Below are 57,671 nucleotides of genomic sequence, written 5' to 3' on the forward strand. Positions count from 1 at the left end.
CCGTAACCTTGCTGAAGGTGTACCGCGTGGCTTCACGTTGAACTCCAACGAAATTCTGGAAGCGCTGCAAGAGCCGTTGACGGGTATCGTCAGCGCGGTCATGGCGGCGTTGGAACAGTGCCCACCGGAACTGGCCTCCGATATCTCCGAGCGCGGTATGGTGTTAACGGGCGGCGGTGCGCTGCTGCGTAACCTGGATCGCTTGCTGATGGAAGAAACGGGTATTCCGGTTGTGGTGGCTGAAGATCCACTGACCTGTGTTGCCCGTGGTGGCGGCAAGGCGCTGGAAATGATCGACATGCACGGTGGCGATTTGTTCAGCGAGGAGTAATCCTGTCTGGAAAAGGGGGGACCGGATGGATGAACGCCTGCGTTTTTCATCTCTCGTGGTTACCCCTTTTTTATTTGCCTGAGCGAATGAAATCCGCCCTACGGGGTGCAGCTTTGTGACGTTAAAAATCGCCAGGAGCGATTTGAGGTTGCTGTCGAGGAATACGCAAATTTTATGAAGCCGCTTTTTAGCAGGGGACCTTCCCTGCAATTACGACTTTTTCTTGCTGTCGTTACCGCGATTGTCGTGATCGTTGCGGACAGTCGGCTCGGTTCGTTTGTCAAAATCAGAACGTACATGGATACCGCCGTTAGCCCATTTTATTTTTTGGCGAATGGGCCTCGTCAGGTTCTGGACAACATGTCTGCCTCACTGGCAACCCGTGGGCAATTAGGTCTTGAAAATACCGCCCTGCGTCAGGAACTGTTGATGAAAAACAGTGACCTGCTGCTGCTAGGCCAGCTCAAGCAGGAAATGCGCGGTTACGTGAACTGCTCGGCTCGCCGCTGCGTCAGGATGAGCAGAAGATGGTGACGCAGGTGATGTCTGCCGGAACCGACCCTTACAGCGATCAGGTCGTGATTGATAAAGGTCAGGCGAACGGTGTGTATGAAGGGCAACCGGTCATCAGCGATAAAGGCGTGGTGGGTCAGGTTGTGGCGGTTGGCCAGTTTACCAGCCGGGTTTTGTTGATTTGTGATGTTTCCCACGCGTTGCCCATTCAGGTGCTGCGCAATGATATCCGCGTGATTGCTGCCGGCAATGGCTGCACCGACGATCTGCAACTGGAGCACCTGCCTAACAATACCGATATTCGGGTCGGTGACGTACTGGTCACATCCGGGCTGGGTGGACGTTTTCCTGAAGGGTATCCGGTCGCGGTCGTGTCATCGGTTAAAGCGGATACACAGCGTGCCTATACGATTATTCAGGCACGTCCGACGGCGGGATTACAGCGCCTGCGCTATCTGCTGTTACTGTGGGGCGTGGAGAATAATTCCAATACGTCGCTGCCGCCGGCGGAAGTTCATCGGGTTGCCAATGAACGCCTGATGCAGATGATGCCGCAGGTTTTACCCTCGCCTGACGAGATGGGGCCGCCGCTTCCTCCTGATGCCGCTGGGCCTACCGTCGAGCCGCAGCAGAGAGGCCGCCAATGAACCGTTATCGCAGGCATGGCAACTGGATTATCTGGCTTTCTTTTTTGATCGCCATGGTTTTGCAGATTATGCCGTGGCCGGATGAAATCTACATGTTTCGCCCCTCCTGGCTGACGTTGTTTCTGATTTACTGGGTGATGGCATTGCCACATCGGGTGAATGTGGGTACAGGATTTATATTAGGTCTGATTATGGACCTGATTCTTGGGTCTACACTGGGAGTACGGGCGCTGGCGTTGAGCATTATTGCTTATCTGGTCGCCTTTAAATTCCAGCTGTTCCGAAATATGGCGTTATGGCAACAGGCATTAATCGTGATGCTATTGTCGCTGCTGATGGACCTCACGGTATTCTGGGCAGAATTTTTAGTTATTAATGTCTCTTTCCGACCAGAAACATTCTGGAATTGCGTCGTTGATGGCGTACTCTGGCCGTGGCTGTTCCTGCTGATGCGAAAAATTCGTCGTCAGTTTACTGTGCAATAAGGTGATTCATGACCCAGCTTTATCTGGCCTCCGCTTCTCCCCGCCGTCGTGAACTGCTCACGCAGCTCGATATTCCTTTTGCTGTACTGAACGTCGCGGTGGAAGAGCAGCGGTTACCGGAGGAAGCGGCGGAAATCTATGTCCGGCGTCTGGCGCATGAAAAAGCGACTGCGGGTGTCGCGGTCGCACCGCTCGATTTACCGGTTCTGGGTGCGGACACTATTGTGGTGCTGAACGGTCAGGTATTGGAAAAACCGCGGGATGCAGCCCATGCGGCTGAGATGCTGAGTCAGCTGTCCGGGAAACCGCATCAGGTGATGACGGCCGTCGCGCTGGCCGACAAAGACGACATATTGAGCTGTCTGGTGATCACCGATGTCGTCTTCCGTCCGCTCTCGCAGCAGGATATCGAACGGTATATCGCCAGCGGCGAGCCGATGGATAAAGCCGGGGCTTATGGTATTCAGGGCAAGGGTGGATGCTTTGTCCGGTCGCTTAACGGGAGCTATTACGCGGTGGTTGGATTGCCGCTGGTAGAAACCCAGGAGCTATTCAGTAATTTTGCTGCATTGCGGAGTGCAAGAGGAAAACATGACTGCTGAGTTACTGGTAAACGTTACACCTTCAGAAACGCGCGTTGCCTATATCGACGGCGGTATTCTGCAGGAGATCCACATTGAGCGTGATGCGAAGCGCGGCATCGTCGGCAACATTTATAAAGGCCGCGTGAGCCGTGTTCTGCCAGGTATGCAGGCGGCGTTCGTGGATATCGGTCTGGATAAAGCGGCCTTCCTGCATGCGTCCGATATTATGCCGCACACCGAATGTGTTGCCGGTGACGAACAAAAGAATTTTCACGTCCGTGATATCGCCGAGCTGGTGCGTCAAGGACAGGATCTTATGGTTCAGGTGGTCAAAGATCCACTCGGAACCAAAGGTGCGCGTCTGACGACCGATATCACGTTGCCGTCACGTTATCTGGTGTTTATGCCCGGCGCATCGCACGTTGGCGTGTCACAGCGGATTGAGAGCGAAGCGGAACGCGAGCGCTTAAAGAAAACGGTCGCCGAGTATTGTGACGATGACGGTGGTTTCATCATTCGTACCGCAGCAGAAGGGATCGGTGAAGAAGAGCTTTCTCAGGATGCGGCGTTTTTGAAGCGCCTGTGGGGCAAGGTGATGCAACGCAAAAAACGCAACCAGACCAAATGCAAGCTCTACGGTGAAGTGGCGCTCGCTCAGCGTATTTTGCGTGATTTTGCTGGTGCGGCGTTGGATCGCATTCGGATTGACTCCCGGCTGACCTATGAAGCGCTGCTGGAATTTACCTCCGAATATATCCCGGAAATGACCCGTAAACTCGAACACTATGCGGGTAAACAGCCAATTTTTGATCTGTTTGATGTGGAAAATGAGATCCAGCGTTCGCTGGACAGAAAGGTTGAACTGAAATCCGGCGGCTATTTGATCATCGATCAGACTGAAGCCATGACGACCATCGACATCAATACGGGGGCGTTTGTCGGCCACCGTAATCTGGATGAGACCATTTTCAATACCAACACGGAGGCCACGCAGGCGATTGCGCGGCAGCTGCGTCTGCGTAACCTCGGCGGCATTATCATTATCGACTTCATCGATATGAATAACGAAGATCACCGTCGGCGGGTGCTGCATTCACTGGAGCAGGCGCTCAGTAAAGATCGGGTCAAAACCAGTATTAATGGTTTCTCTCAACTAGGATTAGTAGAGATGACGCGTAAACGCACGCGTGAGAGTATTGAACACGTGCTTTGCCATGAATGCCCGACCTGCCACGGTCGCGGTACCGTGAAGACGGTAGAAAGCGTCTGCTATGAAATCATGCGTGAAATCGTGCGTGTCCACCACGCGTATGACACCGATCGTTTTCTGGTTTATGCCTCACCGGCTGTCGGGGAAGCGCTGAGAAGCGAAGAATCGCACGCGTTAGCTGAGGTTGAAATTTTCGTCGGCAAACAGGTCAAAGTACAAATCGAACCCCTGTATAGCCAGGAGCAGTTTGACGTCGTAATGATGTAAATTCGTGCGCTCGTCGTCGGCGACGAAAGAAGGAGAGATTAGTGAGGCGACTGCCCGGAATACTCGCCATCACGGGTGCCACTCTTGTCGTGATGGTTGCGCTGTTAGTCAGCGGCTTAAGACTGGTACTGCCGCAGCTCGATCACTTCCGGCCACAGCTGGTGGCCTGGGCGCAGTCTGCGGCCGGTGTTCCGTTAGAAATCGGTTCGATGACGGGGCGCTGGGAGTCCTTTGGCCCCACGCTGGAAATTGAAAAATTTCGTACCTCCCTGCCGGAATCGAACTGGCAGGTTGACCGTATTACGCTGGCATTGGATGTGTGGCAGTCGTTGCTGCATGGGCGCTGGCAGTTCCGCGATCTCACATTTCACCAGCTAAAGCTTGATCTCAATAGCCAATTCACCGGGCAGCAGCAGGATAGCAAATTGATGGAGTCAGGAAAGGTCAGCGATCTTTTCCTGCGTCAGTTTGACCACTTTGATTTGCGTGATAGCCACATTACCTTCCTGACGCCTTCCGGTTCCCGCGCGGAGCTGAGTATTCCGCAACTGACCTGGCTGAATTCCGACAAACGCCATCGTGCGGAAGGTTTGATCAGCCTGTCGAGCTTTAATGGTCAGCACGGCGTGGTACAGATGCGCATGGACTTGCACGATGAGCAGGGGCTGCTCAGTAACGGTACGTTCTATCTGCAAGCTGACAATATTGATATGAAGCCTTGGCTCAGCCGCTGGATGAAAAATACGACCGGGTTGGAAAGTGCCGACTTTAGTCTGGCGGCCTGGCTGAATGTTCGTGAAGGCGATATCCACAGCGGTGACGTGTTCCTTAATCAGGGGACGGCCAACTGGGGTGAAGGCCGCGATGCACATCGCCTGAATGTCGATGACATGACACTGCATGTCAGCCGTCAGGAAAATGGCTGGCAGGTGGATGTGCCTGAATTGAATCTGGCAACGGATGGCGTCGCCTGGCCAAAAGGTCGGCTCTCTGCCCTCTGGCTGCCAAAAAATGAACACATGTTAGGGCCCGATCGACAGGAAGAACTGCGCGTTCGAGCCAGTAATCTGGCGCTGGAACGGGTAAGCACGCTGCTTCCGCTGTTATCCGGGACTACGCCAGCCTTGAAAGAACGTTGGGCAGAACTGCAACCGACGGGCACATTGAATACCGTTGCGGTCGATATCCCTCTGCAACAGCCGGAGAGAAGCCGCTTTCAGGCCAACTGGCAGGACGTGAGCTGGCAGCAGTGGAAATTGCTGCCGGGCGTTAATCATTTCTCCGGTTCTGCCCGCGGTAGCGCCGAACGTGGTCAGGTTAGCGTCGCGTTAGATCAGAGCACGCTGCCCTATGTCGATATGTTCCGCGCGCCGCTGGAAATCAAGCAGGCCAGCGGTACGATTGACTGGCGTAATGACGCACAGGGTCTGGCGCTCTGGAGCCACGGGTTGGACGTACAGGCGAAATCGCTATGGGCTAATGGCGATTTCCGTTACGAACAGCCTGCTAAACAGGAACCGAAGCTGGATATTCTGGCTGGCATTCGACTGACCGACGCGGCGGACGCCTGGCGCTATTATCCTGAACAGTTTATGGGCACCGAGCTGGTGGACTATCTGAGCGGTGCGCTGAAGGGCGGCCGTGTTGACAATGCGACGCTGATTTTTGCCGGTAATCCGCAGCATTTCCCCTATACGCACAACGAAGGCCAGTTTGAAGTCTGGGTGCCGGTGAAAGAGGCCACCTTCGAGTTTGAGCCGGGCTGGCCTGCGCTGACGCCGCTGGATATCAATCTGGATTTTGCCAACAACGGCCTGTGGATGTTTGCGCCGCAAACCTGGCTAGGCAAGGTGGAAGGCAAGAATATTAGCGCGGTCATTCCCGATTATGAAAAAGAGATGTTGCTCATTGATGGCGAGCTGGAAGGTCCGGGGCCTGAAGTGGGGAGCTATTTTAATCAGACGCCGCTGAAATCGTCGTTGGGTACGGCGCTGGATGAACTGAAAATTGGCGGGCCGGTGAAAGGCACGCTGCATCTGGATATTCCGCTTGCTGGTGACGATGTTCGCGCCAGTGGCGACATCGCGCTGAACAATAACAGCCTCTATATCAAGCCGCTGGATACCACGATTAAGAATCTCACGGGTAAATTTCGCTATGAAAACGGCAATTTACGTAGTGACACGCTCCAGGCGAATTGGATGAATCAGCCGATGACGGTCAATTTCACGACGGAAGAGCAGGCGAAGGCTTTTCTGGTGAATGTTGGCTTACAGGGCGACTGGCAGCCTGCGCGCTTGCCCGGTTTACCCGCATCGGCAAGCAAAGACGTGTCCGGTTCGGCAGGCTGGAAGAGTACGGTGGTCGTCAACCTGCCACATTCTGGTAAAACAACCTACGATGTTGATGTACAGGCCGATTTAAGCAAAGTAAGTAGTCACTTACCTAATCCGCTAAGTAAACCTGCTGGCGAGAGCCTGCCGCTGGAGGTGAAAGCCAGCGGTGACCTGAATGGCTTCACGATGCAGGGACAGCTGGGCAAAGATAACCACTTCAATAGCCAATGGTTGCTGAAAGGCGACATCGTGACGCTGGCGCGGGCAAGCTGGCAGAACGGGGCAACGGCAGCTCCTGCACTACCAGAAGACTCCTCGCTGGTGCTCGATCTTCCGCCGCTGGATGCAGAAAGTTGGCTGGGGCTCCTGCCATCGCTGCGTGCCTCGACATCAGCGGAAGGAAGAAAGGCACACAGTTCCCTTCGTTTTCCAGAAGCGGTGACGTTGCGGACGTCTGAATTACAACTGCTAGGGCAGCAGTGGCACGATCTGGAAATCACACGCAAAAATACGCTTGGTGGCAGTGAAGTGCAGGCAAAAGGGCGTGAAATTGACGGAATGGTTGAGATACCGAATCGTGGCATGTGGCGCAGCGATATCAATTATCTCTACTACAATCCTCAGTGGAAAGGGAATGAAGCGACCAACCCGGTGGCGTTAGCAGAGAAAAAATCGCCGCTGAACGACCCGAGCATTAGTTTTGAAGACTGGCCGTCGCTGGCGGTTAACTGCCGCCAGTGCTGGGTTATCGGGCAGAATATGGGAAGTATTCAGGGAACGCTGCTGCCAGAAAAGGAAAAACTAACGCTGACGGACGGCATCATTGATACGGGTAAAGCCCGCCTGACGGTAAACGGTTCCTGGCAGGAAAATGCGGAAGGTGTGCGGACCGCGCTAAAAGGCCGCCTGACGGGAGACAGTTTGGAACAGAACGCGAACTGGTTCGGCGTGGATTCACCGCTCAAGGCTGGCTCTTTCGATGTGGATTACGATTTATACTGGCGTGGAACACCTTGGGCGCCGGATATTGCCAGCCTGAGTGGAATATTGCACACGCGTATTGGTAAGGGTGAAATTGCCGAAGTCGGTGCGGGTCAGGCGGGTCAACTGCTGCGTTTATTGAGCTTCGATGCGTTGATGCGTAAGCTGCGGTTTGATTTTAGTGATACGTTTGGTCGTGGATTTTACTTCGATTCGATTCGCAGCACCGCATGGATTAAAGACGGCGTGCTGCATACTGATGATATGCTGATCGACGGGCTTGAAGCGGACATCGCAATGAAAGGCGATCTCGACCTCGCTCAACGCCAGGTCAACATGGAAGCGGTGATTGCTCCGGAAATTTCCGCGACGGTGGGCGTGGCGACGGCCTTTGCCGTCAACCCGGTTGTGGGAGCTGCCGTGTTTGCTGCCAGTAAAGTGCTGGCACCGCTATGGAACAAGATTTCGCTGATTCGTTACCAGATTTCCGGTAGCGTCGATCAGCCAAAGATTCAGGAAGTGCTGCGTGAGCCGAACAAAAAGAAAGGCGAATAATGCCGTTAGGGCAGCGCAGTGTACTCAACCGATTATCTGATAAAGAGTGAAAAACTATGAGCCTTGCGTTTGTCAGTGAGCAGTTACTCACCGCTAACAAATTGAATCTTGACGATCTCGCTGCTGTGCTGGGGTCGCTTAATGAGCGTCGTCTGGACTATGCCGATCTCTATTTCCAGTCCAGCTACCATGAATCCTGGGTACTGGAAGACCGTATCATTAAAGACGGTTCTTACAATATCGATCAGGGCGTGGGTATCCGTGCGATTGACGGAGAAAAGACCGGGTTTGCTTATGCCGATCAGATCACGCTGAATGCATTGCACCAGAGTGCGCAGGCTGCACGCAGCATTGTGCGTGAACAGGGCACGGGGACTGCGCACACGTTGGGAGCGGTATCGCATAATGCGCTTTATCCAACGTTGAATCCGTTGGATAGCCTGACGCGTGAGGACAAAATTGCGCTGTTGCAGCGTGCCGATACGGTCGCGCGTGCTGCGGATGCGCGGGTGCAGGAAGTGTCAGCCAGCCTGACCGGCGTGTATGAACTGGTGCTGGTGGCGGCGACGGATGGCACGTTGGCGGCGGATGTACGTCCGCTGGTTCGCCTGTCGATCAGCGTGCTGGTTGAATCTGAAGGTAAACGCGAGCGTGGTTCTAGCGGCGGCGGCCTGCGTGGTGGTTACGATTATTTTTGGGAAGTGACTGACGGCGAAGCGCGTGTCGACGCCTGGGCAAAAGAAGCCGTGCGTATGGCGCTGGTAAACCTGTCGGCGGTGGCCGCACCCGCAGGGCCGATGCCTGTAGTGCTGGGCGCAGGCTGGCCGGGGGTACTCCTGCATGAAGCGGTAGGCCACGGTTTGGAAGGCGACTTTAACCGTCGCGGTACGTCAGTGTTCAGCGGACAGATGGGGAAACTCGTCGCATCAGAGTTGTGCACGGTGGTCGATGATGGCACCTTGAGTGGACGCCGTGGCTCCCTCTCAATGGACGATGAGGGCGTGCCAGGGCAATACAATGTCCTGATCGAAAACGGCATTCTGAAAGGCTACATGCAGGACAAGCTGAACGCTCGTCTGATGGGCGTTGCACCCACAGGCAACGGTCGCCGTGAGTCTTATGCTCACCTGCCGATGCCGCGTATGACGAACACCTACATGCTGGCCGGGAAATCCACGCCGGAAGAGATTATCTCCAGCGTTGAATACGGCCTGTATGCGCCAAACTTTGGCGGCGGTCAGGTTGATATCACCTCTGGCAAGTTCGTCTTCTCGACGTCGGAAGCGTACCTGATCGAAAAAGGTCGTATCACCACGCCAGTCAAAGGTGCAACGTTGATTGGCTCCGGTATTGAAGCAATGCAGCAGATCTCGATGGTCGGTAACGATCTGGCGCTGGATAAAGGCGTTGGGGTGTGCGGTAAAGAAGGGCAAAGCCTGCCCGTTGGCGTTGGCCAGCCTACGCTGAAGCTGGAAAGCCTGACCGTTGGCGGCACCGCGTAATTTGCTCTGAGTCCTGAGTTCCCTTTAAGACCGCGCGTTATTAGCGCGGTTTTTTTATTGGGCTGAGAGGTAATGGAGTAAAAAGTCAGGAAACCGCTGCAATAATCGATTTGAGCTGCCTGATGTGTATTTCATCTCGCTGTACCAAGACATCTTCCTTAATCTTGAGAACAATGCCTTTTAATAGGTCTGTTGTACTGGAGATGTTTGTTGTTGTTTTTAGTACGTCAATGTCTGTCGCGACATGCCTTCCTTTAAGAGAAAGACGTTTCTCGGATTTGCCTTTTGCCAAATCACTTTGCAGAAAACGCGGGATATCTTGTGCCGCTGCGCGATCGGCTGCCAGCGTGTGAAGATAGTATTTCATCAGCGTGGGAATAAAATCGGGTTCCCCACCTAATTCGCAGCTTGCCAGATTTAAGATATCTATCATGTGCGCAGGGACTCTGCTTTCTAGCGCCTTACGCTGTACATCCAGCGCTTTCTTAATCATGGGCGTAGATTGATGGGGAATGATGGCAACATTCCCGCAGCGGTTGCAAACGCCAACCAAAACCTGTCTCACCACGCCGCTGTTATCGCTGAATGGGACGTCTCTAAGCTGAAACGTCGCAGTTTCAGGTGACTGGCATGTGTTACAGAGAGCGGACTGTGTATCGCCGACTTTGAAAATTTTCATGTCATCGCCTCAATGGTGGACGCTAATAAAGACACAATTTGGCTCGGCAAAATACCATCTGATATACCACGATATTCCCCGATGGCGGCAACGGATGATATGAACATCAATATGCGCTGCAAAATGATGGGGTGAAGAAGAGTAGGATGTCCCCGAAGATTGATAAATAATATCAATGAGTTCTGTTATTGATGTTTGCCCGGTTGCCAGCAAATTCTTCGTACTGATATTTCCTCTGGCTTCATGCAACACAGTACCCGACTGCAAACAGACGATAAGCTGCTTTTTGGCATCCTTGAACCCCATCCCTTCACCTATATTGTACGAATTTATTCGTACCTTATCCATGTGATTTTACTTTCCTGAACGAAGGAAAGAGATATAACGTACGGATGGTGGGATGGGGATGTGTTTTGTATGAAAGAGGAAGGTGTCTCGCATTTTCCTCTTTGCAAATCCTACTTTTTTTCCTCGCTATGATTCTGCCGATAGCCCTGATACGTCAGGGCGACGTTTTTGAAGTATTCCGTCATGTAGTTAATGCAGACCTGTACTTTTAGCGGCAGGTTGTCTTTGCGGGTGTAGAGCGCATAGACCGGGCGCGGATCGGAGTGGTAGCGGTTAAATAAGATCTCAATTTCGCCGCGATTGATTTCATCCACGATCCACATGAGCGGCACGTACGCGATACCCGCGCCAGCCTTGAGCCAGCGCACCAGCGTTTGCGGATCGTTAGTGACAAAGCGCCCTTGTGGCGTGACGCGGGTTGAAATGCCTTCCGGGGCGATCAGCTCAAATTCGCTGTCGGGACGCACGCTGTATTCCAGCCAGGAAAAATTCACCATATCTGCCGGTTTATCCGGCGTACCGTGCTGTGCCAGATAGCTTTTGGCGGCACAGACCACCATCGGCATCGAGCCTAAGCGTTTCGAGAACAGGCTGGAATCCTGCAATGCGCCGACGCGGATAACGATATCCAGCCCGTCGGCAATCAGGTCGGGTGCGGGGATTCCCGTGACCAGATTAACGGACAAGCCGGGTATTCCTTCAGCATCGCGGCAGTCATGGTGGACAACACATTCTGCGCCATCGTGGAAGAACTGCCGATGCGCAGTGTGCCGATGGGCGTATTGTTGAAGGCGTAAAGTTGCTCATGGACCTCATGAGCCTCATGCAGCATGCGGCGACAGCCGTGATAGTAAATTTTCCCCGCTTCCGTCAGTCCAATGCTGCGCGTACTGCGGTTCAGTAGCTTAATCTGTAGTTCATCTTCAAGCTTGGTGACGGTCTGGCTGACGGCGGATACGCTCATCTGCAACTGGCGGGCGGCCGCGGTAAAAGAACCAAATTCCACCACGCGGGCAAACACCGACATACTCTTTAGTCTTTCCATTATTCACTCTGGCTTAAAAGTGATTTAGATCACACTATGTAGATAAGGTGATAATAAGCATCCATAATATAGCCTATCCGGTGATGCTGAGTGGATCATTGTCCGCCATCGTTCAAGCGGCAGCGTTGCCTGAAGGCGAAAGCGAACAGACATCGCCCCTGTGGTCGTCCATGATTATTCACCACTCAGAGCTAACCAATGGTTGTGTTTATTTACCCAATATAGATCGTGCGCTGATTTCCCATCGCTAGTCAGCTCCTGCAGGCATCGCTATTCATCAGTTTAACGCTATCTCATTCGCTGGCAGCCAGCCTGCGGGATGACGCGCTTTTGTCTATGCTGAACGTCAGTATCAGACAACATCATTTACCATCCGGTAGCGAACCTGCGCGCTACCGCTACCTAACAGAAAAAAGGAAAAGAGGATGAGTTCACTCCCGGTTATGGTGCTGTTCGGGTTGTCATTCCCCCCCGTATTTTTTGTCCTGCTGGTGTCATTGACTCTGTTTTTTGTCGTGAACCGCTTGCTGCAACCGACGGGTATCTATGACTTCGTCTGGCATCCGGCGCTGTTTAACAGCGCGCTGTTCTGCTGTCTGTTCTATTTACTCTTCCGTTACGGTCTGTGAGGCGTCTGTGAAAGCGTTCTTTTTAACCTTGTTTAGACAGCAGGCCGTGCTGATCAAAAAACTGAGCCGCGTAGCGATTACGCTGGTGATCGTGCTGTGCGCGATTGTCGCCATTTTCCGCGTCTGGGCGTTTTATACCGAAGCGCCTGGACGCGCGATGCCAAATTTACGGCGGATGTTGTCGCCATTGCGCCGGACGTCAGTGGGTTGTTGAGCGATGTTCGCGTCACGGACAATCAACTGGTGAACAAAGGGGATGTGCTGTTTGTCATCGACCAGCCGCGCTACCATCAGGCCGTGGCGCAGGCGGAAGCCGATGTCGCCTATTATCAGGCACTGGTGACGGAAAAACGTCGTGAATCAGGGCGTCGTGCGCGTCTGGGCATCAGTGCGATGTCGCAGGAAAATATCGATCAGTCCAGTAATGCGCTGGAAACCGCCACGCACCAGCTTGCTAAAGCGCAGGCGGTGTTGTCACTGGCGCAGTTGGAGCTGGAACGCACGGTGGTACGCGCCCCTGCCGATGGCTGGGTGACCAACCTGCATGTGCAGAGCGGTGAGTTCATCGAACGCGGTAATACGGCGGTGGCGCTGGTGAGGAAGGATTCGTTCTACCTGCTGGCGTACATGGAAGAAACCAAGCTTGAGGGGGTTCGTCGCGGCTACCGCGCGGAAATCACCCCGCTGGGCAGTGAAAAAATATTTTACGGCACGGTGGATAGCGTGGCGGCGGGCGTGAATAACAGCAGCAGCAGCGCGAACAATAAAGGCCTGGCGAATGTGGATTCTAATCTGGAGTGGGTGCGTCTGGCGCAGCGTGTGCCGGTAAAAATTCGCCTCGATCGCCAAATGGGCGACCTCTATCCGGCTGGTACGACGGCTACCGTGGTGATCACTGGTGAGCAGGTCAACAATGACAAAAAGCCGTCGCTGCTTATCCGTCTCCTTTATCGCCTGCGTGAGTTTGGTTAAGTGAGGCGATGATGAAAACGCCGTCGTTGACAGGCCCTGTGTTCTTTACGACACCGAAGTTTGCGCGTTTGCGCTTTGCCTTCAAACTAAGTTTTGCGATTGTACTGTCCCTGTTTCTGGGGTTTCATCTCCAGTTGGAAACCCCGCGCTGGTCGGTGCTGACGGCGGCGATTGTTGCTGCCGGCCCCGCTTTTGCCGCAGGCGGCGAGCCGTTTTCCGGTGCCATTCGTCATCGTGGTATTCTGCGTATTATTGGCACCTTTATCGGCTGTATCGGTGCACTTATCATCATTATTGCCACTGTTCGCGCACCGGTGGTGATGTTAATGCTGTGCTGTATTTGGGCGGGCCTTTGCACTTGGGTTTCCTCACTGGTTAAAGTCGAAAACGCCTATGTGTTCGGGCTGGCGGGTTACACCGCGCTGATTATTATTGTGTCGACGCAGGGCACGCCGCTGCTGACGCCGCAGTTTGCCGTGGAGCGCTGTAGCGAGATTGTACTGGGCATCGTCTGTGCCATTCTGGCGGATTTACTGTTTTCGCCACGTTCGATCAAACAGGACGTTGACCGGAGCATTGGTGAGCTGTTGGTGGATCAATATCGCTTACTGCAACTCAGCATGAACGGCGTGGAGAAAGAAGCCATCGATGCGGCATGGCACGCGCTGGTGCGTAAAACGACCGCACTAAACGGCATGCATAGCAGTCTGATGCTGGAATCCTCGCGCTGGCAGAACAGTAATCGCCGCTTAACGTCGCTGCATACGCAATCCCTCACGATGATTACCCAGGCGTGTGAAACCTACCTGATGTTGCAAGATGCTCCGACTCCCGTAAAAAGCAGCCTGAAACTAGTGTTGGCTCAGCCCGTTGAGTCATTCCGCGATGTGCATTGCCGTGTGAAAGCATTACGCCACCTGATTGCCGCAGACAGCCGCGATGTGCCGCCTACGCTGGTTAGCTGGGTGGGGGCGGCGACGCGCTATCTACTGTTGGCAAAAGGGGTGCAGACCAACGGGCGTATCACGACGATTGAAGCCGACGTGCTGAACAGCGAGGTGGAAATTAAAGCGCCATCAGCCGAAACTCATCATGCCATGATCAACGGTTTACGTACTGGCGTGGCGACTGCGCTGGGCTGTTTGTTCTGGTTGAGCACCGGCTGGACCTCTGGCAGCGTATGTATGGTGATGATTGCGGTGGTGACATCGCTTGCCATGCGTTTGCCGAATCCGCAGATGATGGCGAAGGATTTTCTGTTCGGGACGATCTACGCGCTGCCGCTGGGGGCAATAATGTTCATGTTTATTATGCCCTCAACGCAGCAAAGTATGCTGCTACTGTGCCTGAGTCTTGGGGCGATGGCCTTCTTTCTTGGGATTGAAGTACAAAAACGTCGTCTCGGTTCGCTGGGTGCATTAGCCAGTACGATCAATATATTGGTGCTGGATAACCCGATGACGTTCCATATCAGCCAGTTTCTGGACAGCGCGATCGGCCAGATCATCGGCTGTTTTCTGGCGCTGATGGTGATCCTGCTGATCCGGGATAACACCAAGGCGCATACGGGAAGAACGTTGTTGAACCGCTTTGTGTATGGTGCGGTTTCGGCGCTGACGACCAACACGGCGCGGCGCAAGGAAAACCATCTGCCTGCGTTGTACCAACAGTTGTTCCTGCTGTTGAATCGCTTTCCTGACGATATTGCCAAGTATCGCCTCGCACTGTGGCTGATCATCATGCACCAGCGTCTGAGAACGCTGGATATTCCGCAAAACGCGGCACTGTCGGCCTTTCATCGTCAGATTCGCGCAACGGCAGAGCAGGTGATATTGGCTCGACGTGATAGTACGCGTAGCCGCTATTTCACGCAGCTGTTAGACGAGCTTGAACGCTATCAGCAGATGCTGACGGAACAGCAGCTTCCCCCGAGCGTGACTGCGCCAGTAGGACGATTGACCGGGGTCTTACGTGATTATCAGCATGCGCTGAGCCGCTGATTTTGAGGGGAGGTATTCGGGAAGATCTCTACGTGATGAGTGGTGTTTATTGATTTTTCTTATCGCTATCGGTCGTCCATTTCATCCAAAAAAGATTCTGCATCGGAATATTTGCCTTCTGTAAACGCTTTTCTCCCCAAAGCTAACAGCTTCAGCAAGGCAAGCGTTTCTTGCTGTTTTTCATATTCCGTGATGTCCATAACTACCATTTTGACTTTACCATTATTGGGTAATAAAGCACGGGATGAGTGAGATATACTCCTCATCCCGCTTTTGACATTAGTCTGTGGTTTCAGCCAGTTCACGCAGATACTGGAAGATCTGGCGGGCGGATTTCGGCGGTTTGTTCGCCGCTTTCTCTTTCTGCGCATTCCGCACCAGAGAACGCAACTGCTGACGGTCTGCATGGGGATACAGCGCCAGAATATCGGGAACCACATCGTCACCCTCGGCAATCAGACGATCGCGCAGCTGTTCCAGTTTGTGGAACAGTGCCACCTGCTGATTATGACGGTTGTTCAGTTTATCCAGAGCCGTTTGGATTGGTTCAGGATCGCGGGCGCGCAACATCTTACCAATCAGCTGTAGCTGACGGCGACGGCCTTCTTTCTTGATCCGCTGTGCCAGTTCTACCGCTGCACGCAGATCGTCGTCCAATGGGATCTTCTCCAGGGCATTTTTGCCCAGATCAACCAGTTCCGCGCCGAGATCTTTCAGCGCTTCGGCATCGCGCTTTATTTCGCTTTTACTGACCCAGATAATCTCATCATCTTCGTCGTCTTCTTGGTTATCTGGGACGTCATTCAGCCAGTCTTCGTACTTTTGCTTCATGGTTGGCTCCTAAAAAGTGTCCAGGAGCAATTCGTAACGCTACGCGTAGCGGCTCCGGGATGGTGAACAGCGTGCCCACCAGAAAAAAAGAGGCTGATACTAACAGGTTTGGGCTTTGTGCGAAATTGTCCGTAGATCCTGTTAGACTAGAAAGCATTATGCTACACCATTTTATGCTCGTCATACCTCACGTTGCCGATGGGTTGGTTGCGCGAAGTAGGTAGAGTATACGCCCCTTTTGTACGCGTTGCGGGGATGATGATGGTGAGCTTTCTTCCACTCATTATGGCAGAACAATGACGATAACTACTCAGGTTGCAGAGCAGCGTAAAGCGCTGGAGCTCGCGGTGGCTCAGGCGCTGGAACTGGCGCGTGCCGGTTCTGATGCGGCAGAAGTCGCGGTGACAAAAACGACAGGCATTAGCGTCAGTACCCGTTATGGTGACGTTGAAAATGTTGAATTCAATAGCGATGGTGCGCTGGGCATCACAGTTTATCATCAACAGCGTAAAGGCAGCGCATCGTCTACCGATCTCAGCCCGGATGCGATAGCGCGCACCGTACAAGCTGCGCTGGATATTGCGCGCTATACCTCTGTCGATCCGTTTGCTGGCCCGGCGGATCGGGATCTTCTGGCATTCGATGCACCGGATCTCGATCTGTTCCATCCGACCGAGCTGGATGCGGATCGCGGCATTGAATTAGCGGCTCGCGCAGAGCAGGCGGCGTTACAGGCTGATAAACGTATCACCAATACCGAAGGCGGCAGTTTTAATAGTCACTATGGCGTCAAGGTGTTCGGCAATAGTCACGGCCTGCTGAAAAGCTACTGCTCCAGCCGTCATTCCATGTCCAGTTGCGTGATTGCCGAAGTGAATGGCGATATGGAACGGGATTATGCCTATACCGTCGGCCGTGCGTTGGATGATTTGCGCAGCCCAGAGTGGGTGGGTGAAGAGTGCGCGCGCCGCACGTTATCCCGCCTGTCACCGCGCAAGCTACCAACCATTCAGGCACCGGTAATGTTTTCTGCGGAAGTGGCGACCGGCCTGTTTGGCCATCTGGTTGGCGCGATCAGCGGCGGTAGCGTTTATCGTAAATCGACCTTCCTGCTGGATAAGCTCGGTCAGCAGATTCTGCCAGAGTGGCTGACGATAGAGGAACAGCCGCACTTGCTTAAAGGGCTGGCTTCTACGCCGTTCGACAGCGAAGGTGTACGGACGCAGGCACGTGAAATTGTGAAAGCGGGCGTGCTGCAAACCTGGTTGCTGACGAGCTACTCCGCACGCAAGCTGGGGATGAAGAGCACCGGTCACGCGGGGGGGATTCATAACTGGCGGATTGCCGGACAGGGCCTGGACTTCAACGGCATGCTGAAACAGATGGGCAAAGGCCTGTTGGTGACCGAACTGATGGGGCAGGGCGTGAGTGGTGTGACGGGAGATTATTCCCGTGGGGCATCTGGCTTCTGGGTTGAAAACGGTGAAATTCAGTATCCAGTCAGTGAGATTACGATCGCGGGTAACCTGAAAGACATGCTGCGGAATATTGTGACGGTGGGGAACGATATCGAAACCCGGAGCAATATCCAGTGTGGTTCCGTGTTGCTGCCTGACATGAAGATTGCGGGCGCGTGATTACCGTTGATTAGAGAGAGTATTCACGCTCATTGCCGTTGTAAACGACTCGTCGTTCTCTTCTATGCGGTACTCCTCTGGGGGTACCGTGCTAACCTTCCTATTGCTCTCTTTCTTGCCTGATAACGCAGTGGTTTCACTGAGAATGCGCATACCGATATGCCGCTTTTGACGATAAATGCTGCGTACTGGTAAAAGTATTCTCTTTTTTATATGCCCTTGCTACTTTTACTTTGAGTCGTTTGATATTTGTTCTTATTTATTACGGTGCAAATAGCAACGTCGTCTTAGATTTTAACTGACTTATTTCATGTAATGACATCAGGAAAAACGGCCGTTGGGTGCTATCGCCGAAGCGCAAATTGTGCGATCGCATTGGTTGTCGGAACCGCATTAAGCATGATGCTGACGTGTTATTTTTTCATGGAGGAATTTTATGTCCGAGAGAATCGTTGTCCCTCAGCCGCCCGTTAAGCCGTTTATTGGTAATTTAACCGATATTGACCCTAATGATAGTCAGGGTAGTTTAACTAAGCTGGTTAATAAACACGGTCCTTTTTTTAAACTGAAAATACTTAAAGATACTTTCTACGTTGCCTCTTCCCAAGAACTTGTAGATGAACTGAGCGATGAGAGTCGTTTCGAGAAATGCCTTCATGGTGAGTTGATTGAGTCGCGCAATATTGGCGGGGATGGCTTATTTACCGCATATACTCATGAACCAAACTGGGGTAAAGCACACCGTATTCTAATGCCTGCGTTAGGCCCGATTGGCGTTCGTGGCATGTTCGATAAGATGCTGGACATCGCGGAACAAATGTTGCTGCGCTGGGAACGTTTCGGACCTGATATGGCGATTGATGTTGCCGATCAGATGACTCGGCTGACATTAGATACTATTGCGCTATGCGGGTTTGATTACCGTTTCAATAGTTTTACCGTGATGGTCAGCACCCGTTTGTTGATGCGATGGTGGCTTCACTACTTGAAACTGCCGCACGCTCAAGACGTCCTGCATTTCTCAATACTTTGTTGATATCCAGAGATCATCAATATCGAACTGATATTGATTTGATGCATTCGGTTGCTCGACAAGTCGTTTCTGAACGGAAGGCAGATCCGAAGGGAAATGAAAAAGATGACCTGTTGCACCGTATGCTTAACGGGATTGATCCGGTGACGGGGGAAAAACTTTCCGATGAAAACATCGCTTATCAGATGGTGACATTTCTGATTGCTGGGCATGAAACCACAAGCGGTATGTTGTCTTTTACGGTGTATTTGTTACTGACCAACCCAGATGTATTGAGAAAAGCGCGCTCCATCGTTGATGAGGTTATGGGCGATGAGACGCCCCGAATTGAGCACCTCACGCAATTGCGCTATTTGGAACAAGTGCTGATGGAAAGCTTGCGACTTTGGCCGACCGCAGGGGCTTTCGCTCTCAAACCCATAAAGGATACGTTACTTGCTGGTAAATATCCGCTTACACCACAGGATATTATTGTCGTGTTTGAACCTATGCTCCACCGCGACAAATCGGCATGGGGCGAAGATGCGGAAGTATTTAGGCCGGAACGTTTTTCGCTGGAAAATGCGGGTACGATTTTACCGAACTCGTGGAAACCGTTTGGTACAGGTGCTCGAGCCTGTATTGGTAGAACCTTTGCTATGCAGGAAGCGCAACTGGTTCTGGCAATGCTGCTACAGCGCTTTGACTTCGAACTCGCTGATGCCAACTATGAACTCAAACTGGTAGAAACGATAACCGTCAAACCCGCGAACCTGAAAATCCGAGCTCGGATTCGGCGACCATCGACTACGCTGACGCGCAGCGTGTCGGTTAATGTGCCCCGAGCCCCGACCACATCGTCTCCCATTCCCGAGAGTTCAACACTAGTGGGTAGTGATGCGACTCCTTTGTTGGTTCTTCACGCCGGCAATACCGGTTCTTCAGAGATGTTCGCTGTTCGTATCGCCGAAGATGCAAAGATATACGGTTTCGCACCGACACTTGCGTCACTGGACGAGTATGCTGAGAATTTGCCGCAAACTGGCGCACTGGTTGTGGTGACGGCGTCCTATGAAGGGCAACCACCAAATAATGCGCGCCGTTTTGTACCCTGGGTTGAGAATCTGGGGACTGGAGCGCTTGCGGGGTTGCAGTTCTGCGTTTTTGGTTGTGGCAACTTACAGTGGGCGCGCACTTATCAGGCGATCCCGAAACGGGTGGATGCTGCGCTTGAGAAGGCTGGAGCGCAACGTATCAAAGCGCGGGGCGAGGCCGATTCCGGTGGTGACTTCTTCGGTAGCTTCGACGACTGGTATGGCAACCTCTGGCCTACATTGACCACGGCATTTGGTAAACAGGCATTATCTGCTGACGAGGCGAATACGCTTGAATTGGAATTTGTCAAAGTCGGGCGTGAAAGTGTGCTGCAACAGGGCGATATGGTTCGTGGCATGATGACTGAAAACCGCGAACTTGTCGATATGACGTCTCCGTATGCGCGTTCAAAACGGCATATTGAAATCAGGTTGCCGGAAGGGATGACGTACAGAGCGGGTGATTACCTTGCGGTATTGCCACAAAATCCAGATGAGCAAGTAAACCGCGTATTGCGACGTTTCGGTCTGGCTTCAGATATGATGCTGGTTATCAACCGTGCGCCCGGCGGAACTGGGCTACCCGTTGGGCAAGCCATCAGTTGTGCTGAATTGCTGGGAAACTATGTTGAACTGTCTCAGCCAGCAACACGAGCACATGTTGCTGTTATGGCCGCAGCAACTCGTTGTCCGCCAGAAAAAGCTGAACTCGAAAGGCTAGCGACAGAACACTATGATAGTGAAGTTTTGGCGCAACGGTTTAGCGTTCTGGATTTACTGTACCGTTTTCAGTCTTGCCCAATTGACTTTGCAACCTATCTTAAAATGTTGCCACCGATGAAAACACGGCAATACTCGATTTCATCATCACCTTTGTGGAAGCCCGATCATGTGACGCTAACGATCGCGGTAGTTGATGCACCCGCATTGTCTGGTTTAGGCCGCCATCGTGGCGTCGCATCCTCGTACCTTGCCACATTATCTCCTAATGACAGTATTTCCGTTGCGGTGCGACCTTCCGGTTTCCATTTACCAGACGACCCTGCCACGCCGCTGATTTTGATCGCTGCGGGTTCTGGTGTAGCGCCATTCCGTGGTTTTTTACAGGAACGTGCACAGCAAAAAGCGGCAGGGATCCAAGTCGGTCCGACGTTGCTATTCCTGGGAGTTAATCATCCCGATGTCGATTATCTTTACCATGATGAGCTTGCCGACTGGGAGAAAAACAATATCGTGACGGTGCTCACTGCATTTTCCAGAAAACCTGACGGTGATATCAAGTATGTCCAGCATCGGGTCTGGGCTGAGAGGGAGCGGCTTAAAGCGCTCTTTTGCCAGGGGGCATCTATTTTCGTTTGCGGTGATGGTTTGCATATGGCTCCGGAAGTGAGGGCTGCATTGCTGGGAATCTATTGCGAAGAAACGGGGAGTACTGAGGCTGATGCTATTCTCTGGGCTGATAAGCTTGAACAAGAGCAGGGACGATATGCGGCTGATATATTCATATAATAGAGTAAAGCCAACATCGCGTTAACTCTCTGTTGGCTATGGGATATGGGATTGCCGGTGGCATTAAAAAAGCGTCTCTGCTATTTTTATTGCCCTGCAATCCCTCCAAATAATGTTGGTGTATTTAGCGGTGGTATTCGCCAGCGGCTTCAGGCTGATAGAGTAGTTCGAGCACTTCAATTCGCGTTTCTTCACCGTTTGGCAACTGCCAGGTGATCGAGTTTCCCACATGCATTCCCAATAGTGCCGCGCCCAGCGGAGCCATCACCGACAGCGGTTCTTGACTGTCCTTCACCGCGGCCGGATAAACCAGCGTACGGATGTGCTCTTCGTTGGTATTCAGATCGCGGAAACGCACCCGACTATTCATGGTGACGACATGTGAGGGAATCGATGCCGAAGGCAGAATGTCCGCCCGATCCAGTTCCTCATTCAACGCCTGTGCAATATCGCTGCCCGCAAAGGCGGGCTGCTCCAATAACATATCCAGACGTTCTGCATCCAATTCACTGATTGTCAGGTTAGGTTTCGTCATACTCCTCTCCAGTTGGTATTTTCAGATGATATAAAAATAACCCCCGCGCCCAAAGGAGCAGGGGTATAAGAAAATATTATGATTTATGCAGGTAGATAGTAGGAGGTTCGGGAGGGAAAGTGAAGCGATCCGCTAAGGAAATCGCTAGTCTTCGTCGAACCCGGCTTCAAACAGCCCGATGACGGCGGCAAGCGCTTGAACTTCATCCGGACCAGTGGCTTCGACCTCGATGAGCCGTCCTTTGGCGGAGTCCAGCATCAGCATGGCAATCACGCTGCTGGCTTCGGCTTCGGTGCCGCTGTCATTGCGCAGCATTACCTCTGCATCAAAGCTCTGCACCAGCTCGAACAACTTCATCGCTGGGCGAGCGTGCATGCCCAGCTTGTTTTTGATTTCAACCGTTTGCCGGACTGTCATGGGTTACCTGGCTGTACTGGTTTGCCAACGATTACGAGGGTTTACGCTTTTCCAGCGTACGGTGGCGCGACTGGACGTTCTTACCGCGTGAGCGGAAGTAGTCTGCCAACTGCTCGGCGACGTAGACGGAACGGTGTTTACCGCCGGTACAGCCAATGGCGACAGTCAGATAACTGCGGTTATTGGTTTCCAGCATCGGCAGCCACAGTTCCAGATAGCTGCGGGTCTGGTAGATGAAATTGTGAACTTCGGTATGCCTGTCGAGGAAGGACGCAACGGGCTTATCCAGACCGGTCATCGGGCGCAGTTTCGGATCCCAGTGCGGGTTCGGCAAGAAACGCACGTCAAAGACGTAATCCGCATCGATGGGGATACCGTGCTTGAAACCGAATGACTCGAACACCATCGTAAGCTCACGTTCCCGCTTGCCGAGCAGGCGGGTACGCAGCATCTCAGCCAGTTCATGTACCGACATCTCGGAGGTGTCGATAATCAGATCGGCGCGTGAACGTAGCGGCTCCAGCAGATCGCTTTCTTCATCAATGGCGCTTTCCAGCGACAGATTCTTACTGGAGAGCGGATGCAGGCGACGGGTATCGCTGTAGCGACGGATTAATGTATTGCGATCGGCATCCAGAAATAGCAATTGAGGCGAGAAGCTTGGCGGCAGTTGCTCCATGGCATGCTCGAAGATCTCTGGCGATTCCGGCATATTGCGCACGTCAATACTGACTGCTGCGGAAATGTTACGTGCCGCAAGCGTATTAGCCAGCTCTGGCAGTAGAACCACAGGCAGGTTATCTACGCAGTAGAACCCCATATCTTCCAGTGCGCGCAGGGCGACAGATTTCCCTGAACCTGAGCGACCACTGACAATCATCAGCACCATCTGACGACTCCCCTCTGGCAACGTGATGGCGAATTCTCATTGCCACTGTTTTTATAAAAAAGTGATGTATAGCTAGAAAAATGACGGCTTCGCGTAGGGATTGCAAGCATTCTCTGAACCCAACGCGGATCGCCCGTCATCGTGAGCATGACGATCGACCGGCTTAACCGGCTTCCGTCATAATCTGGTACAGCTCTTCATCGCTTTGCACCGCACGCAGGCGTCGGCAAACCGTTTTATCCGCCAGCCGCTTGGCAACAAGCGACAGGGTATGCAAATGGGTTTTACATTGTTCCGCCGGAACCAGCAAGGCAAAAAGCAGATCAACAGCCTGATTATCAATGGCATCGAAAGCGATCGGTTGCTCTAACTGGATGAAAACACCGATGGCACCCAGCGCATTATCGTCTTCCAGCTTGCCGTGAGGAATGGCAATGCCGCCGCCGATTCCCGTGCTGCCCATCCGTTCCCGAGTCAGGATGGCATCAAAGATAATCTGCGAAGGAATGTTAAGCTGCCTGGCGGCCAGCTCACTGATAATTTCCAATGCCCGCTTCTTACTCTGGCAGTGGACAGTGCTTCGGGTGCACTCAGGACGTAATACGCTACTGAGTTGCAATACGGGATCGTGGCTCATTTTATTTTCACTTAATGACGCTTTCACTTCTGGTGATCCCGGCCCATCTGATGGATGGGCCGAGCTTGTTCCTTTGCCAAACGGCAAAGGAGAAAATTAGTGCTGCTTGAGTTTATCTTTATGCTTATTGAGCTGTCTTGCCAGCTTATCAATCAATAAATCTATCGCGGCGTACATATCTTCCGCTTCTGAGGTTGCATGCAGCTCGCCACCGTTCACGTGGAGCGTGGCCTCGGCAATTTGCTGAACTTTTTCCACTCTCAATACCACATTGACCTGATTAATCCGGTCAAAATACTGCTCTAACTTGGCAAACTTGCCATTCACAAAATCACGCAGCGGTTCAGTGATCTCGATGTGGTGTCCGGTAATGTTGAGCTGCATAGTGTCTTCCTTCTCTGTTGAGATCAAATCAGTTGTTTACGCTGATTTGATGGTGGGATAGATAAAGACTCTCGGTATTTTGCCACGGTACGGCGCGCCACGATGATGCCCTGATCGGAGAGCAGCGCCGTCAGCTTGCTGTCGCTTAGTGGTTTGACGGGGTTTTCCGCCGCAATCAGCTTCTTCACCAGCGCGCGAATTGCCGTTGACGAGGCTTCTCCGCCGCTGTCGGTATTCACATGGCTGGAGAAGAAATATTTTAGTTCAAAAATGCCGCGTGGACTGTGCAGGAACTTCTGCGTCGTCACGCGTGAGATGGTGGATTCATGCATATCCACCGCCTGGGCGATATCTGCCAGTACCATGGGTTTCATGAATTCTTCACCCTGCTCGAAGAAATCCTGCTGCTGCTCGACGATGCAGCGGGTCACTTTCAGCAGCGTGTCGTTACGACTTTCCAGGCTTTTGATGAGCCAGCGCGCCTCTTGCAGATTACTGCGGATAAATTGCCCGTCGCTGTCGTTGCGTGCGCTGTTGCCCAGTGCCGCGTACTGCTGGTTAATCTGTAGGCGGGGAATGCTGTCGGTATTGAGTTCTACGGCCCAAATGCCCTGGACTTTGCGCACCAGCACGTCAGGGATCACGTATTCAGATTCGCCAGTGTTGATCGACTGCCCCGGCCGTGGATCGAGTGACTGGATCAGCGCCAGCGCTTCTTTCAGCACGTCTTCTTTCAGACGCGTGATGCGGATCAGGCTACGGAAATCATGGTTGGCTAACAGATCGAGATGATCGCTGACGATCAGGCGGGCTTCGGCCAGACGCGGCGTGCTGTCAGCAAACTGGGAAAGCTGCACCAGCAGGCAATCGCGCAGATCGCGAGCGGCGACGCCAACAGGATCAAAGCGTTGCACGCGTTTGAGTACGGCTTCGACTTCTTCCAACGTCACATCGTCGTCGCCGATGCTGTCAAGAATGTCCTCCAGCGGTACGGTCAGGTAGCCTGTGTTGTCCACGGCATCAACGATAGAGGTCGCGATAGCGGCGTCGGTGTCGGAAAACGGTGTGAGTTCGACCTGCCACATCAGGTAATCCTGAAGCGTTTGCGTGGTTTCGCCTTGGTAAATTGGCAGTTCTTCATCGCGATAGTCGGTGCCGGTGCCTGACGGTGTGCCTGCGGAGTAAATCTCATCCCAGGTGGCGTCTAGCGGCAATTCTTCCGGCATGTCCTTCTGTTCCAGAGCTTCACCGGTATCCAGTGAATCGCTGTCTGCCTTTTCAAATGACTCGATTTCGTCGTGCTGATCCGTTTGTTCGAGCAACGGATTGCTTTCCAGTGCCTGCTGAATTTCCTGTTGCAATTCAAGCGTGGACAGTTGCAACAGGCGGATGGCCTGTTGGAGCTGTGGGGTCATGGCCAGTTGCTGGCTAAGCCTGAGTTGCAAACCTTGCTTCATAAATCGCGCTAACGTCCCATAAGTGCTGCAAAGAGAAAATAGTACCCTATCAGAGTCGGAAGCCTTCGCCCAGATAGACGCGCTTCACTTGTTCGTCGGCCAGAATATCGGTCGGTGAACCGTGGGCGATCAGGTTGCCTTGACTCACGATATAGGCTCGTTCACAGACATCGAGCGTTTCGCGGACGTTATGATCGGTAATCAACACGCCAAGTCCGCTGTCACGCAGATGTTCAATGATTTTTTTAATATCTAGTACGGAGATCGGGTCTACGCCCGCAAACGGTTCATCCAACAGGATGAACTTCGGCTTTGCCGCCAGCGCACGCGCAATCTCTACGCGGCGTCTTTCCCCACCGGACAGCGATTGTCCCAGACTATCGCGCAAATGAATAATATGGAATTCTTCCATTAGCTCATTGGCACGATCTTCCTGCTGCTCGGTCGTCAGATCTTTGCGGATCTGTAACACCGCCATCAGGTTGTCATAGACGCTTAAGCGACGAAAAATAGAGGCTTCCTGCGGCAGGTAGCCGATGCCGCGCAGTGCGCGTTCGTGCAGGGGAAGCAGGCTGATGTCGTCGTTGTCGATGACAATACGCCCTTCATCACGTGGGACGATACCCACGACCATGTAGAACGTTGTCGTTTTACCAGCACCGTTCGGCCCGAGCAGGCCGACGATTTCACCGGAATTGACGGTGAGGCTGACGTTTTCGACGACCTTACGGCCTTTGTACGCCTTAGCCAGATTTTCTGCAGTTAATGTTGCCATAACTTATTCAGTGACCCGTGGTTGCGGTTGTTGAGAACGAGAAGGTTGGTTCTTGTTCTCTTTCTCCTGAAGCTGAGAGGGGACCAACACCGTCGTCACGCGCTTTCCTTTTTCGCTGGTCGCTTCCATCTGCTGCTGTTTCACCAGATAGGTGATGCGATCGCCTTTTACATTGCTATCCTGCTGTTCCAGATAGGCATTGCCTGTCAGCACCAGAAAGTCTTTGGCCAGTTCGTAGCGGATTTTCTGCGCGTGGCCTTTAACCGGTTTGCCGTTGTCCTGCATCTGGTAGAACGTCACGGGGTTACCGTAGCCTTCCACCACTTCACTGCCTTGCGTGCCCTGTGGGCGCGTCACGACGACCTTGTCGGCTTTTACTTCAATCGTCCCTTGCTTCACGACAACATTACCGGTGAACGTCACCGTGTTGCCCTGCATGTCCAGAGACTGCTGCGCGGAATCAATGCGAATCGGTTGGTTGCTATCGCCAGTGACGGCAAAGGCGGAAACGCTGACGGCGAACAGCGAGCTGGCGATCAGGGTGTTACGCATCAGATTATTGGTTTTGGATTTCATAAGAGGTTTTTACCTTTTCGATCAACTCGGCCGTTTTGTTACGCAGATTTCCGCGCATTTTCATTCCGCTTGAGGTAAAGCTGGTGCCGTACAGGGTGACTTCATCATCGGAGGAAACGTCCTGCGTCACCAGATTCACCTGGGCATTATTCGTTGTGATGCGCTGAAGCTGTGCGTCTTTCGTCAGGCTATTCACCTCGACGTGGCCGTACAGATAGAGCATCTTGTCTTTTGTCAGCTTGGCGCGGTCGGCGCGGACTGACCAGGTTGCCGTCCCCTGTTCGTTGAACAGGGTGGCAACGGGGGCGGTAAACCAACTCAACTGCTCGTCGTTGAAATACTCCGCTTTTTCCGAAATCAGTCGGTAACTCAGCTTACCCGCAGGGCTGTATACCTGCGTGTTGGTCTTTTCGCTGGTATAAACCGGCACGGCAGGGTCGTTTGCATCCGGTGCCGCTACCGTGTCGTCATCCGCAATATTCCAGCCGATGAGGATAAGCACCAACAGAGCCAGAAAAGCGGTGAGCCAACGCTTGGTTTTACTCATATTGACAACCCTTTGGCATGCTCCAGCTTGTCCTGCGAGAACAGAATCAAATCACACAGCTCACGTACTGCGCCACGCCCGCCCGCAAGGCGAGTGACATAATCTGCGCGTGGTAACAACAACGGGTGAGCGTCAGCCACGGCAACGCTCAACCCGACCTTTGCCATCACTGGCCAGTCGATCATATCGTCGCCGATATACGCGACCTGATTTGCCGTTACTGATAGTTTATCCAACAGATCGTTGAAGGCCAAAACCTTATCCGATTGCCCCTGATAAAGATGGTTAATGCCCAGTGTTTTACACCGATCTTCCAGTAATTTTGCTGAGCGTCCGGTGATAATGGCAACCTCAATGTCAGACGTCAGTAAGCAGCGAATGCCATAGCCGTCGCGGACGTTAAAGGCTTTCAGCTCTTCGCCGTGGTTGCCCATGTAAATCAGACCATCGGACATCACGCCGTCAACGTCGCAGATTAACAGGCGAACTTCACGGGCTTTATCCAGTACCTGTTGATCGACAGGCCCATAGCAGGTATCGGTTTGCGCCCTGACTTCACTCATTCACAATTATCCTTTCTTTTTAAACCACACCCGCTCGCAACATATCGTGCATATGGATAATACCGACCAGACGATCGTTTTCTGCCACCAGCAACGAGGTGATGTGACGCGACTGCATCAGGTTAAGTGCATCCACCGCCAGCGTTTGCGGTGCGACCCGGATGCCGCCCGCGGTCATCACATCAGCAATGCGCGCGCTGTTCAAGTCAATATTCATGTCGAAGATGCGGCGCAGGTCACCATCGGTAAAGATGCCCTGAATTTTCATATCCGCTTCGCAGATTACCGTCATACCCAGATTTTTGCGCGTAATTTCCACCAGCGCATCACGCAGTGAAGCATCGTGTGGGACATGCGGGATCTCATCGCCTGAATGCATGATATCGCTGACGCGCAGTAAAAGTTTGCGGCCGAGTGCGCCACCAGGGTGAGAAAGGGCGAAATCTTCGGCGGTAAAGCCACGCGCCTGTAGCAAAGCCACGGCCAGCGCGTCTCCCATGACCAGCGTCGCCGTGGTGCTGGTAGTGGGGGCGAGACCAAGCGGGCAGGCTTCCTGCGGGACGTGGACGCACAGGTGAATGTCCGCCGCTTTACCCATCGTACTTTCCGGCGCGCTGGTCATACAGATCAGGAATACTTTCTGGCGTTTCAGGACGGGGATCAGCGACAGAATTTCATGGGACTCGCCGGAGTTGGAAATGGCGATCACGATATCGTGTGGCGTCACCATACCGAGGTCGCCGTGGCTGGCTTCGCCCGGATGAACAAAAAAAGCAGGCGTACCGGTACTGGCGAAGGTTGCGGCCATCTTGCAGCCAATGTGACCGGATTTGCCCATTCCCATCACCACGACTTTGCCCTGGCAATGGAATATTTTTTTACAGGCGAGGGTAAAATTGTCATCAATGTACTGGTCTAATTGCGCAAGCCCATCGCGTTCGATACTCAGTACCTGCTTGCCCGCCTGCTGAAAGTCGAAATCGGCCGGTAGTTCGTGAGCCTGCTGTAGCCTATGGCCAGCTTGCGAGCCATGATCGGCCTGTCGTGTATGATCGGCTTGTTGTGCATGGTCGGATAGTGCACGGTCAGACAGCTGTTTTAGACGAGCATCTTGTTCAAACTGTGACATACCAATAGTCCTGATTATGATGAAAAACAGAGCGTCTCTATGAAAAACAAAACAGGGCCGTCAGATAGGCGATAAACGCGCAGCATAATAATGCGCCTGCGCCTTGTCCTATACGGCGTTTTTTACTGAGGCACAGTGCGGTTAACAGCACGCTCGCCGCCAGCATGACCCAATAGTCACGTTGAAAAACCTGAGGATTCAGCGCGCCCGGCGAGAGCAGGGCGGGAACGCCCAAAACAATCGCGATATTAAAAATGTTCGAGCCAATCAGGTTGCCCAGCGCAATATCATCTTCTTTCTTCAACGTCCCGACGATGGCGGTCGCCAGTTCAGGCAGGCTAGTACCGATCGCCAATATCGTTAGCCCGATGGTCAATTCACTGACGTCGAAGTAGCGTGCAATGACGGTGGCGTTGTCCACCACCATGCGGGCAGCCATAGGTAAAATAATCAGGCCGAGAATCAGCCACAACACGGCCACCATCTGATTGCTGTCGTCCTGCGGAAGTTCCGCCAGCTGTTCGCGGGTCAGGCTATCGCCACCTTCTCGCTGTGCCTGCTGCGCCATACGCAGTATCAACACCAGACACAGAACGGCAGCGAAGAGCAGCATCATGCCGTCTGCGCGGCTCAGGTAGCTATCATGCAGTAAAACGCCACACAATAAAGTGACGGACAACATGAGCGGCAATTCCCGGCGCAGGATGGCTGACTGTACCGTCAGCGGCCGGATAAGCGCTGCGCTGCCGAGAATGAGTAAGATATTGGCGATATTAGAGCCGATAACATTACCGACGGCCATATCGTTCTGATTGTTTAAGGCGGCGGTAACGGAAACAATCAGCTCCGGGAGAGAGGTGCCGAAGCCGACAATGGTGATGCCGATGACGAAAGGAGGTAAGCCAAGAGAACGCGCAAGCACGGCAGCGCCATAGACAAGACGATCGGCACCGTAAACCAGTAGTAGCAAACCAACGAACAAGAGTAGTGTTGCAAAGAGCATGCAGCGTCCTTTAATAGGATATATACCCGTCATACTTCAAACCGCATGTGTGTTGGCTGCGTTTACTCATCTGAATCAATTACTTGAGTAAGCTCATCGGGATTCCCCCGCTTGCCGCCTTCCTGCAACTCGAATTATTTAGTGTATAATCACCGGCTTGTTGTCGAATAAGTCAGCATTTCTGGACGATTTTCGCACAAAAAGCATTTTTCTGTGATGAGTGCTAATTCTGACGGTGCCAGGCGAAAAAGTAAAACCTGTCGCGATAAGTAAAACCCGATAACGGCTTATGCCGCCATTTTGGACAAGAACTGACGGTAAGTTTTTGTAAAACTCGCACCTTGATGAAAGTCAGCCGTTAGGCTGGAGTGAAAGACGCTACATAAACGTACTGGCTGGCGTACTGATTGGTAAGGAATGGAAATAATGCACCATGAGGCAACTAATCTGGTTGAGATCCGTGGTCTGAGCTTTCGTCGCGGGGAGCGAGAGATCTTTACGGACATCACGCTGAATGTTCCTAAAGGCAAGGTCACCGCGATCATGGGGCCTTCCGGTATCGGTAAAACTACGCTGTTGCGCCTGATTGGCGGGCAGCTACAGCCGGACAGTGGCGAGATCTGGTTTGATGGCGAGAATATCCCCACGCTGTCGCGTAGCGAACTGTACAACGCGCGCAAGAAAATGAGCATGTTGTTTCAGTCCGGGGCGTTATTCACCGATTTGAACGTGTTTGATAATGTCGCCTGGCCGCTGCGTGAACATACTAAACTGCCGGAATCGCTGCTGCGTAGCATTGTGATGATGAAGCTAGAGGCGGTGGGGCTGCGTGGTGCGTCAGAACTGATGCCTGCGGAACTGTCCGGCGGTATGGCGCGGCGCGCGGCGTTGGCGAGAGCCATTGCGCTTGACCCGCAGTTGATTATGTTTGATGAGCCTTTTGTCGGGCAGGATCCGATCACGCTGGGGACGCTGGTGAAGCTCATTGATGAGTTGAACCATGCGTTGGGTGTGACCTGCATTGTCGTTTCTCACGATGTGCCAGAAGTGATGAGCATCGCCGATTACGCCTATATCGTGGCTGACAAACGCGTGGTGGCAGAAGGGACGGCGGATGAACTGAGAGCGAACACTGACCCGCAGGTTCGTCAGTTTCTGGACGGTATCGCCGACGGGCCAGTGCCTTTCCGTTTTCCGGCGGGCGACTATAAAACGTCACTGCTAGGCTCAGGAGGTTAACGCAGTCATGTTATTACGGACGTTGGCGTCGTTTGGGCGTCAAGGCATCGCTACCAGTGCCGCGTTTGGGCGCGCCGGATTGATGCTGTTTAATGCGCTGGTGGGGAAACCCGAATTCAGAAAACAGTGGCCGCTGTTGGTGAAACAGCTTTACAGCGTTGGCGTGCAGTCGCTGCTGATCATCATGGTTTCCGGCCTGTTCATCGGCATGGTTCTGGGGTTGCAGGGCTTTATCATTCTGACGACTTACAGCGCCGAGGCCAGTCTGGGCATGATGGTGGCGCTGTCGCTGCTGCGTGAGCTTGGTCCGGTAGTGACGGCGCTGCTGTTCGCCGGGCGTGCAGGTTCCGCGCTGACGGCAGAAATCGGGCTAATGAAGGCAACGGAACAGCTCTCCAGCATGGAGATGATGGCGGTCGACCCGCTGCGTCGCGTTGTTGCACCGCGCTTTTGGGCTGGGCTAATCAGCATGCCGCTGCTGGCAATCATTTTTGTCGCCGTGGGGATCTGGGGAGGCGGGTTAGTCGGTGTGGACTGGAAAGGCATCGACAGCGGGTTCTTCTGGTCCGCCATGCAGGGTGCGGTTGACTGGCGTCAGGATGTCTTGAACTGCGTGATTAAAAGTGTCGTATTTGCGATTACCGTGACCTGGATTGCACTGTTTAACGGCTATGACGCGATCCCGACGTCTGAAGGGATTAGCCGTGCAACGACGCGAACCGTCGTGCACTCGTCGTTAGCGGTATTGGGATTGGATTTTGTGCTGACAGCACTGATGTTTGGGAACTGAGTCGATGCAAACAAAGAAAACTGAAGTCTGGGTTGGTGTGTTTATGTTGATCGCGCTGGCTGCCATCCTTTTTTTATGCCTGAAAGTGGCCGATCTCAAGTCGATCGGGAGTGAGCCGACGTATCGTCTGTACGCGACGTTTGACAACATTGGCGGGCTGAAAGCGCGTTCTCCGATCCGAATTGGCGGCGTGGTCATTGGTCGCGTGGCAGATATTTCGCTGGACGAGAAAACCTACCTGCCGCGCGTGGCGATGGATATTCAGCAGCGCTACGATCATATTCCTGATACCAGTTCTCTGGCCATTCGTACGTCTGGTTTGCTGGGCGAACAGTATCTGGCACTGAACATTGGGTTTGAAGATGAAGAAATGGGCACGACTATCCTGAAGGATGGCGGTGTGATTCAGGACACCAAGTCAGCGATGGTGCTTGAAGATCTCATCGGTCAATTCCTATATAAGAGCGGCAGCAATAGCGAAGATAATGCCGGTCAATCAGGTACGGAGCAGGGTGCCAATCCTGCGGCAACCCCAGAGCACAACAACGAACCTGTTCCTTCACATCCATAATTAAGAGGATACCTGCATGTTTAAACGTTTACTGATGGTGGCTTTACTGGTGGTCGCGCCATTAGCCAACGCGGCGGACCAAACGAATCCCTACAGTCTAATGAATGAAGCGGCGGAAAAAACGTTTAACCGCTTGAAGAACGAACAGCCAAAGATCAAACAAAATCCTGACTATCTGCGTACTATCGTACGTGAAGAGCTGCTGCCGTATGTTCAGGTGAGATACGCCGGTGCGTTGGTGCTGGGTCGTTACTACAAAGACGCGACACCGGCTCAGCGTGACGCCTATTTCAAAGCGTTTGAAGCCTATTTGGAACAGGCCTACGGGCAGGCTTTGGCGATGTATAACGGGCAAACCTATCAAATTGTGTCGGGACAGCCGCTGGGCAATGCCGATATCGTATCCATTCGCGTGAGCATCATTGATAACAGTGGCCGTCCTCCGGTACGTCTGGACTTCCAATGGCGTAAGAACAGCCAAACCGGTCACTGGCAGGCGTTCGACATGATTGCTGAAGGTGTCAGTATGATCACCACTAAACAGAACGAGTGGGCGGCAGTCCTGCGTCAGAAAGGCGTTGATGGCCTGACTCAACAGCTGGAATCTTCAGCGAAGCAGACCATCACGCTGGATCAGAAAAAGTAATTTGGGTGTGAACATGGTGAACGCATTGAACTGGCAAGCGCAGGACTCCACGCTGGCGTTAACGGGCGATCTGGATCGTGAAACGCTGTTACCCTTCTGGCAACAGCATGAAGCGTTGCTCGTGGGTAAAACCGCGCTGGATGTGTCGGGGCTAAACCGCGTTGATTCTGCCGGGTTGGCCTTGCTGATCCACGTTTATCAGCAGCCGTCGTCAGGCGATAAGATAACGATTGTCGGTGCCAGCGATCGGCTAAAAACGCTCATTGCGCTCTATAATCTGAATGAAATCATCCCTGTGTCTTGAGCTGTCGCGCCAATGCCTGATTTCCCCTTCAGGCATTGGCGCATTCTTTGTTTAAGATAGCGCCATATTCATCTAAGATACCTCCCTGTAAATCATCTCCCCCTGACATAGAAATCGAGAGCGATGGAAAATAACGAAATTAAAGACGTGCTGATGAACGCATTAGCACTGGAAGAAGCCCATGTTTCTGGTGATGGCAGCCATTTTCAGGTCATCGCGGTGGGTGGACTTTTTGCTGGAATGAGCCGAGTCAAAAAACAGCAGGCCGTTTATGCGCCGCTGATGGAGTACATCGCGGATAATCGTATTCACGCACTGTCGATCAAGGCCTATACGCCGGAAGAGTGGCAGCGCGACCGTAAACTGAACGGCTTCTAAATACGCTCCGTGTGTGAGCGGAGAGTCATCGCCAGCATCAGTGTGATGAAATAGTGAATTAAGACATCGAGATACAAAGACTATGGATAAATTTCGTGTTCAGGGCCCAACCCGCTTAGCGGGGGAAGTGACCATTTCCGGCGCCAAGAATGCTGCGTTGCCCATCCTGTTCGCTGCGTTGCTCGCAGAAGAACCGGTAGAGATTCAAAACGTGCCGAAGCTGCGCGATATTGATACCACCATGAAGCTGCTTGGTCAGTTGGGGGCGCGCGTTGAGCGTAACGGCTCCGTTCATGTGGATGCCAGCGAGGTAAACGTATTCTGCGCGCCGTACGATCTGGTGAAAACCATGCGTGCATCCATCTGGGCGCTGGGGCCGCTGGTGGCGCGTTTTGGTCAAGGTCAGGTATCGCTGCCCGGCGGCTGTGCGATTGGCGCCCGCCCGGTAGATTTGCATATTTATGGTCTTGAGCAGCTTGGCGCGCAGATCGTGCTGGAAGAAGGCTACGTCAAAGCGACGGTTGATGGTCGCCTGAAAGGCGCACACATCGTGATGGATAAAGTAAGCGTGGGTGCCACGGTCACCATCATGAGCGCTGCAACGTTGGCGGAAGGCACCACGATTATTGAGAACGCCGCGCGTGAGCCGGAGATTGTCGATACGGCAAACTTCCTGAACACGCTGGGGGCGAAAATCAGCGGTGCAGGCAGCGATAAAATTACTATTGAAGGCGTCGCGCGTTTAGGCGGCGGCGTGTACCGCGTGGTGCCTGACCGCATTGAAACCGGGACATTCCTGGTGGCGGCAGCAGTATCTCGTGGACAGATTATCTGCCGCAATACCCGTCCTGATACGTTGGATGCGGTACTGGCGAAGCTGCGCGAAGCGGGCGCAGAGATCGAAATCGGCGAAGACTGGATCAGTCTGGATATGCACGGTAAGCGTCCGAAAGCCGTTACCGTTCGCACGTCACCGCACCCAGGCTTCCCGACCGATATGCAGGCGCAGTTCAGCCTGTTGAATCTGGTTGCGGAAGGAACGGGCGTGATTACCGAAACCATCTTCGAAAACCGCTTCATGCATGTGCCTGAGCTTATCCGCATGGGCGCGCAGGCGGAAATTGAGAGTAATACGGTGATTTGCCACGGCGTCGATAAGTTGTCTGGCGCACAGGTGATGGCGACCGACTTACGTGCGTCGGCCAGTCTGGTATTAGCGGGCTGTATCGCGGAAGGCGTGACGATAGTCGATCGTATTTATCATATCGATCGTGGCTATGATCGCATCGAAGACAAGCTGCGTGGATTAGGCGCAAATATCGAGCGCGTTAAAGAACACGAGTAATCGCTTCCGTTATTTGTCTTCACTCTCTATTTGTTTTCACTATGATGTTTTTTAGCCGGGTGGGTTCCCACCCGGTTTCTTGTTTGTCTGCTGATGGTGTTTTATCAACTTACGCTTTGAATACCGCTATTGGTTGGGAAATTCCTGAATCGTCATTTGTAGTGTGATTTGCTTATTATCGCGCTCAATAGTGACCGGAATGACGGTGCCGGGGCGTATTTCTGAAACTTGCTCCATGGTTTCAATAATCGATCGCGCTGGCTTATTGTTCACGCTCACGATGACGTCTTCAATGTGGATGCCGGCTTTATCCGCTGGTCCACCCGGATCGATAGTCTGAACGAGAATGCCTGTTAATCGCCCCTGTGCATCACGGCTGTTGGTCAACGTACTGTTCTCAAAGTTTTCGAGCTGTACACCATTGACGCCAATATAGCCACGCACGACGCGGCCATCGCGGATGAGCTTGCCCATCACCTTAGTCGCCAGCGCCACGGGAATCGCGAAGCTAATGCCTTCCGGCGTTTCGCCGTTGCTGCTTTTATCAAAAGAGAGAGTATTGATACCGACCAGTTCACCCAATGTATTGACGAGCGCGCCGCCGGAATTCCCGTGGTTAATGGAGGCATCGGTTTGCAGTAAATTTTGGCGTCCGACCTGGCTTCTTTGCTGACCATAAGCGCTGAGGCTGACGCGACCCGTGGCACTGATGACACCCTGCGTCACGGTTTGCCCCAGATTATAAGGGTTGCCGATTGCCATCACGACATCGCCAACGTGCGGTAGACGGTCGGAATTAATCGGAATAACGGGCAGGTTGACGCCATCAATTTGCAGCACAGCCAGATCGGTCAAAGAATCGGAACCGATCACGCGGGCTTCGTACAGCCTGCCGTCTGACAGTTCTATCTGGATCTGCTGCACGTTATTAATCACATGCTTGTTGGTTAAAATGTACCCTTTTTCATTCATGATGACGCCAGATCCGAGAGGATGAATAGCGACCTCACTGGGCTTTCCTTGATTGGCAACCCGGTTGTAAATATTAACCACAGCAGGCGCCGCACGGCTTACCCCCTGGTGGTAGCTGACGGGTGAACCATCAGTCTGTCTGCCACTGCTTTTCAGGAACGACGTACCAGACCCAATGAATGGGAGGACGGCCAGAATAATACCGGCGACGAGGGCACCAAAGAGTGCTGAACGTAATAACTTAGCAAGCATGGCCGTGATTTACTGTGAAAAAGAGAGGTAGGGGGAGGATATCACGAGAAGTTCGGACACCGCATGATTCGGTGTCCGATTTTTTTATGGCGTGCCATCCCTGGCCGCCACCCTTACGGGCCGTTGCTGATACAACGTTAAAAATTTCTCCCAGAAATTTTTTAACATCAACGGCTTTCTGCTTGGTTACGCTGCCGGAAAAGACGACAGGTGATTAACGTAGCAGCAGATAAATCGTTTCTTCGCCCCGGACAATATTCAGTGCCAGAACAGAAGGTTTCGCTTCCAGCAGTTTGCGCAGTTGCGTGATGTTTTCAATACGCTCGCGGTTTACGCCAATGATGATATCGCCTTTTTGCAGACCAACCTGGGCGGCTGGGGTGTCTTTGGCGACGTTATCAATCTGCACGCCTTTGCTGCCGTCTTTCAATTGGCCATTGGTCAGAGAAGCCCCCTGTAACGACGGTGAAAGCGTTTCGGCGCTGGTTGAAGCCGATGAACTGTTATCCAGCACGACGGATACTTCCTGCGGTTTACCATCACGCAGCAGGCCGATTTTCACGGTTTTTCCCGGCGCAGTGGTGCCGACTTTGGCCCTCAGTTCTGCAAAGCTGCTGATCGGCTTACCATCCAGCGTCGTCAGCACGTCGCCAGCCTTGATACCAGCTTTCGCGGCGGCAGATTTCGGTAAGACTTCGCTGACGAAGGCACCACGCTGTGCATCGACGTTGAAGGCTTTCGCCATCTCAGACGTCATTTCGCTGCCTTTAATACCCAGCAGCCCGCGTTTGACTTCGCCAAATTCAACCAGCTGCTGTGCCAGATTCTGAGCCATGTTGCTGGGGATAGCGAAACCGATGCCGATATTCCCGCCGCCCGGCGCCAGGATCGCGGTGTTAATACCGATCAGCTCACCGTTGAGGTTAACCAACGCGCCGCCGGAGTTGCCGCGGTTGATGGAGGCATCGGTCTGGATGAAGTTTTCCAACCCTTCCAGATTCAGCCCACTACGCCCCAACGCGGAAATAATACCGGAGGTCGCGGTCTGACCAAGACCAAACGGGTTACCCACGGCAACGGCGAAATCGCCGACGCGGAGTTGGTCGGAATCAGCCATTTTCACAGCAACCAGATTCTTGGCGTCATTCAGCTGTAGCAGGGCGATATCGGTCTGCTCGTCGCGACCAATCAGTTTCGCTTCATATTCACGTCCGTCATTAAGCTGGACGCGAATTTTGTCGGCGTTATTGATCACGTGGTTATTGGTAAGCACGTAACCTTTTGCGGCATCAATAATGACGCCAGAGCCCAGCCCTTCAAACGGACGAGAGCTTTGTTTGTCCGACGGGAAGTTTGGACCAAAGAAGAACTTGAACTCTTCCGGTACGCGCTGACGCTGTACCTGTGTACCTTCAACATGCACGCTGACGACGGCTGGCAACACTTTTTCCAGCATCGGGGCCAGGCTTGGCGTCTGTTGCCCTTGTACCACGGCAGGCAGCGCAGCATGCGCTGCGGGAAGCGTGGACAGGGTCAAACCTATACTCATTGCCAGTGCACTAAATAATAATGATGTTTTTTTCATTGTTATTAACTCTCTCACGGCCTGCGGATGAATAAAACGATGATATATAAACTTAAAGACACGGTGAAGAGTCAGACTGGCGATCAATGTGTAAAGTTCACTGCTGTTTCGTCAACAGATTGTAACTATCGCTTTTATACAATGTGTTAGCAGAAAAGCAGTGTGTTAGCAGAAAAACAATGTGTTAGCAGAAAAACAGCGCGTTAGTGGGAATCCGGTGTTATCGAAAATACTGTGTCATCGAACGATAGCAGCCTGCTGTGCGTGTCTTAAACGTACAAGCGCTTTAAGCGTAGAACAAGAGAGAGGAAAACGTGAGGCCAGGAAGCCTCACGCTGAAGAAGGTGAAAGAATTATTTGCGAATCGGGCGTTCGCCACGCAGCAGACCTGATGCACCATCAGAGTAATCGCGCGGTGGCATGTTCACCGGTGCCTGATCGTTATCCGCTTCTGATTCGGTCAAACGATATTTAAACGGATTATCCTGGCCGGGAACGTGGGGCAACAGGCTACTGGAACTTTTCGCCATGTGCTGATAAAGCTGACGATAGTCATCCGCCATGTTATCCAATAGCTCCGCACTGCGGGCGAAGTGACCAACCAGTTCCTGACGATAATCTTCCAGTTCGGTTTTGCTTTTCTCCAGCTCATTCTGCAATGCCTGCTGTTGCCGCAGCTTACGGTTACCAAAGCGCATGGCGACAGCACCAATAATAATACCGACAACTAAACCTATCAGCGCATACTCCCAAGTCATAATCGCTCCTATTTTGACGTCGTTGTCCCGTAGGGTTTTTCACTTAATAATAGTCACTATAACCGTTAACCTTGCCTGAGTGGAATCCTGATGCTCGATGACGGAAGGGAATGTTGACCCACCGCAGACATCAAGGTTGTCAACTGCGACGATTACGGCTTAAATCGACGGCAACACACAGCAAAACACGGCTAACTTTTTTCTCAGGGATTGCGATGGCTACTCCACAGATAACACAGCAGCAAACAACACCCTTGGCACTTTATCAGCAGGCGCTTTCCGTCGGTGAATATCAACCGGATGAGGTGCAACGGCAAACGGTTGTGCGTCTGGAAGCGATACATCAGGCATTATGCGCACGTGCTACTGATGAGCACTCGGGGGCATCCGGCCGCGTGGGGAAATGGCGTAGCTGGCTGGGACTGAGTGAGAAACGCGACTCTGCACCCGTGCAAGGGTTATATATGTGGGGCGGCGTTGGGCGCGGTAAAACCTGGCTGATGGATATGTTTTTTCACAGCCTGCCTGCTGAGCGCAAGATGCGCCTGCATTTTCATCGTTTTATGCTACGAGTGCATGAAGAACTGAACCAGTTTCAGGGGCAGGAAAATCCACTGGAAAAAGTGGCAGATGGCTTTAAAGCCGAAACCGACGTGCTGTGCTTCGATGAGTTTTTTGTCTCTGATATTACCGACGCTATGCTGCTGGCTGAACTACTGCGTGCGTTGTTTGCCCGCGGTATTGCGTTGGTGGCGACATCGAATATTCCGCCGGACGATCTCTACCGCAATGGACTACAACGCGCCCGTTTTCTTCCTGCGATTGAGCTGATTAAACAGCACTGTGAAGTGCGTAATGTCGATGCGGGTATCGATTATCGTCTACGCACGCTGACGCAGGCACACCTTTATCTTTCTCCGCTGGATGAAGAAACCGATGCCGCGATGCGGCAGATGTTTACCCGCCTGACAGGCAAACAGTGGCAGACACCGGGACCGGTGCTGGAAATCAATCATCGCCCGTTGGCGACGCTCGGCGTGAGTGACGGCGTGCTGGCGGTGGATTTCCACACGCTATGCACCGAAGCGCGTAGCCAGAATGATTACATTGCGCTTTCGCGCCTCTACCATACGATGCTGCTGCACAATGTGACGGTGATGGAAACGAAGGAAGAAAACACGGCCCGCCGTTTTCTGGCGCTGGTGGACGAGTGCTACGAGCGCCGCATCAAATTGATTATTTCTGCGCAGGCATCCATGTTTGAGATTTATCAGGGAGAACACCTGAAATTTGAATATCAGCGCTGTCTATCCCGTTTGCAGGAAATGCAAAGCGAAGAGTACTTACGACAGCCTCATTTGGCGTAACGCAGGCTGCGGTTTTTTAGTCATTTGCGAGTGAAAAAAGGTCGATCTTTGAGAATGACTTCTCTATAATCTTGCGACCCCACGTTACAACAAAGTTTTTTTCCCAAAAACTTTATAGTGCCGGCAATGGCTATTCGAAGGGGTAGGTTTGCTGGACTTGATGGTCGTGTGAGCCTCAACTGTTTTTGAGCGTTTGGGTGTTCACCAACGTGTAACTAATTATTGGGTAAGCTTTTAATGAAAACTTTTACAGCTAAACCAGAAACCGTAAAACGCGACTGGTACGTTGTTGATGCGAACGGTAAAACTTTAGGCCGTCTCGCTACTGAACTGGCTCGTCGTCTGCGCGGCAAGCATAAAGCGGAATACACCCCGCACGTTGATACAGGTGATTACATCATCGTTCTGAACGCTGACAAAGTTGCTGTAACTGGCAACAAGCGTAACGACAAGATTTATTATCACCACACCGGCCACATCGGTGGTATCAAACAAGCGACCTTTGAAGAGATGATTGCCCGCCGTCCTGAGCGTGTGATTGAAATCGCGGTTAAAGGCATGCTGCCGAAGGGCCCGTTGGGTCGTGCTATGTTCCGTAAACTGAAAGTTTACGCGGGCACCGAGCACAATCACGCGGCACAGCAACCGCAAGTTCTGGACATTTAATCGGGATTATAGGCAATGGCTGAAAATCAATACTACGGCACTGGTCGCCGCAAAAGCTCCGCCGCTCGCGTGTTCATCAAACCGGGCAGCGGTAACATCGTTATCAACCAGCGTAGTCTGGAACAGTACTTCGGTCGCGAAACTGCCCGCATGGTAGTTCGCCAGCCGCTGGAACTGGTCGACATGGTTGAGAAACTGGATCTGTACATCACCGTTAAAGGTGGTGGTATCTCTGGTCAGGCTGGTGCGATCCGTCACGGTATCACCCGCGCTCTGATGGAGTATGATGAGTCTCTGCGTAGCGAACTGCGTAAAGCAGGCTTCGTTACTCGTGATGCTCGTCAGGTTGAACGTAAGAAAGTCGGCCTGCGTAAAGCACGTCGTCGTCCTCAGTTCTCCAAGCGTTAATTTCTTGCTGCTTTGCAGCGAAATCAATGCGAAAAACCCGGTGCTGGTCACCGGGTTTTTTATGCCTGAAAATAAATTTCCTCGAAATATACGCTTTACTTTCCGTATGTTAGCGATGAAGTTGCGCTTATATCCCCACAAAACGAACAAAATCTGATAAGCTATTCGCCGATTTTATGCCTGTGTGCCAGCTATCACGTAGCGGTTTAAACGCTGGGTTTTGTCCGGTGACGTTTACACACATTGGCGAGCAGCATTTCGAATAGCGGTTTGCAGGTTATTGACTGCACGGTTATTCGCCATATTTTCTCGATAAACTTGGAGGTTTTCATGGCTGTCGCTGCCAACAAACGTTCGGTAATGACGCTGTTTTCTGGTCCATCCGACATTTTTAGCCATCAGGTACGCATCGTATTGGCGGAAAAAGGTGTGAGTGTCGAGATTGAGCAGGTAGACATGGATAATCTGCCTCAGGATCTTATTGACCTCAATCCTTACGGTTCCGTGCCAACGCTGGTCGATCGCGAACTGACGCTCTATGAATCACGCATCATCATGGAGTATCTGGATGAACGTTTTCCTCATCCTCCGCTAATGCCTGTCTATCCGGTTGCACGCGGTAATAGCCGCCTGATGATGCATCGCATTGAGAGCGACTGGTATTCTTTACTGAAGAAAATTACTCATGGCAGCGCGCAAGAAGCGGATGCGGCGCGTAAGCAACTGCGTGAAGAACTGCTGGCCATCGCTCCGGTGTTCAACGAAGCGCCTTATTTCATGAGTGAAGAGTTCAGCCTGGTAGATTGCTATCTGGCCCCGCTGCTGTGGCGTTTGCCGCAGTTAGGCATTGAGCTGAGTGGTTCGGGCGCGAAAGAGTTGAAAGGCTACATGACACGCGTCTTTGAGCGTGATGCGTTCCTGGCTTCCCTGACGGAAGTGGAACGTGAAATGCGTTTGCAAACCCGAGGTTAAACTGTATGGCGTTGTCTCAACTGTCTCCGCGTCGTCCGTATTTATTGCGGGCTTTTTATGATTGGTTGCTGGATAACCAATTAACACCTCACCTGGTGGTAGATGTCACTCTGCCGGGTGTTATGGTGCCGATGGAGTTCGCCCGTGACGGCCAGATCGTGCTGAATATCGCACCGCGCGCTGTTGGCGGCCTTGAGTTAGCTGATGACAGCGTTCGTTTCAATGCCCGTTTTGGTGGTGTACCGCGTCAGGTCTACGTGCCGATGGCGGCCGTAATGGCGATTTATGCACGTGAGAACGGGGCTGGAACGATGTTTGAGCCCGAGCCTGCTTACGAAGAATCCGCAGGTGAATTTGAAGACTTCCAGGAAGGCGCCCCCTCTTCAGGGACGGTGATGTCGATTGTCGAGAGTCCGCCTGATTCTGAAACCCCTAACGATGGTTCCGGTTCTGATGATGAACCGCCACAGCCGCCTAAAGGTGGCAGACCGTCGCTGAGGGTGGTTAAATAATGCCCTTTCAAGGGCACCACTGCGGTGCCCTTTTCTATTCCTGCCTTTAGCTAACCATTTGTTTGATAAATGTTTGTTAGCAAAATATATCGTTAACTGAACACCATTCCGCCATCAATCAATAGCGATTGCCCCGTCATATAGTCGGAATCGTGGCTGGCCAGATAGGATACGCAGGCGGCGACATCTTCGGGTTCAGAAAGGCGACCCAGCGTAATGCGCTTGGCGAATTCTTCCGTCGCATAGCCACGCGGTTTCCCTGCGGATTCGGAGATCTTCCGATCGATTTCATCCCACATTGGCGTTTTTACAATGCCCGGGCAGTAACCGTTGACGGTGATGCCCAGCGGCGCTAAATCACGTGCGGCAGTTTGTGTTAGGCCGCGAACCGCAAATTTACTTGAGCTGTAGACGGCGAGTTCAGGGTTGCCCACATGTCCGGCCTGCGAACAGGCATTGATGATTTTTCCGCCGTGCCCCAGAGATTTAAAGGCGTCGAGCGCAGCCTGAATCCCCCAGATAACGCCTTTGACGTTGATGTTGTAAACGCGATCGATGACTTCCGGCGTGATGTCTTCAATCAGGGTTGAAGGGGCAACGCCGGCGTTATTGACGATGACGTTAAAGTCACCAAAGCGCTTTTTGGTTGCGGCAACGGCAGCGAAAACGGCCTCACGATCCGCGACGTCTGCCTGTAGTGCGATAGCCTGTCCGCCCGTTTTTTCGATTTCCTGCGCCACACTGCGCGCCGTTTCCTGATTGTAATCCACGATGGCGACGGCAAAACCGTCGGCCGCCAGTCTGAGAGCAATAGCGCGGCCAATACCTTGACCGGCTCCTGTTACAAGTGCCACTTCGACTGTCATAGTTCCTCCTTAATGAAATCCAATCTCAATAAAGACAAGTAAATGCCGGAGGTAAGTGTAGGCCTTTAACGTGATATTGCAGGATTTATTACGAAAAGTTCTTTAGGGAGAAGTGGAAAGATAAAGGTTTTATTGGACTTTATGGTGTGATGTTCCGCAGGGAGATGAGCTGATTGTCATCGGCTGCTAACCGAAATTTCAGGTAAGGGCGGAAAAAGAAAAGGGCAGCCAGCGCTGCCCTTAAGAGAAGTGGGTCGTTTTTACACTTCCACGTTTTTACACTTCCACGTTTTTACACTTCCAGATAGTTCATGATGCCATCAGCGGCTTTACGGCCTTCTGCGATAGCGGTGACCACCAGATCGGAACCACGTACCGCATCGCCGCCCGCAAAAATTTTCGGGTTACTGGTCTGGAAGGCGTTATCACAGCTTTCTGGTGCGACAATGCGACCTTGATCGTCCAGTTTGACGTCATGTTCTGCCAGCCACGCCATTTTGTGCGGACGGAAGCCGAACGCCATGATGACCGCATCGGCTTCCAGAACGTGTTCGGAACCCTCTACGATTTCAGGACGGCGACGCCCGTTGGCATCTGGTGCACCCAGTGCAGTACGCGCCATTTTCACACCGCACACTTTGCCAGCGCCGTTGATCTCGACGCTTAACGGTTGCAGGTTGAATTTGAACTCGACGCCTTCTTCACGCGCGTTTTTCACTTCGCGTTTGGAACCCGGCATGTTCTCTTCATCGCGACGATAGGCACAGGTCACGTGCGTTGAACCCTGACGAATTGAGGTGCGCACGCAGTCCATTGCGGTGTCACCACCGCCCAGCACCACTACGCGTTTCCCTTGCATGCTGACGTAAGGCTCGTCTACTGCTGCTTCAAAGCCCATCAGCTGCTTGGTGTTGGCGATCAGGAACGGCAGCGCATCGTAGACACCCTGAGCGTCTTCATTGTCCAATCCGCCACGCATAGACTGATAGGTGCCGACGCCGAGGAAGACGGCATCGTATTCGTCCAGCAGCGCTTTCATCTGCACATCTTTGCCGACTTCGGTGTTCAGGCGGAATTCGATGCCCATCTCGGTGAAAATCTCACGACGTTTCACCATTACCTCTTTTTCCAGCTTGAAAGAGGGGATACCGAAGGTCAGAAGGCCACCGATCTCGGGATGACGATCGAAAACGACGGCCTGTACGCCATTGCGTGCCAGCACGTCGGCACAGGCCAGCCCTGCCGGGCCAGCACCAATGATGGCGACGCGCTTGCCGGTCGGTTTGACGTTGGCAACGCTTGGCTTCCAGCCCATTTCGATCGCTTTATCATTGATATAGCGCTCGATGTTGCCGATGGTGACCGCGCCGAACTCATCATTCAGCGTACAGGAACCTTCACACAGACGATCCTGCGGGCACACGCGACCGCAGACTTCCGGCAGGCTGTTGGTTTGGTGCGATAACTCAGCCGCTTCGATAATGCGGCCTTCGTTCGCCAGCTTCAGCCAGTTCGGGATATAGTTGTGTACCGGACATTTCCACTCACAGTAAGGGTTACCGCAGGACAGGCAGCGATCTGCCTGAGCTTTGGACTGGCTTTCTGAGAACGGCTCGTAGATCTCAACAAATTCAATTTTACGAATCTTTAGCGGTTTCTTGGGCGGATCAACGCGCTGTAAGTCGATAAACTGGTAAACATTCTGACTCATGATGACCTCTTACTGCGCCTGAACCCGCAGCTCGGCTGCGGAACGACTACGGTGACCCAACAATGCCTTCACATCACTTGACTTCGGTTTCACCAGAGCAAACTTCGGTGCCCAGGTCGGCCAGTTAGCGAGGATCTCTTCTCCGCGGTGTGAACCGGTATTCTGTACGTGCTCGGTGATCAGACCACGCAGATGCTCTTCATGAATAGCCAGTTCTTCGACATCCAGCACTTCCACCAGTTCCGGGTTAACGCGTTTGTGGAATTCACCGTCTTCATCCAGCACGTAGGCGAATCCACCGGTCATGCCTGCGCCAAAGTTCACGCCAGTACGACCCAGCACGCAGACGATACCGCCCGTCATGTATTCACAGCCATTATCGCCGATGCCTTCTACCACGGTGATACAGCCGGAGTTACGTACGGCGAAACGTTCACCCGCACGGCCTGCGGCAAACAGCTTACCGCCAGTCGCACCGTAGAGACAGGTGTTACCGATGATGCTGGCTTCGTGGCTGCGGAAGGCGGAACCCACCGGAGGACGCACGGAGATGCTGCCACCCGCCATGCCTTTGCCCACGTAGTCGTTGGCATCGCCGGTTAATTTCAGTTCCACGCCGCCTGCGTTCCAGACGCCAAAGCTCTGCCCTGCGGTACCGGAGAAGTGAGCTTTAATCGGATCGCCCGCCAGCCCTTGATCGCCATGTTTCTCGGCAATCGCACCGGACAACGTCGCGCCGACGGAGCGATCGGTGTTGCGGATATCGAAGTAGAGCGCTTTGCCCTGTTTCGAATCGATGTGCGGCTGTGCCTGTGCCAGCAGCTCTTTGTTCAGCAAGCCCTTATCGAACGACAGGTTGCTTTCAGTGCAGTACAGCGCTTTGCCCGGCTGAGGCTGTGCAGCGTGCAGCAGCGGCGACAGATCCAGCTTATTCTGTTTCGCGCTGAAACCGTCCAGTTCAACCAGCAAATCGGTACGACCAATCAGATCGACCAGACGGCTGACGCCCAGCTCTGCCATCAGCACGCGGGTTTCATGCGCGATGAACTGGAAGTAGTTGGTTACACGCTCAGGCAGACCGTGGTAGTGATCGCGACGCAGCTTCTCATCCTGTGTGGCAACGCCGGTCGCACAGTTGTTCAGGTGGCAGATACGCAGGTATTTACAGCCCAGCGCGACCATTGGCCCGGTACCGAAGCCGAAGCTTTCCGCACCCAGAATCGCTGCTTTGACGATATCCAGACCGGTTTTCAGGCCACCGTCCACCTGAAGGCGGATTTTGTGGCGCAAACCGTTGGATACCAAAGCTTGCTGTGTTTCTACCAGACCCAGTTCCCACGGGCAGCCCGCGTATTTCACGGAAGACAGTGGGCTGGCACCGGTACCGCCGTCGTAACCAGCGATGGTAATCAGGTCGGCATACGCCTTGGCAACACCTGTAGCGATAGTTCCGACACCCGGTTCGGACACCAGTTTTACCGAAATCATCGCTTTCGGGTTGACCTGCTTCAGATCGAAAATCAGCTGAGCCAGATCTTCGATAGAGTAAATGTCGTGGTGCGGTGGTGGTGAAATCAGCGTCACGCCCGGCACGGAATAGCGCAGACGGGCAATGTACGGTGTGACTTTATCACCCGGTAACTGACCGCCTTCGCCCGGCTTCGCGCCCTGTGCCACTTTAATCTGAATCACATCGGCGTTAACCAGATAGGCTGGCGTCACACCAAAGCGACCAGAAGCAACCTGCTTGATACGGGACACTTTATTGGTGCCGTAACGCGCCGGATCTTCGCCGCCTTCACCAGAGTTGGAGAAACCGCCCAGTCCGTTCATCGCTTCAGCCAGCGATTCATGGGCTTCGGGGCTGAGTGCACCGATGGACATGGCCGCGGTATCGAAGCGTTTGAACATTTCAGAGGCTGGTTCAACGTCGTCGATCGCGATGGCTGCGCCTTCCTGCGGTTTCAACGCCAGCAGGTCACGTAATGTAGCCGCCGGACGCTCGTTAACCAGTTTGGCGTATTGTTCGTAATCGCTGTATTCCCCGGTTTTCACCGCTGTTTGCAGCGTGGTGACGACATCCGGGTTGTAAGCATGGTATTCGCCGCCGTGAACAAATTTCAGCAGGCCGCCCTGTTCCAGCGTTTTGCGTTTCAGCCAGGCGCGCTTGGACAGGTTCAGCAGATCCTGTTCGAAGTCGCTGTAATTTGCCCCGCCAATGCGGCTGACGACACCCAGGAAGCATTGCGTCGATACATCTTTGTGCAGGCCCACGGCTTCAAACAGCTTGGAGCAGCGATAAGACGCAATCGTCGAGATGCCCATTTTGGACATAATCTTGTACAGGCCTTTATTGATGCCGTTACGGTAGTTCAACATCACGGCACGATAAGGTTTGTCGATCGTGTGGTTATCCACCATCCGCGCCAGCGTTTCGTAGGCGAGGTAAGGGTAGATAGCCGTCGCACCAAAGCCTAACAACACGGCAAAGTGGTGCGGATCGCGTGCGCTGGCAGTTTCGACAATGATGTTGGCATCACAACGCAGGCTCTTTTCGACCAGACGGCGCTGAACGGCACCGACGGCCATTGGCGCAGGGACTGGCAAGCGTGATTCGCTAATGCCACGGTCAGACAGCACCAGCAGAACGGCACCGTCTCTGACTTTGCTTTCTGCTTCGTCACACAGTTTCTCGATGGTCTGTTGCAGCGTTTGCTGCGACGGATCAAACGTCAGATCCAGCGTGTCGGCGCGATAGTGCAGCTCATCCTGCGATGTCAGCTGTGTGAAGTCGGAGTAAAGCAGGATTGGCGATTTAAAGCTCAGACGGTGAGCTTGACCTTCCGCTTCACAGAAGACGTTCATTTCACGGCCAATGCTGGTCGCCAGAGACATCACATGCGCTTCGCGCAGCGGATCGATTGGCGGGTTGGTCACCTGCGCGAACTGCTGACGGAAGTAGTCATAAATGATGCGTGGACGGCTGGACAGCACGGCGAACGGCGTATCGTCGCCCATCGACCCCGTAGCTTCCTGACCATTTTCACCCAGCACGCGAATGACTTGATCCAACTCTTCGCTGCTGTAACCGTACTGCTTCTGGAAGGTCTCCAGCAGCTCATCGTCGAATTCACGGCTGCCGACCTGATCGTCTGGCAACTCTTCAAACGGCACGAGGCGCTTAACGTTTTTCTCCATCCACTCTTTGTAAGGGTGGCGGCTTTTCAGATCGTCATCGGTTTCAGCAGAGTGCAGGATACGGCCACTGCGGGTGTCGATCACCATCAGTTCGCCCGGACCGACGCGGCCTTTTTCAACCACTTCATCCGGCTGATAATCCCAGATACCGACTTCAGACGCGCAGGTGATCAGCTTGTCTTTGGTGATGACGTAGCGCGCAGGGCGCAGGCCGTTACGATCCAGGTTACAGGCGGCATAGCGCCCGTCGGACATAACAATACCGGCAGGGCCATCCCACGGCTCCATGTGCATGGAGTTAAAGTCGAAGAAGGCGCGCAGTTCAGGATCCATATCCGGGTTGTTCTGCCAGGCTGGCGGAACCAGCAGGCGCATCGCGCGGATGATATCCATCCCGCCGCTCAGGAACAGTTCCAGCATGTTATCCAGCGAGCTAGAGTCAGAACCGGTTTCGTTGACGAACGGCGCGGCATCCTGCAAATCTGGGATCAGCGGGGTTTTGAATTTGTAAGCGCGCGCGCGTGCCCACTGGCGGTTACCAGCAATGGTGTTGATCTCACCGTTATGTGCCAGATAGCGGAACGGCTGCGCCAGCGGCCAGCGGGGTACCGTGTTGGTTGAGAAACGCTGGTGGAACAGACAGATCGAGGATTCCAGACGCAGATCGGCAAGATCGAGGTAGAAGCGCGGCAGATCCGCCGGCATACACAGACCTTTATAGATCGTGACCAAATTGGAGAAGCTACAAACGTAGAACTCTTTGTCTTCGATACGCTTTTCGATACGGCGACGCGCCATGAACAGACGGCGTTCCATATCACGTTGACGCCAGCCTGCCGGGGCGTTAACGAAAATTTGCTCAATACGCGGCATGGATGACAGGGCAATTTCACCCAGCACATCCGGATTGGTTGGCACTTCACGCCAGCCCAGTACGGACAGCGTTTCGTTCTGCAACTCTTCTTCTACAATCCGACGGGTGGCGCGAGCCAGATCTTCGTCCTGATTGAGAAACATCATGCCAACGGCGTAGTTTTTGGCTAAACGCCAGCCGTGCTCTTCCGCCACCAGACGAAAGAAACGGTCTGGCTTCTGAAGTAATAAACCGCAGCCGTCGCCAGTCTTGCCGTCAGCAAGGATTGCGCCACGGTGCTGCATACGTGCGAGCGCGTGAATCGCGGTACGCACTACTTTGTGGCTCGGCTCACCTTCTATATGGGCGATTAATCCGAAACCACAGTTATCTCTCTCTTGGGATGCATCGTACAACATATTAGTGAACCTCCCCAGGCTCTGTGTGACTCTCACAACCTACTGCGAGAAAGCACCGTGGCGTCGAGCGGCTAGTATTACGCTCTCTTCTTCGGCCTCTCGTGACGGTCTCACAAGTGGTAAATGACTTGTTTTTAGAGGGAGTCTTCATTTACTGCATAAATATGACGAATCATGGACCCGTCAGGAAAGCTTCCAGCGGATTTCCAAATTAGCGAGAAAGCCTGTTCAGGTCAAATACCAGTGCAAAATGTGCTGATAAACGATAATTTTTAATTATACCTATGAAAGATAATGATTTTTTTAGAAAAACTATCTCGGTAAATGACTATGGCGTTTAATTGAAGTGTGAGCTGTATCACTATACAAAAGCGCGAGAACCCTTATCCATGCTGCATTATTTCTGCGTTTCAGCATATTATGCTGAATATGGCTACTTTTAGATTTCATGAAACTATTTTTAAGTATTGCTTCATCTTTTCATCAAGCGCACACAGGGGATAAGAAAAATTAATTAGCACTGACGTGAGTTTATTTTCACTAAAAGCGAATAAAAATGCATTTCGTTGGGGTGTGTGTGATTGATCGCGGTCATCGCGAAGGGGGCAAGAGAAAGGTAGTCTGCTGTTCCTCAAGGGAGCAGGTTAGAATATGCAATTGCAAAAATTAATCAATATGTTTGGCGGAAATCTTCAGCGTCGCTATGGCGAGAAGATCCACAAACTGACGCTGCACGGCGGGTTTAATTGCCCAAACCGCGATGGCACGCTGGGGCGAGGCGGCTGTACGTTCTGCAATGTGGCCTCGTTTGCGGATGAACGGATGCAGCAACGCAGTATTGCGCAGCAGTTGGAAACGCAGGCGGGAAAGGTGAATCGCGCCAAACGTTATCTGGCGTATTTTCAGGCGTACACCAGCACTTATGCTGAAGTCCAGGTGCTGGAAAGCATGTATCAGGAAGCGCTGAAACAGGCTGAAATGGTGGGACTTTGTGTGGGCACGCGCCCCGACTGTGTGCCTGATGCGGTGCTGGATTTATTGTCTCGCTATCACGAACAGGGCTATGAGGTTTGGCTGGAGCTAGGGCTGCAAAGCGCGAGTGATAAAACGCTGCACCGGATTAATCGCGGACATGACTTCGCCTGCTATCAGGAAACCACCCGACGCGCGCGTGCGCGTGGTCTGAAGGTGTGTAGCCATCTGATTGTCGGTTTACCGGGAGAAGATGCACAGTGCTGCTTATCGACGCTGGAGCAGGTGGTTGAGACCGGCGTGGAGGGCATTAAGCTGCACCCGCTCCATATCGTGGAAGGCAGCACGATGGCGAAATCCTGGCGAGCGGGAAGGCTCCCCGATCTGGCGCTGGATCGCTACGTGGAGACGGCGGGAGAGATGATTCGCCATACGCCGCCGGAGGTGATCTATCATCGCATTTCCGCCAGCGCGCGCCGTCCGACCTTACTGGCTCCGCTCTGGTGTGAAAACCGCTGGACGGGCATGGTAGAGCTGGATCGCTATCTGCAAACGCATGGCGTACAAGGTTCCGCGCTGGGCACACCTTACCGTTACGATGGGCCCTGACGTGTCAGAAGATGCGGGTATTTCGTGCCGTGAATCTGTGCGGCGGCACCGTATAAGCTCCCATTTTACGTTATGATGCGCGGGTGGGTGACTAAGGGAAATCGCTATGAAGCAAATTCGTCTGTTGGCTCAGTACTATGTTGATTTGATGGTAAAACTGGGGCTTGTCCGTTTTTCACTGCTGCTGGCCTCAGTCTTGGTGCTGCTGGCGATGGTGGTGCAAATGGCGGTCACCCTGTTGCTCAGTGGAGAGGTCGAGAACATCGACGTCGTCCGCTCTATTTTCTTCGGGCTGCTGATTACGCCCTGGGCCGTTTATTTTCTCTCCGTGGTAGTGGAACAGCTCGAAGAGTCGCGCCAGCGGCTGTCGAAGTTGGTGGCGAAGCTGGAAGAAATGCGCCATCGGGATCTGGAGCTGAATGCGCAGCTTCAGGAGAACATCGCACAGCTCAATCAGGAAATCGCCGACCGTATCAAAGCAGAAGATGCTCGCGCGCTGGTGATGAGCCGACTGAAAGACGAGATGTCCCGCCGCGAACAGGCGCAGATTGAACTGGAGCAGCAGTCGGCGTTGCTGCGTTCGTTCCTCGATGCCTCACCGGATTTGGTTTACTACCGTAACGAAGATAAAGAGTTCTCCGGCTGTAACCGCGCGATGGAACTGCTGGTGGGCAAAAGCCAGAAGCAGCTCATTGGCCTGACGCCGCAGGATGTTTACACCCCCGATATTGCCGAGAAAGTGATGGAGACGGACGAAAAAGTGTTCCGTCATAACGTTTCTCTGACCTATGAACAGTGGCTGGTTTATCCCGATGGCCGTAAAGCCTGTTTTGAGCTGCGTAAGGTGCCATTTTATGACCGGATGGGTAAACGCCACGGGCTGATGGGATTTGGACGCGATATAACGGAGCGTAAGCGTTACCAGGACGCGTTAGAGAACGCCAGTAGGGAGAAGACTACCTTCATCTCAACAATCAGCCACGAGCTTCGTACGCCGCTTAATGGCATTGTCGGGTTAAGTCGCATCCTGCTGGATACGCAGCTTGACCCTGAACAGCAAAAATACCTGAAAACCATCCACGTCAGCGCGATTACGCTCGGCAATATCTTTAACGACGTGATTGAGATGGACAAACAGGAGCGCCGCAAGGTGCAACTGGATAACCAGCCGATCGATTTCACCGGCTTCCTCGTGGATCTGGAGAACCTCGGCGGCCTGCTGGCGGAACCGAAAGGCCTGAAGCTGATTATGGATCAGCACCAGCCTCTGCCACAGAAAGTGATTACCGATGGAACACGCCTGCGACAGATTCTGTGGAACCTGCTGAGTAACGCGGTGAAATTTACACCGAAAGGTGAAATTGTGGTGCGCGTCTGGCATGAAAAAGGCGATCGTCTGCGCTTTGAAGTGGAAGATTCCGGGATGGGCATTCCGGCGGATGAACTGGAAAAAATCTTCGCCATGTATTATCAGGTCAAAGACCAGCATGGCGGCAAGCCAGCGACAGGGACGGGAATCGGCCTTGCCGTGTCGAAGCGTCTGGCGCAGAACATGGGGGGCGATATCCAGGTTTCCAGCACGCAGGGCAAAGGTTCCTGCTTTACCCTGACGGTCATTGCGCCGAGCGTCGATGAAGCGGGAAGCGGTCTGGACGACGATGATTTGCCGCTACCGGCGCTGCACGTTCTGTTGGTGGAAGATATCGAACTGAACGTGGTGGTCGCGCGTTCCGTGTTGGAAAAATTGGGTAATAGCGTCGATGTCGCCATGACCGGACAGGAAGCGCTGGATATGTTCGATCCCGATGAGTTCGATCTGGTGCTGCTTGATATTCAACTGCCGGATATGACCGGGCTGGACGTCGCGCGTCAGCTGCGTTCGCGCTATGGCAACCGCAGCCTGCCGCCGCTGGTGGCGTTGACGGCGAACGTGCTGAAAGATAAACGCGAATATCTGGATGCGGGGATGGATGACGTGCTCAGCAAGCCGCTATCGGTGCCCGCGCTGACGGCCGTCATCAAACAATTCTGGGACACTCACACGGTGTGGACGGAAGAACCGGCGGCGGAGGAAGGTGATGAAATGGCAAAAGCAGAAGAAGATCTGTTGGATATCCCGATGCTGGAACAGTATCTGGATTTAGTGGGGCCGAAATTGATTCATCAGAGCCTGGAGATGTTTGAACAGATGATGCCGGGCTATCTGGCGATTCTGGATTCCAACATGACGGCGCGTGACCAGAAAGGTATTACGGAAGAAGGGCACAAAATCAAAGGGGCGGCGGGTTCCGTCGGGTTACGGCATTTGCAGCAGGTCGCCCAGCAGATTCAGACCTCATCGTTACCGGCATGGTGGGATAACGTGCAGGAATGGGTCGATGAACTTAAGCACGACTGGCGTCATGATGTTCAGGTACTGCGAGATTGGGTGGCAAAAGCGGAAAAAGAATCCTGATACGGTTTGTTGTGGCCACAGGGACGTGGCGAGTAAAACAGCGAGAAAATTTTTTTCGTCTCATGCGATATCATGCAAAAAGGCGGCAGATTGAGCAGGGTGTTCGGGTGGAGAGAGGCAGGGAATACGGGGTTTTGCACGTTTTCATACGGTAGAAAAAAATGACCCCGGCCGAAGCCGGGGTGCGCGAATTATGCGCCAACACCAGGGAAAACATGCACCTGCATTTAGATTTCAGGTTTTGTAAACTCGCAAGTGCGGATATTCGTGTCTTAACTATGTTTCTAACTTAACGATGTTTCTAAGCAGAGCTTAGTCTCTAAGTACATCTTACAACAGTGATTAAAACCTCACTACTGTACATCTTCATCAAGCAACAAAATAGCAAATGTAGAAATCTTTGTTACAAGAATCATTAAAATGTGTGATGTAGATTAGTGTTTGTCAATTAAAAAATCAATTAGTTGATGTAATGAAATGAAGGAAAAGATGATGAAACGAGTCGGCATTGTCCTTAGTGGCTGTGGTGTTTATGACGGTTCCGAGATTCATGAAGCCGTATTGACGTTACTTGCGTTGGATCGCGCGGGTGCACAAGCGGTTTGCTTTGCACCAGATAAGCCGCAATTACAGGTGGTTAATCACCTGACGGGTGACGTAACTGGTGAGAATCGCAACGTTTTAGCAGAATCGGCACGGATCGCCAGAGGAAAAATCCAGCCGCTTTCTACGGCGAATGCGCAAGATTTAGATGCGCTGATTGTGCCGGGTGGTTTTGGCGCCGCGAAAAATTTAAGTGACTTTGCGATGCAGGGAACGGCCTGTCAGATTGATGAAACACTGCAATTGCTCACACAGGAAATTTATAAGCAAAATAAACCAATTGGTTTTATTTGCATCTCACCTGCGCTGTTGCCGAAGATTTTGGGTGAACCTGTACGCGTAACCATTGGTAACGATATTGACACCGCTGAGGCAGTCGAAGAGATGGGCGGTATCCATGTTGTTTGTCCGGTCGATGACATCGTGGTTGATGCGGAACATAAAATCGTGACGACACCGGCTTACATGCTGGCTAACTCCATCAGCGAAGCGGCAAAAGGCATTGATAAGCTCGTAGCCCGCGTTTTGGATCTCACCGAATGAGGTGGAACAGAGGGCGTGGAGGCGTGCTAACGTGGCTGAAGCGTCTGATTGTTCGCAGTGTGTTAGTCGTCATCGGAGCGTGGCTGGCTGGCATCCTGCTGTTTTCCTTCCTGCCAGTGCCGTTTTCTGCGGTGATGGCCGACAGGCAAATCAGCGCATGGCTAAAAGGCGAATTCTCCTATGTTGCCCATTCTGACTGGGTTTCGATGGCGGATATCGCACCGGAAATGGCGTTGGCGGTGATAGCGGCGGAAGACCAAAAATTCCCTCAGCATTGGGGCTTCGATCTGGATGCGATTGGTCAGGCATTGAAGCACAACGAGCGCAATACACAGCGGATTCGCGGTGCTTCTACGCTCTCACAGCAGATGGTGAAGAATCTGTTCCTGTGGGATGGACGTAGCTGGGTACGTAAAGGGCTTGAAGCAGGGATTACCACCGGGGTGGAACTGGTCTGGACAAAACGGCGGATCCTTACCGTGTATCTGAATATCGCCGAATTTGGTCCCGGTATCTTTGGCGTAGAGGCCGCTGCCAGACGTTATTTCAACAAGCCAGCTAGCAAGCTGACAGCAAGCGAATCCGCCTTACTGGCGGCGGTGTTACCGAACCCTATTCGCTTTCGTGCGAATGCCCCCTCCGGCTATGTTATTCAACGCCAGCAGTGGATTTTACGCCAGATGAGACAGATGGGCGGCGACGCATTTTTGCGAGATAACGATCTGCTGTGAGATATCATTTGTTGTGAGATAACAATCTGAATTAATAAGTGTTGTTCGTTAGTATACCGAGAAATTTTGCGTTAACGGTCGTGTTTTCGACATCAGGAGAAAGTATGCGGTTACGTTATTGGTCAGGTTTACTGGTTGCATTGTGTTGTGTGGCTTCCGTTGCCCGTGCGGATGCGGAGCCTAAAGCGTCCCCCCCCGATAATCCCTACGCCTTCTTGCAGCAGCCTCAGCTATCCTCGGTAAAACAGCAGCTACAGCAGAAAACGGAAAAGCCGCAGACGCGCATGGCGTACGATCAGCTCATTTCAGAAGCCGATCGTGCACTGAAAATTGAGAACCCTAGTGTGACGGAAAAAAAATCCACGCCCCCTAGCGGTTCAAAGCATGATTATTTGAGCCTCAGCGCCTACTGGTGGCCCGATCCCGACAAAGCTGATGGTTTGCCCTGGATTCGTCGTGATGGGCAGGTAAACCCTGCCAGCAAGGATGAGGAGACGGACGGCGTTAGACTGGCAAAATTTACCGCCCAAACGCAGGCATTGACGCTGGCGTGGTATTTCTCTGGTAAACAGACTTATGCCGATAAGGCCATCTCGATGATCCGTACCTGGTTTATCGACCCCGCTACGCGCATGAACCCTAATCTCGATTTCGCGCAAGGCGTGCCGGGCATTGCGCCGGGCAGAGGCGCGGGCGTCTTGGACGGACGCTATTTTTCCACCCGTATTGTCGATTCCCTGATTATGCTGCGTCATGCTCCGGGCTGGACGACGCAGGATGAGCAACAGATACAGAAATGGATGAGCGATTATTTGCACTGGCTGCAAACCAGTAAGCTGGGGAAAAAAGAGGCAACAGCTCAGAACAACCACGGTAGCTGGTATACCGTGCAGGTAGCGGGAATTGCCTGGTATTTGGGAAAAATCGACGTGGTGAAGTCTATGGTGCAATTGCAGCGTGAAAAACTGGATCACCAGTTGCAACCGGATGGTTCTCAGCCTGAGGAGCTGGCGCGCACTCGCTCTTTCCATTACAGCTACTTCAACCTTCAGGCGATAACGGATATGGCGATGTTGGCTTCGCGTGTCGGGGAGAATATCTGGCAATACCACACGCCGAAGGGCAGTAGTGTGATAAAGGCGCTGGATTTCATGGCACCGTATCTGGATGAAAACAAGGCGTGGCCGCGTAAGACGCTGGACAGGCAAAGTAGCCGTCTCATTCCTCTGTTATTGCAGGCGGAGCACGGTTTGAAAGCGCCGCGTTACCAGACGCAAATCAGGCAGGCGGGCTTTGCGGAGCTACTCACTGGTGAGGCTGGCTCGCGTGATAAAGAACCGAGCCACATTAGCGTTGAAACCCGTCGTGCGCTCTGGCTGCTTAATCCAGCTGCGCCATAATTTTCTTGAGCCTCGGCCTCATCAGGTAAAGATACGCGTCCCTGAATCGGGATAAAGTGCAGAAATAAAAAAACCGCTGATGTCGTCATCAGCGGTTTTTTGTTTTTTAAAGAAAAAAGTGCGTTATTGCAGGTAGGTGAAGGCCGTCGTTACATGCTTCACGCCGCCAACCTTACTGGCGATTTCTGCGGCGGAGGCGCCTTCACGCTGTGTCACCAGACCTAACAGGAAGACTTCGCTGTTTTCCGTTGTGACTTTTACGTTAGAGGATTTAACCGTGTCGCTTGCCAGAATCTGTGAGCGAACCTTGGTGGTAATCCAGGTATCCATGGAAGCGGTTCCCATTGAAACCGGACTGCCCTGGCGTATCTCATTGTAGACTTCGGTTGCACCTTCCACGCCGAGGGCAATTTGCTTAGCCCGGTTTGCCATTTCTGTGTTCGGAGCTTGCCCTGTTAACAAGACTT

At 52.9% G+C, this 57,671-nt stretch carries 51 protein-coding genes and 3 pseudogenes (2 of these 54 cut by a window edge); 30 read left to right on the forward strand and 24 right to left on the reverse strand.

The genetic code is table 11. The annotated features are described in order from the left end of the window. From mreB to tldD, 7 genes and pseudogenes are all read left to right on the forward strand, one after another. A protein-coding gene (mreB, locus tag NAL19_RS01310) for a rod shape-determining protein MreB (RefSeq protein WP_039303992.1) crosses the window boundary here: on the forward strand, positions 1-331 show its 3' end. It extends 713 nt beyond the left edge of the window; the window shows 331 of its 1,044 coding nt (coding positions 714-1,044); its start codon lies off the left edge, out of view; it ends in the stop codon at positions 329-331. Positions 332-505: 174 nt separating this feature from the next. Continuing rightward, positions 506-1,491 (forward strand): annotated as a pseudogene (mreC, locus tag NAL19_RS01315) (rod shape-determining protein MreC). After that, on the forward strand, positions 1,488-1,976 hold the full coding sequence (gene mreD / locus NAL19_RS01320; protein WP_225086559.1) for a rod shape-determining protein MreD: 489 nt from the start codon (positions 1,488-1,490) through the stop codon (positions 1,974-1,976). Before mreC ends, mreD begins: the two are co-directional and overlap by 4 nt. Positions 1,977-1,984: 8 nt before the next feature. Next, a complete protein-coding gene (locus tag NAL19_RS01325) occupies positions 1,985-2,578 on the forward strand; it encodes a Maf family protein (protein ID WP_225086560.1) in 594 nt (197 codons plus the stop codon). Then, positions 2,568-4,037: a ribonuclease G gene (gene rng / locus NAL19_RS01330; protein ID WP_225086561.1), complete on the forward strand. Its 1,470-nt coding sequence runs from the start codon at positions 2,568-2,570 to the stop codon at positions 4,035-4,037. Before NAL19_RS01325 ends, rng begins: the two co-directional genes overlap by 11 nt. Positions 4,038-4,078: 41 nt before the next feature. After that, the gene (gene yhdP / locus NAL19_RS01335; RefSeq protein WP_263058541.1) at positions 4,079-7,909 is read left to right on the forward strand and encodes an AsmA2 domain-containing protein YhdP; all 3,831 of its coding nucleotides are present in this window, start codon (positions 4,079-4,081) and stop codon (positions 7,907-7,909) included. Between the two features lie 56 nt (positions 7,910-7,965). Then, entirely contained in the window at positions 7,966-9,411 is a 1,446-nt protein-coding gene (tldD, locus tag NAL19_RS01340) for a metalloprotease TldD (RefSeq protein ID WP_225086563.1), read from the forward strand. 85 nt (positions 9,412-9,496) lie between these two features. Here tldD and NAL19_RS01345 read toward each other — a convergent pair whose 3' ends face one another. The 3 genes and pseudogenes from NAL19_RS01345 to aaeR form a co-directional block, all read right to left on the reverse strand. After that, entirely contained in the window at positions 9,497-10,090 is a 594-nt protein-coding gene (locus tag NAL19_RS01345) for a hypothetical protein (protein ID WP_225086564.1), read from the reverse strand. Positions 10,091-10,099: 9 nt separating this feature from the next. After that, on the reverse strand, positions 10,100-10,438 hold the full coding sequence (locus tag NAL19_RS01350) for a hypothetical protein (RefSeq protein ID WP_263058542.1): 339 nt from the start codon (positions 10,436-10,438) through the stop codon (positions 10,100-10,102). A gap of 110 nt (positions 10,439-10,548) precedes the next feature. Beyond that, a pseudogene (gene aaeR, locus NAL19_RS01355) lies at positions 10,549-11,483 on the reverse strand (HTH-type transcriptional activator AaeR). 425 nt (positions 11,484-11,908) lie between these two features. Between aaeR and aaeX the strand changes: the two are divergent. From aaeX to aaeB, 3 genes and pseudogenes are all read left to right on the forward strand, one after another. After that, positions 11,909-12,112, forward strand: a complete 204-nt coding sequence (gene aaeX / locus NAL19_RS01360) for a p-hydroxybenzoic acid efflux pump operon protein AaeX (RefSeq protein WP_005975424.1) — start codon at positions 11,909-11,911, stop codon at positions 12,110-12,112. Between the two features lie 7 nt (positions 12,113-12,119). After that, positions 12,120-13,084 (forward strand): annotated as a pseudogene (aaeA, locus tag NAL19_RS01365) (p-hydroxybenzoic acid efflux pump subunit AaeA). Between the two features lie 11 nt (positions 13,085-13,095). Beyond that, the gene (aaeB, locus tag NAL19_RS01370) at positions 13,096-15,084 is read left to right on the forward strand and encodes a p-hydroxybenzoic acid efflux pump subunit AaeB (RefSeq protein WP_263059645.1); all 1,989 of its coding nucleotides are present in this window, start codon (positions 13,096-13,098) and stop codon (positions 15,082-15,084) included. Positions 15,085-15,149: 65 nt separating this feature from the next. Here aaeB and NAL19_RS01375 read toward each other — a convergent pair whose 3' ends face one another. After that, complete coding sequence (locus NAL19_RS01375) at positions 15,150-15,293, reverse strand: hypothetical protein (protein ID WP_263058543.1); 144 nt, start codon at positions 15,291-15,293, stop codon at positions 15,150-15,152. Between the two features lie 70 nt (positions 15,294-15,363). Further along, positions 15,364-15,915: a ribosome biogenesis factor YjgA gene (yjgA, locus tag NAL19_RS01380; protein WP_225086567.1), complete on the reverse strand. Its 552-nt coding sequence runs from the start codon at positions 15,913-15,915 to the stop codon at positions 15,364-15,366. 296 nt (positions 15,916-16,211) lie between these two features. Here yjgA and pmbA point away from each other — a divergent pair, with 296 nt between their 5' ends. The 3 genes from pmbA to NAL19_RS01395 all read left to right on the forward strand — a co-directional run bounded on the left by pmbA (position 16,212) and on the right by NAL19_RS01395 (position 21,167). Further along, positions 16,212-17,552, forward strand: a complete 1,341-nt coding sequence (gene pmbA / locus NAL19_RS01385) for a metalloprotease PmbA (protein WP_263058544.1) — start codon at positions 16,212-16,214, stop codon at positions 17,550-17,552. Between the two features lie 436 nt (positions 17,553-17,988). Continuing rightward, the gene (locus NAL19_RS01390; RefSeq protein WP_263058545.1) at positions 17,989-18,588 is read left to right on the forward strand and encodes a cytochrome P450; all 600 of its coding nucleotides are present in this window, start codon (positions 17,989-17,991) and stop codon (positions 18,586-18,588) included. After that, the gene (locus NAL19_RS01395; protein ID WP_263058546.1) at positions 18,522-21,167 is read left to right on the forward strand and encodes a cytochrome P450; all 2,646 of its coding nucleotides are present in this window, start codon (positions 18,522-18,524) and stop codon (positions 21,165-21,167) included. The genes NAL19_RS01390 and NAL19_RS01395 overlap by 67 nt, the downstream gene beginning before the upstream one ends. Before the next feature lie 124 nt (positions 21,168-21,291). On the opposite strand, the gene rnk is transcribed toward NAL19_RS01395, so the two are convergent. From rnk to NAL19_RS01455, 12 genes are all read right to left on the reverse strand, one after another. Further along, positions 21,292-21,702 carry a nucleoside diphosphate kinase regulator gene (gene rnk, locus NAL19_RS01400; protein ID WP_225086570.1) on the reverse strand — a complete coding sequence of 137 codons (411 nt, stop codon included), beginning with the start codon at positions 21,700-21,702 and terminating at the stop codon, positions 21,292-21,294. Between the two features lie 144 nt (positions 21,703-21,846). After that, entirely contained in the window at positions 21,847-22,119 is a 273-nt protein-coding gene (gene npr / locus NAL19_RS01405; RefSeq protein ID WP_225086571.1) for a PTS phosphocarrier protein NPr, read from the reverse strand. 31 nt (positions 22,120-22,150) lie between these two features. Continuing rightward, positions 22,151-23,008, reverse strand: coding sequence for an RNase adapter RapZ (rapZ, locus tag NAL19_RS01410; protein WP_010296630.1), 858 nt, complete (start codon positions 23,006-23,008; stop codon positions 22,151-22,153). A 163-nt stretch (positions 23,009-23,171) separates the two neighbouring features. Beyond that, positions 23,172-23,645 (reverse strand): PTS IIA-like nitrogen regulatory protein PtsN, encoded by a 474-nt coding sequence (ptsN, locus tag NAL19_RS01415; protein WP_263058547.1) that lies wholly within the window; start codon positions 23,643-23,645, stop codon positions 23,172-23,174. Positions 23,646-23,741: 96 nt separating this feature from the next. After that, positions 23,742-24,029 (reverse strand): ribosome hibernation promoting factor, encoded by a 288-nt coding sequence (hpf, locus tag NAL19_RS01420; protein ID WP_011091920.1) that lies wholly within the window; start codon positions 24,027-24,029, stop codon positions 23,742-23,744. Positions 24,030-24,052: 23 nt separating this feature from the next. Continuing rightward, entirely contained in the window at positions 24,053-25,486 is a 1,434-nt protein-coding gene (gene rpoN / locus NAL19_RS01425; RefSeq protein WP_225086574.1) for an RNA polymerase factor sigma-54, read from the reverse strand. Between the two features lie 49 nt (positions 25,487-25,535). Then, positions 25,536-26,261: an LPS export ABC transporter ATP-binding protein gene (lptB, locus tag NAL19_RS01430; RefSeq protein WP_225086575.1), complete on the reverse strand. Its 726-nt coding sequence runs from the start codon at positions 26,259-26,261 to the stop codon at positions 25,536-25,538. A gap of 3 nt (positions 26,262-26,264) precedes the next feature. Then, positions 26,265-26,837, reverse strand: a complete 573-nt coding sequence (gene lptA, locus NAL19_RS01435; RefSeq protein WP_263058548.1) for a lipopolysaccharide ABC transporter substrate-binding protein LptA — start codon at positions 26,835-26,837, stop codon at positions 26,265-26,267. Continuing rightward, on the reverse strand, positions 26,818-27,384 hold the full coding sequence (gene lptC, locus NAL19_RS01440) for an LPS export ABC transporter periplasmic protein LptC (RefSeq protein ID WP_012772998.1): 567 nt from the start codon (positions 27,382-27,384) through the stop codon (positions 26,818-26,820). Before lptC ends, lptA begins: the two co-directional genes overlap by 20 nt. Then, positions 27,381-27,947 (reverse strand): 3-deoxy-manno-octulosonate-8-phosphatase KdsC, encoded by a 567-nt coding sequence (gene kdsC / locus NAL19_RS01445; protein ID WP_225086578.1) that lies wholly within the window; start codon positions 27,945-27,947, stop codon positions 27,381-27,383. The genes lptC and kdsC overlap by 4 nt, the downstream gene beginning before the upstream one ends. A gap of 19 nt (positions 27,948-27,966) precedes the next feature. After that, the gene (gene kdsD / locus NAL19_RS01450; protein WP_263058549.1) at positions 27,967-29,076 is read right to left on the reverse strand and encodes an arabinose-5-phosphate isomerase KdsD; all 1,110 of its coding nucleotides are present in this window, start codon (positions 29,074-29,076) and stop codon (positions 27,967-27,969) included. A 37-nt stretch (positions 29,077-29,113) separates the two neighbouring features. After that, positions 29,114-30,079, reverse strand: coding sequence for a calcium/sodium antiporter (locus NAL19_RS01455; RefSeq protein ID WP_225086580.1), 966 nt, complete (start codon positions 30,077-30,079; stop codon positions 29,114-29,116). 426 nt (positions 30,080-30,505) lie between these two features. Between NAL19_RS01455 and mlaF the strand changes: the two genes are divergently transcribed. The 7 genes from mlaF to murA all read left to right on the forward strand — a co-directional run bounded on the left by mlaF (position 30,506) and on the right by murA (position 35,352). Beyond that, complete coding sequence (mlaF, locus tag NAL19_RS01460; RefSeq protein WP_225086581.1) at positions 30,506-31,318, forward strand: phospholipid ABC transporter ATP-binding protein MlaF; 813 nt, start codon at positions 30,506-30,508, stop codon at positions 31,316-31,318. 7 nt (positions 31,319-31,325) lie between these two features. After that, entirely contained in the window at positions 31,326-32,108 is a 783-nt protein-coding gene (gene mlaE / locus NAL19_RS01465; RefSeq protein WP_225086582.1) for a lipid asymmetry maintenance ABC transporter permease subunit MlaE, read from the forward strand. A 4-nt stretch (positions 32,109-32,112) separates the two neighbouring features. Next, positions 32,113-32,679, forward strand: a complete 567-nt coding sequence (gene mlaD / locus NAL19_RS01470; protein ID WP_263058550.1) for an outer membrane lipid asymmetry maintenance protein MlaD — start codon at positions 32,113-32,115, stop codon at positions 32,677-32,679. A 16-nt stretch (positions 32,680-32,695) separates the two neighbouring features. Then, positions 32,696-33,325 carry a phospholipid-binding protein MlaC gene (mlaC, locus tag NAL19_RS01475; protein ID WP_263058551.1) on the forward strand — a complete coding sequence of 210 codons (630 nt, stop codon included), beginning with the start codon at positions 32,696-32,698 and terminating at the stop codon, positions 33,323-33,325. Positions 33,326-33,338: 13 nt separating this feature from the next. Further along, entirely contained in the window at positions 33,339-33,629 is a 291-nt protein-coding gene (mlaB, locus tag NAL19_RS01480; RefSeq protein ID WP_263058552.1) for a lipid asymmetry maintenance protein MlaB, read from the forward strand. A gap of 123 nt (positions 33,630-33,752) precedes the next feature. Beyond that, entirely contained in the window at positions 33,753-34,007 is a 255-nt protein-coding gene (ibaG, locus tag NAL19_RS01485; RefSeq protein ID WP_039304057.1) for a BolA family iron metabolism protein IbaG, read from the forward strand. An 82-nt stretch (positions 34,008-34,089) separates the two neighbouring features. Continuing rightward, a complete protein-coding gene (gene murA, locus NAL19_RS01490) occupies positions 34,090-35,352 on the forward strand; it encodes a UDP-N-acetylglucosamine 1-carboxyvinyltransferase (protein ID WP_225086585.1) in 1,263 nt (420 codons plus the stop codon). Between the two features lie 126 nt (positions 35,353-35,478). Here murA and degS read toward each other — a convergent pair whose 3' ends face one another. From degS to zapG, 3 genes are all read right to left on the reverse strand, one after another. Beyond that, positions 35,479-36,576 carry an outer membrane-stress sensor serine endopeptidase DegS gene (gene degS / locus NAL19_RS01495; RefSeq protein WP_263058553.1) on the reverse strand — a complete coding sequence of 366 codons (1,098 nt, stop codon included), beginning with the start codon at positions 36,574-36,576 and terminating at the stop codon, positions 35,479-35,481. 214 nt (positions 36,577-36,790) lie between these two features. Continuing rightward, complete coding sequence (gene degQ / locus NAL19_RS01500; RefSeq protein WP_263058554.1) at positions 36,791-38,161, reverse strand: serine endoprotease DegQ; 1,371 nt, start codon at positions 38,159-38,161, stop codon at positions 36,791-36,793. A gap of 353 nt (positions 38,162-38,514) precedes the next feature. Continuing rightward, complete coding sequence (zapG, locus tag NAL19_RS01505; RefSeq protein WP_225086588.1) at positions 38,515-38,919, reverse strand: Z-ring associated protein ZapG; 405 nt, start codon at positions 38,917-38,919, stop codon at positions 38,515-38,517. A gap of 215 nt (positions 38,920-39,134) precedes the next feature. On the opposite strand from zapG, the gene zapE reads away from it, so the two are divergent. The 5 genes from zapE (at position 39,135) to sspB (ending at position 42,844) form a co-directional block, all read left to right on the forward strand. Continuing rightward, positions 39,135-40,286, forward strand: a complete 1,152-nt coding sequence (gene zapE, locus NAL19_RS01510) for a cell division protein ZapE (protein WP_263058555.1) — start codon at positions 39,135-39,137, stop codon at positions 40,284-40,286. A gap of 237 nt (positions 40,287-40,523) precedes the next feature. Further along, entirely contained in the window at positions 40,524-40,952 is a 429-nt protein-coding gene (rplM, locus tag NAL19_RS01515) for a 50S ribosomal protein L13 (protein ID WP_012773011.1), read from the forward strand. Between the two features lie 15 nt (positions 40,953-40,967). Continuing rightward, positions 40,968-41,360, forward strand: a complete 393-nt coding sequence (gene rpsI / locus NAL19_RS01520) for a 30S ribosomal protein S9 (RefSeq protein WP_263058556.1) — start codon at positions 40,968-40,970, stop codon at positions 41,358-41,360. 330 nt (positions 41,361-41,690) lie between these two features. Continuing rightward, entirely contained in the window at positions 41,691-42,332 is a 642-nt protein-coding gene (gene sspA / locus NAL19_RS01525; protein WP_005975503.1) for a stringent starvation protein SspA, read from the forward strand. A 5-nt stretch (positions 42,333-42,337) separates the two neighbouring features. After that, complete coding sequence (sspB, locus tag NAL19_RS01530; RefSeq protein WP_225086590.1) at positions 42,338-42,844, forward strand: ClpXP protease specificity-enhancing factor; 507 nt, start codon at positions 42,338-42,340, stop codon at positions 42,842-42,844. A gap of 92 nt (positions 42,845-42,936) precedes the next feature. On the opposite strand, the gene NAL19_RS01535 is transcribed toward sspB, so the two are convergent. From NAL19_RS01535 to gltB, 3 genes are all read right to left on the reverse strand, one after another. Continuing rightward, positions 42,937-43,710 (reverse strand): (S)-acetoin forming diacetyl reductase, encoded by a 774-nt coding sequence (locus tag NAL19_RS01535; RefSeq protein ID WP_263058557.1) that lies wholly within the window; start codon positions 43,708-43,710, stop codon positions 42,937-42,939. A gap of 292 nt (positions 43,711-44,002) precedes the next feature. Beyond that, positions 44,003-45,421 (reverse strand): glutamate synthase small subunit, encoded by a 1,419-nt coding sequence (locus NAL19_RS01540; protein ID WP_180743572.1) that lies wholly within the window; start codon positions 45,419-45,421, stop codon positions 44,003-44,005. Positions 45,422-45,430: 9 nt separating this feature from the next. Beyond that, positions 45,431-49,891 carry a glutamate synthase large subunit gene (gene gltB, locus NAL19_RS01545; RefSeq protein ID WP_263058558.1) on the reverse strand — a complete coding sequence of 1,487 codons (4,461 nt, stop codon included), beginning with the start codon at positions 49,889-49,891 and terminating at the stop codon, positions 45,431-45,433. A 651-nt stretch (positions 49,892-50,542) separates the two neighbouring features. On the opposite strand from gltB, the gene NAL19_RS01550 reads away from it, so the two are divergent. From NAL19_RS01550 to NAL19_RS01570, 5 genes are all read left to right on the forward strand, one after another. Next, on the forward strand, positions 50,543-51,472 hold the full coding sequence (locus NAL19_RS01550; protein ID WP_263058559.1) for a TIGR01212 family radical SAM protein: 930 nt from the start codon (positions 50,543-50,545) through the stop codon (positions 51,470-51,472). 106 nt (positions 51,473-51,578) lie between these two features. Beyond that, positions 51,579-53,927 carry an aerobic respiration two-component sensor histidine kinase ArcB gene (gene arcB, locus NAL19_RS01555; RefSeq protein ID WP_263058560.1) on the forward strand — a complete coding sequence of 783 codons (2,349 nt, stop codon included), beginning with the start codon at positions 51,579-51,581 and terminating at the stop codon, positions 53,925-53,927. Positions 53,928-54,419: 492 nt separating this feature from the next. Next, positions 54,420-55,073 (forward strand): isoprenoid biosynthesis glyoxalase ElbB, encoded by a 654-nt coding sequence (gene elbB, locus NAL19_RS01560; RefSeq protein ID WP_180743627.1) that lies wholly within the window; start codon positions 54,420-54,422, stop codon positions 55,071-55,073. Next, the gene (gene mtgA / locus NAL19_RS01565) at positions 55,070-55,804 is read left to right on the forward strand and encodes a monofunctional biosynthetic peptidoglycan transglycosylase (protein ID WP_263058561.1); all 735 of its coding nucleotides are present in this window, start codon (positions 55,070-55,072) and stop codon (positions 55,802-55,804) included. Before elbB ends, mtgA begins: the two co-directional genes overlap by 4 nt. Before the next feature lie 104 nt (positions 55,805-55,908). Continuing rightward, entirely contained in the window at positions 55,909-57,204 is a 1,296-nt protein-coding gene (locus tag NAL19_RS01570; RefSeq protein ID WP_263058562.1) for an alginate lyase family protein, read from the forward strand. A 123-nt stretch (positions 57,205-57,327) separates the two neighbouring features. On the opposite strand, the gene dolP is transcribed toward NAL19_RS01570, so the two are convergent. Continuing rightward, positions 57,328-57,671 carry the 3' portion of a division/outer membrane stress-associated lipid-binding lipoprotein gene (gene dolP, locus NAL19_RS01575; protein WP_263058563.1) on the reverse strand. 229 nt of this gene lie beyond the right edge of the window, so 344 of the gene's 573 nt are visible here — the last part of the coding sequence; its start codon lies off the right edge, out of view; it ends in the stop codon at positions 57,328-57,330.

Origin of the sequence: Pectobacterium sp. F1-1, assembly GCF_025643735.1 — a bacterium.
Taxonomy (GTDB): domain Bacteria; phylum Pseudomonadota; class Gammaproteobacteria; order Enterobacterales; family Enterobacteriaceae; genus Pectobacterium; species Pectobacterium colocasium.

Excerpts from the sequence above, each read along its gene's own strand:
- mreD (WP_225086559.1), top strand. The coding sequence starts at position 1,488 with ATGAACCGTTATCGCAGGCATGGCAACTGGATTATCTGGCTTTCTTTT.
- NAL19_RS01325 (WP_225086560.1), top strand. The coding sequence starts at position 1,985 with ATGACCCAGCTTTATCTGGCCTCCGCTTCTCCCCGCCGTCGTGAACTG.
- rng (WP_225086561.1), top strand. The coding sequence starts at position 2,568 with ATGACTGCTGAGTTACTGGTAAACGTTACACCTTCAGAAACGCGCGTT.
- tldD (WP_225086563.1), top strand. The coding sequence starts at position 7,966 with ATGAGCCTTGCGTTTGTCAGTGAGCAGTTACTCACCGCTAACAAATTG.
- NAL19_RS01345 (WP_225086564.1), bottom strand. The coding sequence starts at position 10,090 with ATGAAAATTTTCAAAGTCGGCGATACACAGTCCGCTCTCTGTAACACA.
- NAL19_RS01350 (WP_263058542.1), bottom strand. The coding sequence starts at position 10,438 with ATGGATAAGGTACGAATAAATTCGTACAATATAGGTGAAGGGATGGGG.
- aaeX (WP_005975424.1), top strand. The coding sequence starts at position 11,909 with ATGAGTTCACTCCCGGTTATGGTGCTGTTCGGGTTGTCATTCCCCCCC.
- aaeB (WP_263059645.1), top strand. The coding sequence starts at position 13,096 with ATGAAAACGCCGTCGTTGACAGGCCCTGTGTTCTTTACGACACCGAAG.
- NAL19_RS01375 (WP_263058543.1), bottom strand. The coding sequence starts at position 15,293 with ATGGTAGTTATGGACATCACGGAATATGAAAAACAGCAAGAAACGCTT.
- yjgA (WP_225086567.1), bottom strand. The coding sequence starts at position 15,915 with ATGAAGCAAAAGTACGAAGACTGGCTGAATGACGTCCCAGATAACCAA.
- pmbA (WP_263058544.1), top strand. The coding sequence starts at position 16,212 with ATGACGATAACTACTCAGGTTGCAGAGCAGCGTAAAGCGCTGGAGCTC.
- NAL19_RS01390 (WP_263058545.1), top strand. The coding sequence starts at position 17,989 with ATGTCCGAGAGAATCGTTGTCCCTCAGCCGCCCGTTAAGCCGTTTATT.
- NAL19_RS01395 (WP_263058546.1), top strand. The coding sequence starts at position 18,522 with ATGGTGGCTTCACTACTTGAAACTGCCGCACGCTCAAGACGTCCTGCA.
- rnk (WP_225086570.1), bottom strand. The coding sequence starts at position 21,702 with ATGACGAAACCTAACCTGACAATCAGTGAATTGGATGCAGAACGTCTG.
- npr (WP_225086571.1), bottom strand. The coding sequence starts at position 22,119 with ATGACAGTCCGGCAAACGGTTGAAATCAAAAACAAGCTGGGCATGCAC.
- rapZ (WP_010296630.1), bottom strand. The coding sequence starts at position 23,008 with ATGGTGCTGATGATTGTCAGTGGTCGCTCAGGTTCAGGGAAATCTGTC.
- ptsN (WP_263058547.1), bottom strand. The coding sequence starts at position 23,645 with ATGAGCCACGATCCCGTATTGCAACTCAGTAGCGTATTACGTCCTGAG.
- hpf (WP_011091920.1), bottom strand. The coding sequence starts at position 24,029 with ATGCAGCTCAACATTACCGGACACCACATCGAGATCACTGAACCGCTG.
- rpoN (WP_225086574.1), bottom strand. The coding sequence starts at position 25,486 with ATGAAGCAAGGTTTGCAACTCAGGCTTAGCCAGCAACTGGCCATGACC.
- lptB (WP_225086575.1), bottom strand. The coding sequence starts at position 26,261 with ATGGCAACATTAACTGCAGAAAATCTGGCTAAGGCGTACAAAGGCCGT.
- lptA (WP_263058548.1), bottom strand. The coding sequence starts at position 26,837 with ATGAAATCCAAAACCAATAATCTGATGCGTAACACCCTGATCGCCAGC.
- lptC (WP_012772998.1), bottom strand. The coding sequence starts at position 27,384 with ATGAGTAAAACCAAGCGTTGGCTCACCGCTTTTCTGGCTCTGTTGGTG.
- kdsC (WP_225086578.1), bottom strand. The coding sequence starts at position 27,947 with ATGAGTGAAGTCAGGGCGCAAACCGATACCTGCTATGGGCCTGTCGAT.
- kdsD (WP_263058549.1), bottom strand. The coding sequence starts at position 29,076 with ATGTCACAGTTTGAACAAGATGCTCGTCTAAAACAGCTGTCTGACCGT.
- NAL19_RS01455 (WP_225086580.1), bottom strand. The coding sequence starts at position 30,079 with ATGCTCTTTGCAACACTACTCTTGTTCGTTGGTTTGCTACTACTGGTT.
- mlaF (WP_225086581.1), top strand. The coding sequence starts at position 30,506 with ATGCACCATGAGGCAACTAATCTGGTTGAGATCCGTGGTCTGAGCTTT.
- mlaE (WP_225086582.1), top strand. The coding sequence starts at position 31,326 with ATGTTATTACGGACGTTGGCGTCGTTTGGGCGTCAAGGCATCGCTACC.
- mlaD (WP_263058550.1), top strand. The coding sequence starts at position 32,113 with ATGCAAACAAAGAAAACTGAAGTCTGGGTTGGTGTGTTTATGTTGATC.
- mlaC (WP_263058551.1), top strand. The coding sequence starts at position 32,696 with ATGTTTAAACGTTTACTGATGGTGGCTTTACTGGTGGTCGCGCCATTA.
- mlaB (WP_263058552.1), top strand. The coding sequence starts at position 33,339 with ATGGTGAACGCATTGAACTGGCAAGCGCAGGACTCCACGCTGGCGTTA.
- ibaG (WP_039304057.1), top strand. The coding sequence starts at position 33,753 with ATGGAAAATAACGAAATTAAAGACGTGCTGATGAACGCATTAGCACTG.
- murA (WP_225086585.1), top strand. The coding sequence starts at position 34,090 with ATGGATAAATTTCGTGTTCAGGGCCCAACCCGCTTAGCGGGGGAAGTG.
- degS (WP_263058553.1), bottom strand. The coding sequence starts at position 36,576 with ATGCTTGCTAAGTTATTACGTTCAGCACTCTTTGGTGCCCTCGTCGCC.
- degQ (WP_263058554.1), bottom strand. The coding sequence starts at position 38,161 with ATGAAAAAAACATCATTATTATTTAGTGCACTGGCAATGAGTATAGGT.
- zapG (WP_225086588.1), bottom strand. The coding sequence starts at position 38,919 with ATGACTTGGGAGTATGCGCTGATAGGTTTAGTTGTCGGTATTATTATT.
- zapE (WP_263058555.1), top strand. The coding sequence starts at position 39,135 with ATGGCTACTCCACAGATAACACAGCAGCAAACAACACCCTTGGCACTT.
- rplM (WP_012773011.1), top strand. The coding sequence starts at position 40,524 with ATGAAAACTTTTACAGCTAAACCAGAAACCGTAAAACGCGACTGGTAC.
- rpsI (WP_263058556.1), top strand. The coding sequence starts at position 40,968 with ATGGCTGAAAATCAATACTACGGCACTGGTCGCCGCAAAAGCTCCGCC.
- sspA (WP_005975503.1), top strand. The coding sequence starts at position 41,691 with ATGGCTGTCGCTGCCAACAAACGTTCGGTAATGACGCTGTTTTCTGGT.
- sspB (WP_225086590.1), top strand. The coding sequence starts at position 42,338 with ATGGCGTTGTCTCAACTGTCTCCGCGTCGTCCGTATTTATTGCGGGCT.
- NAL19_RS01535 (WP_263058557.1), bottom strand. The coding sequence starts at position 43,710 with ATGACAGTCGAAGTGGCACTTGTAACAGGAGCCGGTCAAGGTATTGGC.
- NAL19_RS01540 (WP_180743572.1), bottom strand. The coding sequence starts at position 45,421 with ATGAGTCAGAATGTTTACCAGTTTATCGACTTACAGCGCGTTGATCCG.
- gltB (WP_263058558.1), bottom strand. The coding sequence starts at position 49,891 with ATGTTGTACGATGCATCCCAAGAGAGAGATAACTGTGGTTTCGGATTA.
- NAL19_RS01550 (WP_263058559.1), top strand. The coding sequence starts at position 50,543 with ATGCAATTGCAAAAATTAATCAATATGTTTGGCGGAAATCTTCAGCGT.
- arcB (WP_263058560.1), top strand. The coding sequence starts at position 51,579 with ATGAAGCAAATTCGTCTGTTGGCTCAGTACTATGTTGATTTGATGGTA.
- elbB (WP_180743627.1), top strand. The coding sequence starts at position 54,420 with ATGAAACGAGTCGGCATTGTCCTTAGTGGCTGTGGTGTTTATGACGGT.
- mtgA (WP_263058561.1), top strand. The coding sequence starts at position 55,070 with ATGAGGTGGAACAGAGGGCGTGGAGGCGTGCTAACGTGGCTGAAGCGT.
- NAL19_RS01570 (WP_263058562.1), top strand. The coding sequence starts at position 55,909 with ATGCGGTTACGTTATTGGTCAGGTTTACTGGTTGCATTGTGTTGTGTG.